Origin of the sequence: Pseudomonas sp. MB-090624 (assembly GCF_003205245.1) — a bacterium.
GTDB lineage: Bacteria > Pseudomonadota > Gammaproteobacteria > Pseudomonadales > Pseudomonadaceae > Aquipseudomonas > Aquipseudomonas juntendi.
In genome coordinates this window covers 1-55,813 of sequence record NZ_QJRK01000048.1, presented here as the reverse complement: position 1 = coordinate 55,813, position 55,813 = coordinate 1, and the positions used below count along the sequence as shown (strand labels likewise).

General features: G+C 64.6%; 44 protein-coding genes, 4 tRNA genes and 1 pseudogene. 11 read left to right on the top strand and 38 right to left on the bottom strand.

Going from position 1 to position 55,813, the window contains the following annotated elements:
• The first annotated feature begins 88 nt into the window (after positions 1 to 88).
• Genes DMX12_RS23290 through DMX12_RS23280 form a run of 3 tightly spaced genes read left to right on the top strand, consistent with a single transcriptional unit; the run spans position 89 to position 5,558 of the window.
• Positions 89 to 1,327 (top strand): exonuclease SbcCD subunit D C-terminal domain-containing protein, encoded by a 1,239-nt coding sequence (locus DMX12_RS23290; RefSeq protein ID WP_110679562.1) that lies wholly within the window; start codon positions 89 to 91, stop codon positions 1,325 to 1,327.
• Positions 1,324 to 4,968, top strand: coding sequence for an AAA family ATPase (locus DMX12_RS23285; RefSeq protein WP_110679561.1), 3,645 nt, complete (start codon positions 1,324 to 1,326; stop codon positions 4,966 to 4,968). Before DMX12_RS23290 ends, DMX12_RS23285 begins: the two co-directional genes overlap by 4 nt.
• Positions 4,965 to 5,558, top strand: a complete 594-nt coding sequence (locus tag DMX12_RS23280; protein WP_110679560.1) for a glutathione S-transferase — start codon at positions 4,965 to 4,967, stop codon at positions 5,556 to 5,558. The genes DMX12_RS23285 and DMX12_RS23280 overlap by 4 nt, the downstream gene beginning before the upstream one ends.
• Before the next feature lie 150 nt (positions 5,559 to 5,708).
• On the opposite strand, the gene DMX12_RS23275 is transcribed toward DMX12_RS23280, so the two are convergent.
• From DMX12_RS23275 to DMX12_RS23230, 10 genes are all read right to left on the bottom strand, one after another.
• Positions 5,709 to 6,839 carry a lactonase family protein gene (locus DMX12_RS23275; protein ID WP_232108651.1) on the bottom strand — a complete coding sequence of 377 codons (1,131 nt, stop codon included), beginning with the start codon at positions 6,837 to 6,839 and terminating at the stop codon, positions 5,709 to 5,711.
• The gene (locus DMX12_RS23270; RefSeq protein ID WP_054905310.1) at positions 6,805 to 7,095 is read right to left on the bottom strand and encodes a DUF5629 family protein; all 291 of its coding nucleotides are present in this window, start codon (positions 7,093 to 7,095) and stop codon (positions 6,805 to 6,807) included. The genes DMX12_RS23275 and DMX12_RS23270 overlap by 35 nt, the downstream gene beginning before the upstream one ends.
• A 430-nt stretch (positions 7,096 to 7,525) precedes the next feature.
• Positions 7,526 to 9,901, bottom strand: a complete 2,376-nt coding sequence (locus tag DMX12_RS23265) for an RND family transporter (protein ID WP_033690558.1) — start codon at positions 9,899 to 9,901, stop codon at positions 7,526 to 7,528.
• 20 nt (positions 9,902 to 9,921) lie between these two features.
• Positions 9,922 to 10,944 (bottom strand): YCF48-related protein, encoded by a 1,023-nt coding sequence (locus DMX12_RS23260; RefSeq protein WP_110679558.1) that lies wholly within the window; start codon positions 10,942 to 10,944, stop codon positions 9,922 to 9,924.
• 267 nt (positions 10,945 to 11,211) lie between these two features.
• Positions 11,212 to 13,881, bottom strand: coding sequence for an aminopeptidase N (gene pepN / locus DMX12_RS23255; protein WP_110679557.1), 2,670 nt, complete (start codon positions 13,879 to 13,881; stop codon positions 11,212 to 11,214).
• Positions 13,882 to 13,894: 13 nt separating this feature from the next.
• Positions 13,895 to 14,725, bottom strand: coding sequence for a DUF2797 domain-containing protein (locus tag DMX12_RS23250; protein WP_009683746.1), 831 nt, complete (start codon positions 14,723 to 14,725; stop codon positions 13,895 to 13,897).
• Positions 14,722 to 14,982: a YeaC family protein gene (locus DMX12_RS23245; RefSeq protein ID WP_003260154.1), complete on the bottom strand. Its 261-nt coding sequence runs from the start codon at positions 14,980 to 14,982 to the stop codon at positions 14,722 to 14,724. Before DMX12_RS23245 ends, DMX12_RS23250 begins: the two co-directional genes overlap by 4 nt.
• A 13-nt stretch (positions 14,983 to 14,995) precedes the next feature.
• Positions 14,996 to 15,874, bottom strand: coding sequence for a rhomboid family intramembrane serine protease (locus DMX12_RS23240; RefSeq protein WP_110679556.1), 879 nt, complete (start codon positions 15,872 to 15,874; stop codon positions 14,996 to 14,998).
• Positions 15,871 to 16,842: a metallophosphoesterase gene (locus tag DMX12_RS23235; RefSeq protein ID WP_110679555.1), complete on the bottom strand. Its 972-nt coding sequence runs from the start codon at positions 16,840 to 16,842 to the stop codon at positions 15,871 to 15,873. The genes DMX12_RS23240 and DMX12_RS23235 overlap by 4 nt, the downstream gene beginning before the upstream one ends.
• Entirely contained in the window at positions 16,842 to 17,732 is an 891-nt protein-coding gene (locus DMX12_RS23230; RefSeq protein ID WP_009683749.1) for an NAD(+) kinase, read from the bottom strand. Before DMX12_RS23230 ends, DMX12_RS23235 begins: the two co-directional genes overlap by 1 nt.
• On the opposite strand from DMX12_RS23230, the gene DMX12_RS23225 reads away from it, so the two are divergent.
• Positions 17,731 to 18,753: a DUF1853 family protein gene (locus DMX12_RS23225; RefSeq protein ID WP_110679554.1), complete on the top strand. Its 1,023-nt coding sequence runs from the start codon at positions 17,731 to 17,733 to the stop codon at positions 18,751 to 18,753. The genes DMX12_RS23230 and DMX12_RS23225 overlap by 2 nt on opposite strands.
• A gap of 157 nt (positions 18,754 to 18,910) precedes the next feature.
• Complete coding sequence (locus DMX12_RS23220; protein WP_009683752.1) at positions 18,911 to 19,456, top strand: cytochrome b; 546 nt, start codon at positions 18,911 to 18,913, stop codon at positions 19,454 to 19,456.
• Here the strand turns inward: DMX12_RS23220 and DMX12_RS23215 are convergent.
• Entirely contained in the window at positions 19,447 to 20,340 is an 894-nt protein-coding gene (locus DMX12_RS23215) for a 1-aminocyclopropane-1-carboxylate deaminase/D-cysteine desulfhydrase (protein WP_110679553.1), read from the bottom strand. The two genes, DMX12_RS23220 and DMX12_RS23215, sit on opposite strands and share 10 nt — an antisense overlap.
• 58 nt (positions 20,341 to 20,398) lie before the next feature.
• The gene (locus DMX12_RS23210; protein WP_110679552.1) at positions 20,399 to 22,435 is read right to left on the bottom strand and encodes an NADPH-dependent 2,4-dienoyl-CoA reductase; all 2,037 of its coding nucleotides are present in this window, start codon (positions 22,433 to 22,435) and stop codon (positions 20,399 to 20,401) included.
• Between the two features lie 194 nt (positions 22,436 to 22,629).
• On the opposite strand from DMX12_RS23210, the gene DMX12_RS23205 reads away from it, so the two are divergent.
• Both DMX12_RS23205 and DMX12_RS23200 read left to right on the top strand, forming a co-directional pair.
• On the top strand, positions 22,630 to 23,748 hold the full coding sequence (locus DMX12_RS23205) for a carbon-nitrogen hydrolase family protein (protein ID WP_110679551.1): 1,119 nt from the start codon (positions 22,630 to 22,632) through the stop codon (positions 23,746 to 23,748).
• A gap of 4 nt (positions 23,749 to 23,752) precedes the next feature.
• Positions 23,753 to 24,838, top strand: coding sequence for an AraC family transcriptional regulator (locus DMX12_RS23200; RefSeq protein ID WP_110679550.1), 1,086 nt, complete (start codon positions 23,753 to 23,755; stop codon positions 24,836 to 24,838).
• Between the two features lie 211 nt (positions 24,839 to 25,049).
• Here the strand turns inward: DMX12_RS23200 and DMX12_RS23195 are convergent, their stop codons facing one another.
• Positions 25,050 to 25,442 carry a MerR family transcriptional regulator gene (locus tag DMX12_RS23195; RefSeq protein WP_110679549.1) on the bottom strand — a complete coding sequence of 131 codons (393 nt, stop codon included), beginning with the start codon at positions 25,440 to 25,442 and terminating at the stop codon, positions 25,050 to 25,052.
• Positions 25,443 to 25,516: 74 nt separating this feature from the next.
• On the opposite strand from DMX12_RS23195, the gene DMX12_RS23190 reads away from it, so the two are divergent.
• On the top strand, positions 25,517 to 26,617 hold the full coding sequence (locus DMX12_RS23190) for an SDR family oxidoreductase (protein WP_110679548.1): 1,101 nt from the start codon (positions 25,517 to 25,519) through the stop codon (positions 26,615 to 26,617).
• Positions 26,618 to 26,683: 66 nt separating this feature from the next.
• Here DMX12_RS23190 and DMX12_RS23185 read toward each other — a convergent pair whose 3' ends face one another.
• The 4 genes from DMX12_RS23185 to DMX12_RS23170 form a co-directional block, all read right to left on the bottom strand.
• Entirely contained in the window at positions 26,684 to 27,937 is a 1,254-nt protein-coding gene (locus tag DMX12_RS23185) for an OprD family porin (RefSeq protein ID WP_054912563.1), read from the bottom strand.
• A 59-nt stretch (positions 27,938 to 27,996) separates the two neighbouring features.
• On the bottom strand, positions 27,997 to 29,301 hold the full coding sequence (locus tag DMX12_RS23180; RefSeq protein WP_054905323.1) for a CitMHS family transporter: 1,305 nt from the start codon (positions 29,299 to 29,301) through the stop codon (positions 27,997 to 27,999).
• Positions 29,302 to 29,423: 122 nt separating this feature from the next.
• A complete protein-coding gene (dctA, locus tag DMX12_RS23175) occupies positions 29,424 to 30,737 on the bottom strand; it encodes a C4-dicarboxylate transporter DctA (RefSeq protein ID WP_054912565.1) in 1,314 nt (437 codons plus the stop codon).
• Between the two features lie 72 nt (positions 30,738 to 30,809).
• Entirely contained in the window at positions 30,810 to 31,889 is a 1,080-nt protein-coding gene (locus tag DMX12_RS23170) for a 4-oxalomesaconate tautomerase (protein ID WP_082416152.1), read from the bottom strand.
• A gap of 147 nt (positions 31,890 to 32,036) precedes the next feature.
• Between DMX12_RS23170 and DMX12_RS23165 the strand changes: the two genes are divergently transcribed.
• Positions 32,037 to 32,930: a LysR family transcriptional regulator gene (locus DMX12_RS23165; protein ID WP_054912566.1), complete on the top strand. Its 894-nt coding sequence runs from the start codon at positions 32,037 to 32,039 to the stop codon at positions 32,928 to 32,930.
• A gap of 59 nt (positions 32,931 to 32,989) precedes the next feature.
• On the opposite strand, the gene tcuB is transcribed toward DMX12_RS23165, so the two are convergent.
• The 4 genes from tcuB to DMX12_RS23145 all read right to left on the bottom strand — a co-directional run bounded on the left by tcuB (position 32,990) and on the right by DMX12_RS23145 (position 37,512).
• The gene (tcuB, locus tag DMX12_RS23160) at positions 32,990 to 34,171 is read right to left on the bottom strand and encodes a tricarballylate utilization 4Fe-4S protein TcuB (RefSeq protein WP_110679547.1); all 1,182 of its coding nucleotides are present in this window, start codon (positions 34,169 to 34,171) and stop codon (positions 32,990 to 32,992) included.
• The gene (gene tcuA / locus DMX12_RS23155; protein ID WP_110679546.1) at positions 34,152 to 35,606 is read right to left on the bottom strand and encodes an FAD-dependent tricarballylate dehydrogenase TcuA; all 1,455 of its coding nucleotides are present in this window, start codon (positions 35,604 to 35,606) and stop codon (positions 34,152 to 34,154) included. The genes tcuB and tcuA overlap by 20 nt, the downstream gene beginning before the upstream one ends.
• Positions 35,607 to 35,748: 142 nt before the next feature.
• Complete coding sequence (locus DMX12_RS23150) at positions 35,749 to 36,669, bottom strand: LysR family transcriptional regulator (protein ID WP_054905328.1); 921 nt, start codon at positions 36,667 to 36,669, stop codon at positions 35,749 to 35,751.
• 78 nt (positions 36,670 to 36,747) lie between these two features.
• Complete coding sequence (locus tag DMX12_RS23145) at positions 36,748 to 37,512, bottom strand: substrate-binding domain-containing protein (RefSeq protein WP_232108614.1); 765 nt, start codon at positions 37,510 to 37,512, stop codon at positions 36,748 to 36,750.
• Positions 37,513 to 37,774: 262 nt separating this feature from the next.
• Here DMX12_RS23145 and DMX12_RS23140 point away from each other — a divergent pair, with 262 nt between their 5' ends.
• Positions 37,775 to 39,019, top strand: a complete 1,245-nt coding sequence (locus DMX12_RS23140) for an MFS transporter (protein WP_110679544.1) — start codon at positions 37,775 to 37,777, stop codon at positions 39,017 to 39,019.
• Positions 39,020 to 39,026: 7 nt separating this feature from the next.
• Positions 39,027 to 40,280, top strand: coding sequence for an arsenic transporter (locus DMX12_RS23135; RefSeq protein WP_110679543.1), 1,254 nt, complete (start codon positions 39,027 to 39,029; stop codon positions 40,278 to 40,280).
• Between the two features lie 33 nt (positions 40,281 to 40,313).
• On the opposite strand, the gene DMX12_RS23130 is transcribed toward DMX12_RS23135, so the two are convergent.
• The 17 genes and pseudogenes from DMX12_RS23130 to DMX12_RS30430 form a co-directional block, all read right to left on the bottom strand.
• Positions 40,314 to 41,177: a DUF2242 domain-containing protein gene (locus tag DMX12_RS23130; protein WP_110679542.1), complete on the bottom strand. Its 864-nt coding sequence runs from the start codon at positions 41,175 to 41,177 to the stop codon at positions 40,314 to 40,316.
• 200 nt (positions 41,178 to 41,377) lie between these two features.
• A tRNA-Asp gene (locus tag DMX12_RS23125) sits at positions 41,378 to 41,454 on the bottom strand.
• A 140-nt stretch (positions 41,455 to 41,594) separates the two neighbouring features.
• Positions 41,595 to 41,671, bottom strand: a tRNA-Asp gene (locus DMX12_RS23120).
• A gap of 99 nt (positions 41,672 to 41,770) precedes the next feature.
• Positions 41,771 to 41,847, bottom strand: a tRNA-Asp gene (locus DMX12_RS23115).
• Between the two features lie 66 nt (positions 41,848 to 41,913).
• Positions 41,914 to 41,989, bottom strand: a tRNA-Val gene (locus tag DMX12_RS23110).
• A 299-nt stretch (positions 41,990 to 42,288) separates the two neighbouring features.
• Positions 42,289 to 43,059, bottom strand: a complete 771-nt coding sequence (locus tag DMX12_RS23105) for an SDR family oxidoreductase (RefSeq protein ID WP_177411282.1) — start codon at positions 43,057 to 43,059, stop codon at positions 42,289 to 42,291.
• Positions 43,059 to 44,270, bottom strand: a complete 1,212-nt coding sequence (locus DMX12_RS23100) for an O-succinylhomoserine sulfhydrylase (protein WP_054905333.1) — start codon at positions 44,268 to 44,270, stop codon at positions 43,059 to 43,061. The genes DMX12_RS23105 and DMX12_RS23100 overlap by 1 nt, the downstream gene beginning before the upstream one ends.
• 16 nt (positions 44,271 to 44,286) lie before the next feature.
• Positions 44,287 to 45,792: an amidophosphoribosyltransferase gene (purF, locus tag DMX12_RS23095; protein ID WP_009683775.1), complete on the bottom strand. Its 1,506-nt coding sequence runs from the start codon at positions 45,790 to 45,792 to the stop codon at positions 44,287 to 44,289.
• Between the two features lie 42 nt (positions 45,793 to 45,834).
• Positions 45,835 to 46,392, bottom strand: coding sequence for a CvpA family protein (locus DMX12_RS23090; RefSeq protein WP_029886425.1), 558 nt, complete (start codon positions 46,390 to 46,392; stop codon positions 45,835 to 45,837).
• A gap of 577 nt (positions 46,393 to 46,969) precedes the next feature.
• Complete coding sequence (locus DMX12_RS23085) at positions 46,970 to 47,620, bottom strand: SPOR domain-containing protein (RefSeq protein WP_009686027.1); 651 nt, start codon at positions 47,618 to 47,620, stop codon at positions 46,970 to 46,972.
• Positions 47,621 to 47,624: 4 nt separating this feature from the next.
• Entirely contained in the window at positions 47,625 to 48,911 is a 1,287-nt protein-coding gene (folC, locus tag DMX12_RS23080; protein WP_110679540.1) for a bifunctional tetrahydrofolate synthase/dihydrofolate synthase, read from the bottom strand.
• Positions 48,911 to 49,804 (bottom strand): acetyl-CoA carboxylase, carboxyltransferase subunit beta, encoded by an 894-nt coding sequence (gene accD, locus DMX12_RS23075; protein ID WP_054905870.1) that lies wholly within the window; start codon positions 49,802 to 49,804, stop codon positions 48,911 to 48,913. Before accD ends, folC begins: the two co-directional genes overlap by 1 nt.
• A 219-nt stretch (positions 49,805 to 50,023) precedes the next feature.
• Entirely contained in the window at positions 50,024 to 50,644 is a 621-nt protein-coding gene (locus tag DMX12_RS23070) for a phosphoribosylanthranilate isomerase (protein WP_110679539.1), read from the bottom strand.
• A 61-nt stretch (positions 50,645 to 50,705) separates the two neighbouring features.
• Positions 50,706 to 51,566 (bottom strand): tRNA pseudouridine(38-40) synthase TruA, encoded by an 861-nt coding sequence (truA, locus tag DMX12_RS23065; RefSeq protein ID WP_009686022.1) that lies wholly within the window; start codon positions 51,564 to 51,566, stop codon positions 50,706 to 50,708.
• Positions 51,567 to 51,669: 103 nt separating this feature from the next.
• Positions 51,670 to 54,438 (bottom strand): FimV/HubP family polar landmark protein, encoded by a 2,769-nt coding sequence (locus DMX12_RS23060; protein WP_054912575.1) that lies wholly within the window; start codon positions 54,436 to 54,438, stop codon positions 51,670 to 51,672.
• Between the two features lie 71 nt (positions 54,439 to 54,509).
• The gene (locus DMX12_RS23055) at positions 54,510 to 55,514 is read right to left on the bottom strand and encodes an aspartate-semialdehyde dehydrogenase (RefSeq protein WP_110679538.1); all 1,005 of its coding nucleotides are present in this window, start codon (positions 55,512 to 55,514) and stop codon (positions 54,510 to 54,512) included.
• 225 nt (positions 55,515 to 55,739) lie between these two features.
• Positions 55,740 to 55,813 (bottom strand): annotated as a pseudogene (locus tag DMX12_RS30430) (maturase); the annotation flags it as partial.

The window sequence follows — 55,813 nt, the reverse complement described above, 5'->3', positions numbered from 1 at the left end:
CTGCTTGGGTTACCATACCGCCCTCGCGCAACGCCCATCCCCAAAGCCAAGCCCTCTGGCTTGCTCGACTCGACACCACAGGTCATCCATGCGTCTGTTTCATACCTCCGACTGGCACCTGGGCCAAAGCCTGCACGGCCAGGAACGCGATTTCGAACACGCCTGCTTCCTCGACTGGCTGCTCGGCCAGCTTCGCCTGCGCCAGCCGGATGCGCTGCTGATCGCCGGCGATATCTTCGACACGGTCAACCCCCCGGTCAAAGCCCAGGAGCGTCTGTACGACTTCATCGTCCAGGCGCATGAACAACAGCCCAAGCTGGACATCGTGATGATCGCCGGCAACCACGATTCCGGCTCGCGCATCGAGCTGCCTGCCGCACTCATGCGCCGCCTGCGCACCCACGCCCTGGGCCGTGTGCACTGGCTGGACGAAGGCCAACTGGATGCCGAGCGGCTGCTGATCCCGCTGACCAATGGCCGCGGCAAAGTCGCAGCCTGGTGCCTGGCGCTGCCGTTCCTGCGGCCGGCCGAAGTCACCGGCCCCCACCTGGGCGACGACTACCTGCAAGGCATCACCCAGGTGCACCAGCAACTGATCGCCGCAGCACTGCAAAAACGCAAGAAAGACCAGGCGCTGATTGCCATCAGCCATGCGCACATGGCCGGGGGCGCAGTGTCGGAAGACTCCGAGCGCAGCCTGATCATCGGCAACGCCGAGGCGCTGCCGGCCAAGCTGTTCGACAAGGCCATCAGCTATGTCGCCCTCGGCCACCTGCACAAGCCACAGAAGGTCAACCGCGAAGAACGCATCCGCTACAGCGGCTCACCGATCCCACTGTCGTTCGCCGAAATCAACTACCCGCACCAGGTGCTGGAGGTGGAACTGGACGGCAGCGGCCTGGTCAGCGTCGAGCCGCGCCCGGTACCGCGCGCCGTGGCCCTGCAACGCATCGGCCCGGCACCGCTGGGTGAGCTGTTACAGCAAATGGCAGACCTGCCGGTAATCGACCTGCTGGAAGACCCCAATCGCCAACCCTGGCTGGAGGTGCGGGTCATTCTCGACGAGCCGCAACCGGACCTGCGCCAGCAGATCGAGACCGCGCTGGCGGGCAAGGCAGTGCGGCTGGTGCGCATCAGTGCCGAGTATGCTGGGCGCAACAGTAGCGAAGATGATGACCTGGCCTTTGTCGAACTGGCCCAGATGACCCCGCAAGACCTGTTCAGCCGGGCCTGGGAGCAAGCCTACGGCAGCGCTGTCGACGAGCAGGCGCTGGCCGACTTTGCCCTGCTGTTGCAGGACGTGCAGCAGGAAGAGGAACAGCCATGAAGATTCTTGCCATCCGCCTGAAGAACCTGGCATCGCTGGCTGGCCCTGTCGACATCGACTTCACTGCCGAGCCCCTGGCCAGCGCCGGCCTGTTCGCCATTACCGGGCCCACCGGCGCCGGCAAGAGCACCCTGCTCGACGCCCTGTGTCTGGCCCTGTTCGGCACCGTACCGCGGCTCAATGACATCGGTCGCGAAGCCAAGGTGCCGGATGCCGACGGCGACATCCCCACATCCGACCCGCGCAACCTGCTACGCCGTGGTACCGGCAGCGGCTTTGCCGAAGTCGATTTCGTCGGCGTCGACGGCCGCCGCTACCGTGCCCGCTGGGAAGCCAACCGCGCCCGCGACAAGGCCAACGGCAAGTTGCAGCACAGCCGCCAGAGCTTTTACGACCTGGACAGCGAGCAGGTCCTGGCCAGCGGCAAGAACGAATACAAACAGTTGGTCGAAGCCCGCCTGGGCCTGAACTTCGAGCAGTTCACCCGCGCGGTGATGCTGGCCCAGAGCGAGTTTGGCGCGTTTCTCAAGGCCGACGACAGAGAGCGCAGCGAACTGCTGGAAAAACTGACCAACACCGCCATCTACACCCGCCTGGGCCAGCGCGCGTTCAGCAAGGCCCGCGAGACCGGTGAGGTGCACAACGAACTGCTCGCGCGCGCCAGCCACCTGCTGCCGATGGACGCCGAAGCCCGCGCCCAGCTCGACCAGCAACTGGAGCAGGCGCAGCAGCACCTGAAGGCTGACCAGGCCGGTGAGCGCCAGCTGGAACAGCAACGCAACTGGCTGCACGAGCAAAACCGGCTGCAAGCCCAGCACGCCGAGGCGGTCCGCGCGCTGCAGGCCGCCGAGCAGGACTGGCAGCAGTTGGCCGAACCGCGCCTGGACCTGCTGCGCCTGGAGCGCCTGGCACCTCAGCGCCACCAGTTCCACCGCCAGCAGGCGCTGAACGCACAACTGGCCCCACTGGCGGCAAGAATTGCGCAGCAGCAACAGCAGCAGGACGAACTCCAGGCACGCGCAAATACCCTGGAGCAAGCACTGAACGCCGCACGCCAGGCGCTCGCCGACAGCCAGGCGCAACACGGCGAGAGTGCCCCACGCCTGCGCCAGGCCTTCGCCGCCCAGGACAACCTGGCGCGCCTGGACGAAGCGCTGGCCGCGCAACGCAGCAGCAGCCAACAGGCTGAACAACACGTCGCCGATGGCCAGCAGCAGTTGCAACAGCTGGAGGCCAACCAGCAGCGCTGCCTGCAGCAATTGGCGCAGATCGACAGTGCCCTTGCCGACAGCGAGCACCTGGCAGGCTTGGCCAGTGCGTGGCACGCCTACCTGCCGCAACTCAAACAGGTGATGCTGATTGGCGGCCGCCTGGCCAAGGGCCGCGAAGAGCTGCCCGGCCTGCAGGCCCAGGCCAGCCAGGCCAATGTGCAGTTGCAGGCCGAGCGAGACGCCTACGAGCTGCTGTTCCGCGAAGCCAAGGCCGAACCCCAGGCCCTGGCCGAGCAGATCGACCTGCTCGGCGGCATGCTGCAGGACAACCGCAAGCAGCAGCGCGCCGTTGAAGAAATGTCGCGCCTGCACGGCCGCGAACTGGAACTGCGCCAGCAACTGGACAGCGTTCGTGAACGCCAGCAACAGGCCATGCAGCAACGCCAGCAGTTGATCAGCGAAGGCACCGCGGCGAAGGCCGAGCTGGAGGCGGCCGAACAGGCGCTCAACCTCACCCGCCAGTTGCTGGAGCGGCAACGCCTGGCGCGCACCACCAGCGTGGAGGCACTGCGCGACCAATTGCGCGATGGCGAACCTTGCCCAGTCTGCGGCAGTGCCGAACACCCGTTCCACCAGCCTGACGCACTGCTGCACAGCCTGGGTCGGCATGACCAGGCTGAAGAAGCTGCCGCGCAGCGACAGGTCGACACCCTCAACGCCAAGCTGGTCGAGCTGCGCACCCAATTGGGGGTGGTCAACGCCCAGCTCAAGGAGTTCCAGCAGCAACAGCAGCAACTGGGCGATCAGTTGCAACCGCTGGTGGCGCAAGTGCAGGCCCACAGCCTGTGGCCAGCTCTGGCCCCGCAGGATGACAAGGCCCGTAGCACCTGGCTGGCCAGCCAGCTGCAGCGCCTGGAGGCGGAAATTGCGCAGGACGAGAAACGCCAGAGCGCGCTGCTCACGCTGCAACGCGATGCTGCCCGCCTCACCCAGCAACTGCAGGCCGCCCAAGACGCTCAACAGCAGGCCCAGCGCCACCTCGAACAACAGCACCAGGCCCTGGCCAACGACGAGCAGCAGTTGCAGCAAGGCTTGCACGACCTGGCCGGGGTGCTGCCCGAGCAGGCCCTGAAGGCACTCGACGAAGACCCGGCCAATGCTTTCCTGGCCCTGGACCAGCAGATCGCCCAGCGCTTGCAGCAACTGGAACAGCGCAAGGACGAACTGGAAGAACAGCAGGCCCGGCAAACCCAACTCGACAAGCTGCGCGACCAGCACCAGGCCCGGGTGCAAGGCCTGCAGCAGTTGCAGCAACAACTTGCCGCCCTGGACGAGCAGCGCCAGCAGGCCCAGGCTGCCCTCGGCGAACTGCTCGGTGAACACGCCACTGCCGAAGCCTGGCAACAGCACATGGACGCCGCGCTGGACCAAGCCCGCGCCCTGGACGCCGACACCGCCCAGCGCCTGCAGGAACTGCGCACGCAAGCCGTGCAACTGGCCAGCGAGCTGAAGGCCGACGGCCAGCAGCAACAGGCGCTGGTTGCCGAATGCCAGCAGTTGCAGGGCCAGATTGCGCAGTGGCGCAGCCAGCACCCGGAGCTGGATGACGCCGGGCTGGACCGCCTGCTGGCCATGGAGGATGCGCAGGTCGCAGCATTGCGCCAGCGCTTGCAAAGCGCGGAAAAAGCTATCGAACAAAGCCGCGTATTGCTGCAGGAACGCGAACAGCGCCTGCAACAGCACGTGGCCGACATGAGCGTGGACACTACGGCCGAAGCCCTCGAGCAAGCCCTGCTGGAACTGCGCGAGCGCATGGCCAGCCACGAGCAGCAATGCGCCGAACTGCGGGCGCAGCAGGCCGATGACCAGCGTCGCCAGCAGGCCCATCAGGCACTGGCAGCCGAGATTGAGCAAGCCCGCCAGCAGTGGCAGCGCTGGGCCCGCCTGAATGCCCTGATCGGCTCGGCCTCGGGCGATGTGTTCCGCAAGATCGCCCAGGGTTACAACCTTGACCTGCTGTTGCACCATGCCAACAGCCAACTGCGCCAACTGGCCCGCCGTTACCGCCTCAAGCGAGGCGGCAGTGCCCTGGGCCTGTTGGTCCTGGACACCGAAATGGGCGACGAGCTGCGCTCGGTGCACTCGCTGTCCGGCGGCGAAACCTTCCTGGTGTCGCTGGCGTTGGCCCTTGGCCTGGCTTCGATGGCTTCCAGCACCCTGCGCATCGAATCGCTGTTCATCGATGAAGGTTTCGGCAGCCTGGACCCCGAGTCGCTGCAGCTGGCCATGGATGCCCTGGACGGCTTGCAGGCACAGGGGCGCAAGGTGGCAGTGATTTCCCACGTGCAGGAAATGCACGAGCGCATCCCGGTGCAGATTCAGGTACGCCGCCAAGGCAATGGCCTGAGCGAAGTGCAGGTGTGCGGGTGATCCTGTACTCGTTCCGTCGCTGCCCGTGGGCCATGCGCGCGCGCCTGGCCCTGCGCTATGCGGGCTGTGAGGTCGAGGTATGCGAAGTGGCGCTGAAGAACAAGCCGGCAGAACTGCTGGCCTTGTCCCCCAAGGGCACGGTGCCGGTGCTGGACACCGGCAGCCAGGTGCTGGAAGAGAGCCTGGATATCATGCGCTGGGCGTTGGCGCAGAACGACCCGCAGGATTGGCAACTGCGCGCGAACCCCGCGGCGGCGCAGCAGGCGCATGCCCTGATCGCGCGTAATGACAGCACGTTCAAGTCGCAGGTGAACCTGTACAAGTATGCCGAGCGCTACCCGCAGCACCCTCGCGCGTACTACCGCCAGCAGGCCGAGGCCTGGCTGGCGGAGCTCGAAGGGTTGTTGGAGAGCCGGCCGTATCTGTTGGCTGACCTGCCGAGCATCGCCGACGCCGCCTTGCTGCCCCTGATGCGCCAGTTTGCCGGGGTGGAACCCCAGTGGTTCGCCGAGGCCGCTTATCCGCGGCTGCGGAGCTGGCTGGAGGGGTGGTTGGCGTCAGACCTGTTCCGCTCGATCATGGCCAGGTAGCAGCTTCACCCGGCTCCCTGTAGGAGCGGCCTTGTGTCGCGAAAGGGTCGCGCAGCGGCCCCGGGTTCTCGCGTTACCGCCGACATTGCCGGGGCCGCGCTGCGGCCCTTTCGCGACACAAGGCCGCTCCTACAAGGCCTGGTGTTGATATCAGTCGATGAACTTCAAGTCCGAGGGTGCGTCCTGGGCCAGGATCTGCACCGTCTCGCCCAGCTTGCCAGTCTCGGCGTCACGGCGCATGACCACGATCTGGTTGCTCTTCTGGTTCGCCACCACCAGGAAGCGGTTGCTGGGGTCCAGGGCAAACTCGCGAGGGTGGTCGCCTTCGACGGCGCGGCGCTGCACAAACGTCAGCTTGCCGTCGCCCTTGCCAACCGCAAACACCACGATTTCATTCGCTGTACCGCGATTGCTCACGTACAGGAAGCGCCCGTCGGCCGACAGGTGCAACCCGCCCGCCGCCTTGGCCGTCGACGCCGAGGCTTCGGTGAGTGCCAGGCGCTGACCCTCGGTCAGGCCCGCACCGTTGACATTGAACATCACCACTTCCCCGCTCATTTCCAACGTGAGGTAGGCATGCTGCCCCGTGGCATCGAACAGCAGGTGGCGTGGTCCGCTGCCTGGCGGCAACGCCACCGACGACGGCGTGGCCGGGCTCAACGGCTGGTCCGGGCTGGCGCCGTCGTAGCGGTAGATGAATACCTTGTCGGCACCGAGGTCGCTGGCGTACAGATATTGCCCATTGGGTGACGACACCAGTGAATGCACATGCCCCCCCGCCTGGCGCTCGCGGTTGACGCCGCTGGGCCGGTGTTGCAATTGCTGCACGACCGGCTTGAGCTGACCGTCCCTGGCTACCGGCATCACTGCCAGGCTGCCGCCGGGGTCAGGGTTGACCGCGTAGTTGGCCACGAACAGGTAGCGCTGGTCATGGCTGAGGCTGGCATGGGTTGGCTCGTCGCCTTGGCTGGCCACTTGGTTGAGCGGCTTGATGTCGCCCTTCGCACTGACACTGAAACTGCTGGCATTGCCGCCCGGGGTTTCATTGACAGCGAACAGCAGGCGGCGGTCGGCCGACAGCACCAGCCACGACGGGCTGACACTTTTCACCACTTGCTGCGGGGTAGGGTCGATGTGGCCCCGTTGTTCGTCGAACTGGTAGCGGTAGATACCCTGGCTGGCACCATCGGTATAGCTGCCCACCAGCAGGGTCGCGGCGTGGGTCGGGATAGTCAGGCTCATCAGGCTAGCGGTCAGCAGGGTCGTCCAGGTGCGGTTCATCTTGGTCTTCATCCGGGGCGCGAAAGGCACTCATGCAGACTAGCCGATGCGCGCCATTGGCATCGTCCAGTTGCCACTCGTCTCCCATGGCGGTCGCCGCGGCGACCTGCTCGGGGGTAAACGACCAGCGGCGCAGTTGGCGGCCGTCCATGCACTCGACGCGCAGGCCAGTGGTATCGGCGGTGAACTCGAAGGCGTGCAGGCCGTCGATCAGGAGCATGTCGCAGGACTGCAGGGCGTGGCTGAGGGAGGACATTGGGTTACCTGTCAGGGAAGTGCTGCCAGTATAACCCTGTGACATCCCAGTGGGAGATTCTATGGTTCCTGGCAAGGGTAGCCGGAGCATCTTCAGCGCCTGTGAGATCGAGCGCCGCCCGCGCGGCGCAATCGCGAGCTGCGCTCGCTCCTACGTTTGTTTCGGGCCAGTAACGCCTGTGACAGGCGCGCGCGGCCGCCTTGTTTGTACGGCGCGATATTGAGGCATGCACCAAGGCGTTCGCGCGCAAATCCAACAGGAATAATTGGCCCGAAACAAACGGAGCGAGCGCAGCTCGCGATTGCGCCGCGCGGGCGGCGCTCGCTCTAACAGGCGCTGCCATACCTTGTGGCAAACACCTGTCAGCCCTAAGGCGATCCCTGTGGGAGCTGGCTTGCCGGCGATTGGGCCGCAACGCGGCCCCCTGCCTTCAATGGGCGAAAATCGACCCCCCTTGCTTGCCCACCATTTTCTCCGGCTTGATCAGGAACCGCGCCAGGGCCGGCAGCAGCCACAACGCCCCGAACATGTTCCAGAGCAACATGAAGGTCAGCATCAGGCCCATGTCGGCCTGGAACTTGATCGCCGAGAAGATCCAGGTGCACACACCAATGGCCAGGCACAGCCCGGTGAACAGCACTGCCTTGCCGGTCGAGCGCAGGGTCTGGTAATACGCCTCCTGCAACGGCAACCCGGCGCGCAGGAAACTTTCCAGGCGGCTGTAGATGTAGATGCCGTAGTCAACGCCAATGCCCACGCCCAGCGCCACCACCGGCAAGGTGGCCACCTTCACACCGATGCCCATGTAGGCCATCAGCGCGTTACCCAGCACCGAGGTCAACACCAGCGGCAGAACGATGCACAGGGTAGCGGCCAACGAGCGGAAGGTGATCAGGCACATCACTGCCACACAGATGTACACCAGGATCAGGATGGTCAGTTCGGCCGACTTGATCACCTCGTTGGTCGCGGCCTCGATCCCGGCATTGCCTGCTGCCAGCAGGAACTGCAGGCCCTCCTTGTTGTGGCTGTCGGCAAACGCCTGGGCTACCGCCGTGACCCGCTCCAGGGTTTCGGCCTTGTGGTCGTTGAGGAACACCAGTACCGGCGCCAGCGAGCAGTCACCGTTGTACAGCCCATCGGCACGGGCGATGGAGTTGTTGAGGATGTCGGGGTTGCGCGACAGGGTTTCCCATTTCAGGCTGCCCTCGTTCATGCCCTTGATCACCTGCTTGGACACAGTGACCAGGGAGATCGCCGACTGGACCCCGGGGGTGTTTTCCATGGTCCACATCAGCTCGTCGATCGGGGTCATGGTCGAGTGGATGGAACACTGCTCGGCCGGCGTCTTGACCATGATCACCAGCACATCGGAACTGGTGGAGTAGTTGCTGATGACGAAGTTGTTGTCCTGGTTGTAGCGCGAGTCGGGGCGCAGCTCCGGCGCGCCCTGGTCGAGGTCGCCGATTTTCAGGTTCTGGCTGTACCACAGCCCCCCGCCGAAGGCGAGCAGCGCCAGCGCCACCGACACCGGCGCCACCCTGGCGCTGGCAAAGTTCGACAGCAGGCGCCAGAACGGGTGTTCGCGGGTGGCGTCCTTCTTGCTGCGTTCGATAGCCTTCTTGCTGATACCGACATAGGAGATGGCGACCGGCAGCAGGATCAGGTTGGTGAACACGATCACCGCCACCCCGATGGACGCGCCGATGGCCAGCTCGCGAATCACCCCGATGTCGATGATCAGCAGAGTGATGAAGCCCACCGCATCGGCCAGGATGGCGATCATGCCCGGCAGGAACAACTGCCGGAACGTACGCCGTGCAGCGGTGAGCGCGTTGTCGGCGTCACTCGACTGCAAGGCGATGCCGTTGATCTTCTGCACCCCGTGGGAAATGCCAATGGCGAAGATCAGGAACGGCACCAGCATCGAGTACGGGTCCAGGCCGAAGCCCACCGCGTGCATCAGCCCCAGTTGCCAGACCACCGCCACCAGGGTGGTGATGAGCACGGCGATGGTGCTGCGGATACACCAGGTGAACCAGTACAACAGCACCCAGGTGATCACCAGGGCGACGCCGAAGAACATCGCCACCATCACCAGGCCGTCGATCAGGTCACCGACCTTCTTGGCAAAGCCGACAATGTGCACTTTCACATTGGGGTTCTGCGCCTGGAACTTGTCACGCACCTTCTCTTCCAGCAGGTGCGAGAACTGCTGGTAATCCAGTTTCAGCAACCGGCTGGGGTCCTGCGGGTCAGGGTAGCTTTCCAGCAGTGGCACATCGATGATACTGGACTTGAAGTTGTTGCCGACCAGCCGCCCGACCTGACCGGACTTGAGCACATTGTCGCGCAGGGTATCGAGGCTGTCCTGGGAGCCGTTGTAGGTGTTGGGGATCACCTCGCCACCGGAAAAGCCCTCCTCCGTGACCTCGCTCCAGCGCACGCTGGGGCTCCACAGCGACTTCAGCCCGGCACGGTCGACGCCAGGCAGGTAAAACACCTCGTCATGGATCTGGCGCAGGGTCTCCATGTAATCCTTGTCGAAAATGTCACCCTTGACCGCCTCCACCGAGATGCGCACGGTGTTGCCGAGGTTGGCCAGGTCGTTGCGGTGCTCCATCATCTGCTCGATGAACGGGTGCTGCAGCGGGATCATCTTCTCGAAACTGGTGGAGGGGCGAATCTGCGTCGCCTGCCAGAACAGGAAAATACTGATCAGCACGCACAGGGCGATGACCACGGGGCGGTTGTTGAAGATCAGCCGTTCGAGCAGCGTAGGCTTGTCCTGGTGATGCGGATGCATGGTGATGCTCTCCCGGCTGGTCATTGGCGCGGCTCCTCGGCAATGCGATCGGCACCTTGCGCGGTTGCCAGGTGCACACCGCCCTGGCCCACCAGCAGCAGGCCGCCATCGGCCAGACCACTGACGCCGGCCAGGGCGATGCGGTCGCCACGGTTGTACACGCTGAAGGTCTGGCCATCGTCGGTGCTGCGCAGCACGCTGCCGCCGTTGCCGACCAGCACCAGGGCGCCATCAGCCAGCAGCGCAGCGCCAGCCAGGCCGAATTCCAGGCTGCCGCGCGCGGCCTTCAGTTCGACCTGCTGCCAGCTGTCACCGAAGTCGGCTGAACGGAACAGGTTGCCGCGCAGGCCGTAGGCCAGCAGGGTGCGGGGTGAACGGGTGCCGATCACGCCAAACAGCGAGCCCTCGTAGGGGCCTTGCACCTTGGCCCAGGTCTGGCCGTTATCTGCAGAGCGGAACATGCCGCCCTGCTCGCCAACGATGAACAGGCCGGCATCGCGCACCTGGGTGATGCCGTTGAGGTGCAAGTGGTCGGGGTTGTCCAGGCGCTCGGCCACGTCCTGCCAGTGCTGGCCGCCGTCAGTGGTTTCCAGCAAGGCCCCGTAGGCGCCCACGGCAAAGCCATGCCGGGCATCCAGGAAGGTGACATCCAGCAACGGCGCTTCACGGGCAAGGTCTTCGAACTGCTTGGTCCAGGTGGCGCCGCCGTCGCTGCTGGTGAGCACCTGGGCGTCATGGCCGACGGCCCAGCCGCGCTTGTCGTCGATGAAGAACACCGCCGTGAGCAACTGCCGGGTAGGTACCCGGGCCTGGGTCCAGGTGTTGCCCTGGTCGTCGGAGAACAGGATATGGCCGCGATCACCGACCACCACCAGGCGCTTGCCGGCGTGGGTGGTGCCGATCAACAGGCTCTGGCTGGCCTTTGCCGATTCGGTGGAGTACTGGTCGGCACTGGCGGCTTGCACGCTGCCGGCCCACGCGCCCAGTGCCAGCGCCAATGCCGCTGCCAATGGCCAGGCGCGGCGCCTGTTGTGTTCCCTCATGACTGTCCCCTTGGTGTTTTTATTCGGCGGGTCAATGCATTGCAGGCACTGCGAAAAGCCTGATCTAGAGGCCTGCAACAGCTTGAAGGGATCGTAGCGGGGATGTTCGCGGGATTACAACGGGCGGGGTGTTATGTTTTGTTGTCGGCCTGAAAAAGCCAGGGCCGCGGTGCGGCCCATCGCGACACAAGGCCGCTCCTACAATCGCACCTTACTCTGTAGGAGCGGACTTGTGTCGCGATGGGCTGCAAAGCAGCCCGATTGCCCTCAAGCCAGGCTCTTGCTCACCACTTCATACACATCACTGGACAGCTCACCCGAAGCGAGAATCCGCTCCAGCTCGCCCTTCATCAGCGCCTGGCGCGCCTCGTCATACTTGCGCCAGCGTGTCAGCGGCGCCAGCTGACGCGAAGCGATCTGCGGGTTCAGCGCATTCAGTTCGATCACAAGGTCAGCCAGGAAACGGTAGCCAGAACCATCGGCGGCATGGAAGTTGACCAGGTTCTGCCCGGCAAACGCACCGATCAGCGCACGCACCTTGTTGGGGTTCTTCAGGGTGAACGCCGGGTGCTGCATCAACGCCTTGACCCGCGCCAGCCCGCCCGGCAAGGTGCTGGCCGCCTGCACGCTGAACCACTGGTCCATCACCAGCGGGTTGTCCTTGAAGTGCTCGGCGAACGCCTCCAGCGCTTTCGCCCGCTCGGCCTGGAACGGCGAGTTGACCAGCACCGCCAGCGCGGTCAGGCGCTCGGTCATGTTGTCGCAGTGCTCGAACTGCTCCAGGGTCGCTTCCAGCACGTGCGGCTTGCCGCTCAGCATCAGGTACGACAGGGCGATGTTCTGCAGGCTGCGGCGGGCGAAGTGCTCGGCCGAGGCCACATAGGCAGTGCTGCGCGAGGCTTCGCGGTGGGCCTGGTAGCGCGCCCACAACGCGTCGAACAGTTGCTCGGCGATCTGCTGGCGGGCGAACTCGCGGGCGGCATGGATGGCGTCCACGTCGGCCACCTGGCTGATTTCGGTGAGGTAGGCCTCACCCGGCAGCGAGAGCATTTCGGCAACCATGGCCGGGTCCAGCGACGGGTTGCCCAGTACCGTGCCCAAGGCCGTGATCAGGCGCTGGTCCAGTTTCAGGGCTTCGCCACGCTGGTGCTGGCCGATCAGTTCCTGCAACACCTGGACCGCCAGCTGCTGGCCCGCTTCCCAGCGGTTGAAACCATCGCTGTCATGTTGCATCAGGAACATCAACTGGTCGCGGTCGTACGGGAAACTGAGCTTGACCGGGGCGCTGAAGCCACGCAGCAGCGACGGCAGCGGCTTGGCCTGGATACCCTGGAAGGTGAAGGTCTGCTCGGCCTCGGTCACCGACAGCACCCGACTGGTGGCTGGTTCGGCCGCCGTGGCGGCGCCTTCACCTGCCAGTTGCAGCGGCAGGTCGTTACCGGCAGCATCCAGCAGGCCCAACTCCACCGGGATCACGAACGGCAGCTTCTCGGCCTTGTCCGGGGTGGGCGGGCAGCTTTGGCGGAACGTCAGGCTGTAGGTCTGGGCGGCGGCGTCGTACGCTTCGCTGACTTCCAGGCGCGGGGTGCCTGCCTGGCTGTACCAGCGCTTGAACTGGGTAAAGTCCACGCCGTTGGCGTCTTCCATGGCCTTGATGAAGTCGTCGGTGGTCACCGCCTGGCCATCGTGGCGCTCGAAATACAGGTCGCTGCCTTTGCGGAAACCATCGGCACCCAGCAAGGTGCGGACCATGCGCACCACTTCGGCGCCCTTCTCGTACACTGTCAGGGTGTAGAAGTTGGAAATCTCGATGAAGCTGTCCGGGCGCACGGGGTGGGCCATGGGGCCGGCATCTTCGGCAAACTGGTGAGTACGCAGGTAGGCCACGTCCTCGATGCGTTTGACCGTGCGCGAGTTCATGTCGGCACTGAACTCGGCATCGCGGAACACCGTGAACCCTTCCTTCAGCGACAGCTGGAACCAGTCGCGGCACGTGACGCGGTTGCCCGACCAGTTGTGGAAATACTCGTGGGCGACCACACCTTCGACACGCTGGTGCGCGGCATCGGTGGCCGTTTCGGCGCGGGCCAGCACACAGCTGGAGTTGAAGATGTTCAGGCCCTTGTTTTCCATGGCGCCCATGTTGAAGTCGTTGACGGCAACGATCATGAAGATGTCCAGGTCGTATTCACGGCCGTAGACTTCCTCGTCCCAACGCATCGACTTCTTCAGGCTGACCATGGCGTGGTCGCACTTGTCCAGGTTCTCGGGCTCGACATAGATGCGCAGCAGCACATCACGGCCCGACTGGCGCGTGAAGGTGTCTTCGACGCACCACAGGTCACCGGCCACCAAGGCGAACAGGTAGGCTGGCTTCTTGAACGGGTCTTCCCAGGTGGCCCAGTGGCGGCCGTCCTCGGCCGGCCCGCTGCCGGTGGGGTTACCGTTGGACAGCAGCACCGGGTAGCGATGCTGCTCGGCGATCACCGTGGTGGTGAAACTGCTCATCACGTCCGGGCGGTCGAGGTAGTAGGTGATCTTGCGGAACCCCTCGGCCTCGCACTGGGTGCAGAACATCTTGCCGGATTTGTACAAACCTTCGAGCGCAGTGTTGCTTTCCGGGTGGATCTTCACGCTGGTGTCGAGGGTGAAGTGCTCGGCTTGCGGCTGCACGGTCAGGCTGTCACCGTCCAGCTGGTAGTCGGCGGCCTGCAATTCCCGGTCATCCAGCGCGGCACGCAGCAGCTCCAGCTGCTGGCCATCGAGCACCAGCGGCGGCAAGCCGGCACCGCGTGCCGGGTTGCGACGCATCACCAGCTGCGCGTGAACCAGGGTGTGGTCCTCGAACAGCTCGAAGGTCAGGTGCGTCTCGTCGATCAGGTACTCGGGCGCCTGGTAATCCTTCAGGTAGATCACTTGCGGTTGTTCGGTGCGCATGTGCAGGTCCTTTTTACTGGAGCACGGCCAACTGGTAGGCCGTGTACTTGCGAATATTGATCACACCGGTGTCGAAGATCAGGTACTGGCCCTTGATGCCCAGCAGCGTGCCTTCGGCGACCGGGTCCTTGTCCAGGTTGAAGCTGACGATCTTTTGCGGGTAGGCCTGGACCGGGTAGTTGATCTGCACCACTTCGGCGTCCGGCAGCGGCTGGATCGCCTGCAGCCCGAAACGCCCCTGCAGCTCGCCCAGGCGCTCGGCGCACGCGTCGAATACCTGCTCACGAATGGCCGCCAGGTCGAGCACCTCGGCATCGCCCTTGAGCAGTGCACGCCAATTGGTGCGGTCGGGCACCTGGCTGCGCAGCACGTCTTCGACCAGGCCAGACTGCTGGCGGGTAGCCACGCGCATGATCGGCAGGGCCTGGCTGGCCCCTTGGTCGAGCCACCGGGTGGGCAGTTGGCTGGCGCGGGTGATGCCGACCTTGATCCCTGACGAGTTGGCCAGGTAGACCACGTGGTCGGTCATGCAGAACTGTTCGCCCCAGGCCGGTTCACGGCAGGTGCCGGCCTCGTAATGGCATTTTTCCGGGGCCATGATGCACACATCGCACTGGGCCAGCCGGGTCATGCACGGGTAGCAGTAACCTTGGCTGAAGCTGGTCTTGGTGCGCTTGCCGCAATGGCTGCAGTGAATGGCGCCAAGGTATTCCAGGCGCAGGCGCTGGCCGATCAGCGGGTTGACCGGCACCTGCGTGTCACCCAGGCGGAAGCTGTACTGCACCACCGGCGCCTGCAGGCTTACCGCCATTTTGCTCAACGAGCCACGAGCGAGTTCGATCAATGTACCGAGTCCGACTTGAACAGAATGTTGGCGATCGGTGCAGACTTCGACGCGCATTCCTGGGGGCCCATGTAACCGGTGCGCTGGTCTTCTGGCAGGTTTTTCATCTCCCAGGCGATCACGGCCTGCAGCGACAGCTCTTTCTGCTCGGCGGTGAGCTTGCGGCCATCCGACCATTTGCCGATTTCCACGGCCAGTTTCAGGCTTTCGTAGATTTCCGGGGTGATGTTTTCAATCATTTGCGCGAAAGTGGACATACAGTCTCCTGATTCAAGCCGACAGTTTACGCCGGGCCAGCGCCCCACCCAAGAGCCCGGTCAGGCATCCGATGAGCAGCCCGCCAACGTGGGCGGCGTTGGCGATCTGGCCAAGGCCGAGGCTGCCGACCACACCGGTCAGGCACACCACCAGCCAGATCAGCATCATCACCAGCACACCCTTGGGCAGGTTGAAGTAACGGTTCGGTGCCAGCCACTGGAACAGCCATACATGCCCCAGCAGGCCGTACAGTACGCCAGACAGCCCGCCGAACAGGCTCGGCCCGCTGGTGTAGTGCTGCGCCAAGTTGGAGACCAGGCTGTACAGCAGGGTCAGGCCCAGCAGCATCCAGGGGCCCTGGCGCAGCTCGATGCGCTTGCCCAGCTCCCAGTACCACAGGCTGTTCATGGCCAGATGCAGCACGCCGAAGTGCAGCAGCATGGGTGATACCAACCGCCACCATTGCCCTTGGTCGAGGGTTTCTGCCAGCGGGGTGAAATACAGGTAGTCGCCCTGCACCCGGAAGTCGAGGAAGGTAAACCAGCTGATGGTGGTGAAGTTGTCGCCCAGGCTGGTCAGGCCGGCGACGATGAAGCACGCCAGCAGGGTGAGCGTGGTGACCTTGCAGGCCCGGGCCTGTTCTGCCAGGGACGGCACTTTCGCAGACATGCCCGCTGCCACCGGCTCGGGGGCAGCCGGCAGCTCGGCGTTGCCTTGCGGGTAGCGCTGGTAAAGTTCGCGGACGTCTTCGGCCAGGGTGTCGGGCGCCCAGAGTACCTGCACGTCCCCCTCTTCGCTGACCCGGTGCGGCACCTGCAGGCGCTGCAGCATGTGAATGAAGCCGCTGAGGTCGACCGACAGCGGCAGGCGCATCACTTCGATTATGTTCATTGGTTGGCCTGTGGGCGGTCTACGTCGACCCACACGAACTTGTGCGGGTCGATGCGGGTTTCGTCGTCCAGCCGGTAGGCCGCCAGCTTGCCGTACAGCACCGCGCTGTAGTCCAGGCAGGCCAGGTTGGGGCGAATCGGCGCGGGGTGGCCGCTGCGCCAGTAGTGGCCGACGAACAGCATCGGCTCGTCTTCGGCATAACGCAGCAAGGCATTTTTCTGGCTGTGGCTGAGGGGCGCATTGGCTACCTCGGCCGGCAGGGCATCAGGCTGGAACACGATGTCGCCGTAGGTTTGCGGGTCTTCCTCCCAGAACTTGGTGCGGAAGAAGGCGCGCGTCAGGCCGTCGCCGCCGGTCAAGGTCAGGCCGTCGGGCAGGCGCATGTCGGTACCGCGCAACAGGCGGTTGCACACGGTGGCGGCGAAGCTGTTGCTCACGGCAGAAGCCTGGATGAAGTGCTCATCGATGCGCCCGTCGGGGTACTGCTGGCGCAGCGGCTCGATCAGTTGCCGGTCCCAGCAGGCGTGTACCAGGCGGAAACGCCCGGCATCGATGAATAACGGCAGCTGGTAGAACCAGTTGACGAAGTCGTGCCAGTCAGCGGGGTGCTGGGCGAACTGGGCCAGGGTTTCGTCGATCAGCCGGGCGTGCCGCGGGGTGTGCTCGCGGACGAAGGCCTTGCCGCTGCCGGGCAGCGCCGGCGTGACCCAGCCCAAGGCGTTGTACTCGTGGTTGCCCATGATGCAGAACGCCTGGCCAGCCTCGACCATGTCGTGGACGATGTGCAGGGCCTCGCGGATGCGTGGCCCACGGTCGACGATGTCGCCGAGGAACAGCGCCTGGCGCCGTGGGTGGCGCCACACGCCGGCCACGCGCTTGTAGCCGAGGGTCTCGAGCAGGCGTTCAAGGGTATGCGCACAACCGTGCACGTCGCCGATGATGTCGAAACTGCGCGCCGGGTCGAGCATCAGTCGTCACTGCTCCCAAGGCGGCTGCCCCAACCAAGCTTGGTGCGGCAGACCTCGTAGTAATTGTGGTCGAGCGGGTGGATCAGGCGCAGCTTCTGCGGTTTTTTGCTGACCGTGATGGTGTCGCCGGGGGCACAGGTGAAATGGTTCTGGCCATCACAGGAAACCTGCGGGTAGATCTGCAGGTCCTTGGACACCACGATCTTCAGTTCGCTGTTGCCGTCGACCACGATCGGCCGCCCCGACAGGGTGTGCGGGTACATTGGCACGATGACGATGGCGTCCAGCTTGGGGTGCATGATCGGGCCGCCAGCCGACAACGCGTAGGCGGTGGAGCCGGTGGGGGTGGCAACGATCAGGCCGTCGGCCTTCTGGCTGCAGACGAACTGGCCGTCGATATAGATTTCGAACTCGATCATGCGCGTGGACTTGCCCGGGTGCAGTACCACGTCGTTCAGCGCATCGCCCTGGCCAATGGCTTCGTGATGGCGGCGCACCTCGGCCTGCAGCAGGAAGCGGTTTTCCACCAGGTAGTGGCCGTCGAGCACCTCGGCGACCTTTTCTTCCAGCTCGTCGGGGCGGATGTCGGTGAGAAAGCCCAGGTTGCCCCGGTTGATGCCCAGCACCGGAATGTTGTGACGGGCCAGGGCCCGGGCGGCGCCGAGCAGGCTGCCGTCGCCGCCCACCACGATGACCAGGTCGCAGACTTCGCCCAGCAGCTTGCGCGTGGAGGTCTGCAAGCCATGCCCGGGCAGCACTTCGGCAATGGTGTCCTCGAGAATCACGTGCAGGTGGCGGTCGAGGAGGAATTTTTTCAGTCGGCGGATGGTGTCGAGCACCTGCGAGCTGCCGAGGCGACCGATGATACCGATATTGCGAAATTGCTCCATGGGGCTCCTGCAAGGCTCTGCGGCGGGTGACTATGCGCCGATTATGGGCGAAACCACCGGGCAGCGGCAAACCGGCTATGCTCGCAGGATGACACCCTTCAGCCAACTCCACGATCTGCCCCGGCAACTGCAGCGCCCGGCCGTACGCGACCTGGCCTGGGCAGTGCTGTCGCCGCCCTTGCTCGCTGGCACGCCCTGCCCTCAGCGCCACCCGCTGGCGGGCAGCCTGTGGGCACAGCAGCCGCACCGCCTGGAGCAGTGGCTGCGGGCGCTGGATAAGGATGACCATCCGCTGCGCGATTGGCTGGCGAAACTGGGCAGCCGGCGCCTGGGGCTTTACTACGAACGCCTGTGGCAATTCGCCCTGCGCCACGCACCGGGCATTGAACTGCTGGCCGCCAACCTGGCGATTCGCGAGGGCGGCCTGACCTTGGGCGAGCTGGATGTACTGCTGCGTGATGCAGACGGGGTCCACCACCTGGAATTGGCGATCAAGCTGTACCTGGGCCCGCCCAGTGGCGGGCACGATACCCAGGCCTGGCTGGGGCCAGGCTGTCATGACCGGCTAGGGGCCAAGCTGGCCCACCTGGCGCAGCACCAGTTGCCGATGTCGCGGGGGGCGCACAGCCAGCAGGCGCTGGCCCGGCTTGGGGCGCAGCAGGTGCAGGCGCATATGTGGCTGGGGGGCTATCTGTTCTATCCGTGGCCTGGGCATGCCGAGGAACCGGAAGGCGCCAACCCGCAGCACCTGCGCGGGCGCTGGGTCAGGCGGCGGGATTGGGCCATGGCGGTTGGCGAGCGCTGGCAACCGCTGCCGCGCAGCGCATGGCTGGCGCCAGCGCGGGTCGAAGCGGCGCAATGCTGGCAGGCAGAGCAGTTTGCAGCGTGGCTGCATGTGCTGGACCCGCAGGCCCCGGCGCAACTGCTGGTAAGGCTTGAGCAGGAGGCCGATGGCGCCTGGCAGGAAGCCGAACGGGTGTTTCTGGTGGCTGACAATTGGCCGCAGCTACGCAGTGATTGATGCAGGCCTGACGCAGGTCAAGGCTGGCCCGCACAAAAGCCCGTGCAGGCAACACAATTTTCACAGGCCTGGCGCAACTATCTGCTGCCGGTAGCCATTAAAGTGACACCTGAGCGCCAACAAGAGCGCTATCCAAACCTGATGACGAGGACTGATCATGGTTTCATCCACCCCAGCACCGCATTACGCACGCCTGTCCATTGCCCTGCACTGGCTGATGCTGGTGCTGCTGGCCGCTGTCTACGCCCTTATCGAACTGCGTGGCCTGTTCCCCAAGGACAGCGCCGAGCGCAACCTGATGAAAGACCTGCACTTCATGCTTGGCCTCAGTGTCTTCGTGCTGGTCTGGTTGCGCCTGGCGATGCGCCTGAGCCGGCCTACCCCGCCGATCCTGCCCAAGCCGCCCGCCTGGCAGACCGGCCTTGCCCACCTGATGCACCTGGCACTGTACCTGCTGATGATCGGCATGCCGCTGGCCGGCTGGCTGATCCTCAGCGCCGCCGACAAACCGGTACCGTTCTTCGGCCTGGAGCTGCCGCACCTGATCGGCCCGAACCCGGACCAGGCCAAGTTCATCAAGGGCTGGCATGAGCGCGTCGGCAGTTGGGGCTACTGGCTGATCGGCCTGCATGCGCTGGCCGGGCTTTACCACCACTATGTGGTGCGCGACAACACGCTGTTGCGCATGCTGCCCTACAAATAACCACGTCGGCCTTGCAGGCCGCCGGTATGCACGAAGATCATGCGGCTGCCGGGCGCCAACAGCCCGGCGACGACATGATCGCGCAGGGCCAACAGGGCCTTGCCGGTATAGAGCGCTTCCAGCGGCACCCCCGTGTGCTGCTCGCAGTCGGCAATGAAGGCCAGCAGTTCGTCGTCGAACCGGGCAAACCCACCTCGGCAGGCCTCGTGTAGCTGGTAGCCATGTGCGCCCGCCAGTGCTGCCACCCCTTGCGCCACACCGTGGTCTGCAGGTACCGCCAAGGCGCCATGCACGGTACGCGCGCCCGCCTCGGCCATGGCCAGGCCAGCCACGGTAGTGCCTGTTCCGGCAGCCAACCACCAGCCATCGTAGTCCGGCCAGCCCAGGGCCGAGATCTGCGCCTGCGCCTGCTGCACGATCAGCGCGCAGCCCTGCGCGCCAGCCAGCCCACCGCCGCCTTCGGGAATGCACTGCCAGCCCGGATAGCGCGCTTGCCAAGGTTCCCAGAAACCGGGCTGGTGGCGTGCGCGGTAGCCGCCATAACCCAGCCAGTGCAGGTGCATGCCCAGCGCCTGCAGGTCCCGTACGGTGGGCGTGTCCTGGGCATGGCCGCGTAGCAGGCCGGCAGTGGCGAAGCCAAACCGCTTGCCGGCCGCAGCCAGCGCATGCAGGTGGTTGGAGTGGTTGCCACCCAGGCTGATCAGCCCGGGGGCATTGCCAGTGGCGGCCTGCTGCAGGTGGTGGCGGAGCTTGAACCACTTGTTGCCGCTGATCAGCGGATCGATCAGGTCCAGGCGCAGAATGGCAACCTGCACCTGGGCGTGTTGCAACCACGGCAGGTTCAAGCGTTGCAGTGGGGCTTGAGGAAGGTCGAATGCATGCATGGATCGCAGTTTACAGGCAAAGCCCGGGGCAGCGCCTGTGGGCTGCCCCGGGCTGATCTCAGAGCTGCGCCGCCAGCCGCGACCCTTGGTTGATCGCCCGCTTGGCATCCAGCTCGGCCGCCACGTCGGCGCCCCCGATCAGATGCACCGATTGCCCCGCAGCCACCAACCCATCCTGCAGTTCGCGCAGCGGCTCCTGCCCGGCGCAGATCACGACGTTGTCCACGGCCAACAGCTGCGGCTCACCGCCCGCAACGCGAATGTGCAAACCGGCATCGTCTATACTCAGGTACTCGACACTGTTGAGCATCTGCACCCGCTTGTTCTTCAAGCCGGTACGGTGGATCCAGCCGGTGGTCTTGCCCAACCCGTCCCCCACCTTCGATGCCTTGCGCTGCAGCAGGAACACCTGCCGCGCCGGTGCGTGCGGCTCGGCCTTGATGCCGGCAACGCCGCCGCGTGCCTCAAGCCGGGTATCGATGCCCCACTCCTTCCAGAACGCATCACGGTCCAGGCTGCTGGCCCGCCCTTCCTGCACCAGGTATTCGGAAACGTCAAAGCCGATACCGCCGGCCCCGATCACGGCGACCGCCTTGCCCACCGGCTTGCGCTCGAGCAGTACATCCAGGTAACTGAGCACCTTGGCATGCTCGATCCCGGGGATGGCCGGGGTACGCGGGGCAATGCCGGTGGCCAGGATGATCTCGTCATAGCCGCCCTGCACCAGCGCCTGCACATCCACGCGGGTATTGAGGTGCAGGTCGACGCCAGTGCTTTGCAGCTTGTTGCGGAAGTAGCGCAGCGTTTCGAAGAACTCTTCCTTGCCCGGGACGCGCTTGGCGACATTGAACTGACCGCCAATTTCGCTGGCAGCGTCGAACAGCGTCACGTGATGCCCGCGCTCGGCGGCAACGGTGGCGGCGGCCAGGCCCGCCGGGCCGGCGCCGACCACGGCAATGCGCTTCGGCGCTGGCGCAGGCAGGTAATTGAGCTCGGTTTCGTGGCAGGCCCGCGGGTTGACCAGGCAGCTGGTCAGCTTGCCGCCGAAGGTGTGGTCCAGGCAGGCCTGGTTGCAACCGATGCAGGTATTGATTTCGTCGGCACGACCGGCAGCAGCCTTGTTGACGAAATCCGGGTCGGCCAGGAACGGCCGAGCCATCGAAACCATGTCGGCATCCCCTTCGGCCAGCACCGCCTCGGCCACTTCCGGGGTGTTGATGCGGTTGGTGGTAATCAGCGGAATGTTCACCACACCCCGCAGCTTGGCCGTGACCTTGCTGAACGCCGCGCGCGGGACCTTGGTGGCGATGGTCGGGATCCGCGCCTCATGCCAGCCGATCCCGGTGTTGATCAGGGTAGCGCCGGCCTGCTCAATGGCCTTGGCCAACTGCTCGATTTCCGCCCAGTCGCTGCCGCCCTCGACCAGGTCGAGCATCGACAGGCGGAAGATGATGATGAAGTTCGGCCCTACTGCCGCGCGTACCCGGCTGACGATTTCCACCGCCAGGCGCATGCGGTTTTCGTAGCTGCCGCCCCAACGGTCGGTGCGCTGGTTGGTGTGGGCGGCGAGAAACTGGTTGATGAAGTAACCTTCCGAACCCATGATTTCGACGCCGTCGTAACCGGCACGCTGGGCCAGCACTGCGCAATTGACGAAGTCGGCGATCTGCTTCTCGATGCCTTGCTCGTCCAGCTCCTTGGGCTTGAACGGGTTGATCGGCGCCTGTATCGCGCTGGGTGCCACCTGCCGTGGGCTATAGGCATAGCGCCCGGCATGCAGGATTTGCAGGCAGATCTTGCCACCGGCGGCGTGCACCGCCTCGGTGACGATGCGGTGCTGGTCGGCCTCCGCCTCGGTGCTGAGTTTGGCCGCGCCGGAATACACCCCGCCTTCATCATTGGGCGCAATACCGCCCGTGACCATCAGGCCAACGCCGCCCCGGGCACGCTCGGCAAAGTAGGCCGCCATGCGCTCGAAACCCCCGGGGCGCTCCTCGAGGCCGGTGTGCATCGAGCCCATCAGGGTGCGGTTGCGCAAGGTGGTGAAGCCAAGGTCCAGCGGGGCAAGCAGGTGCGGGTAACGTTCGGCGGCCATGGAAAGGTCCCCAGGTGGCGTGATTCACGGTATGCGGGCGCCTCACCGAATGGCGGGCCTCCGTCGTTTGTCTGTCAGCGACATTAAACAGCCGTTTGAATTGGCTCAATGATCGAAACTGACAAGTTATTGATCCTGGCAAACAGGGCGCTTACCCTAGAGAGCCTTCGTCAGCCAATGTGCCGTCCTGTTTCATGCGAAAACTTCTGGCAAGCGCCCTGGCGCTGGTAATGATCGCCGCGCTCTGCGGCTACGGTTTCTGGAGCCAGCAGCGCCCGGAAGGCCACTACCTGTCCGACCTGCGCATCGAACTGGCGTTGAACCATGGCGTGCCGGGGGACCGCGGCAACCTGCTGGGTATCGAGCCGTTGCTGTTCCCCAGCGACTACCAGAACCTGCAACGCCTGCACCGCAAGCTGGCCGCCTACCTTGAGCAGGCGCGCGCCCAGGGCCTGGTCGGCCCGCGCACCGTGGTCGTGCTGCCGGAACACATCGGTACCTGGCTGTGGGCACGCGGCGAAAAGAACGAGCTGTACCAGGTCACTCAGAGCCGCGAGGCCCAGCAATGGCTGGAACTGAGCAACCCGCTGCGCTACGCGCTGGCCATGGTAGCGGCCGAGGGCGACGACCGGCGTGCCGACGCCCACCTGCGCATGAAGGCCGAGCAGATGGCTGCCGACTATCAACAGCTGTTCGGTGGCCTGGCCAAGGAGTTTGGCGTGACCCTGGTGGCCGGCTCCATCGTGCTGCCGGCCCCCTATGTGCAACAAGGCGTGCTGCATGCCGGGCGTGGCGCACTGTTCAACAGCAGCGTGGTGTTCGCCGGTGACGGTTCCCTGCTCGGCCAACCGCAACGCCAGCAATACCCCGACAGTGACATGCGCCGTTATGTGCAGGAGGGCCGCGATTATCCGCTGCAGGTCGTGCAAACCCCCGCCGGGCGCCTGGGCGTGCTGGTGGGCAGTGACAGCTGGTACCCGCAGAACCATCAGCAACTGGCCAGCCAGGGCGTGCAGTTGGTGGCCAACCCGGTGTTTCTCAGCGGCAAAGGCAGCTGGCAAGCCCCCTGGCGTGGCAACCGCCACCAGGCGGCCAGTGCCGGGCTGGCCGTGCAGCGCGGCCAGGTCAGTGAGCAAACGGCCTGGCAACGCCTGACCGAGGCGGCCGGGGCCAGGGTCAGCAGCATGAGCGTGTTCATGCGGGGGCAGTTCTGGGAACACGGCAGTGACGGCCAAGGCTTCGCCCGCCAGGCGGGTGAGTTGCTGGCAGGCACGCCGAGCCCTGGCGCCCGCCTGCTGAACCTGTGGTTGTAAGGCAATGGCCCGCCCCCGCGTGCGCCTGGGCGAGCTGTCGGTCGGCTTTGTTCAGCCGCTGATCGAAGCCCTGCGCGAACTGGGACACGCCCCCGAACCGCTGCTGCGCCGCTATGGGCTGGAGGCACCGCGCCTGAGCGAAGCCAATGCGCGCCTTTCGATCCCGCGCTACATGCACCTGGGCCATGCGGCCATCGAACAATGTGGCGAAGCCGCGCTGGGCTTGCACATGGGCCGCCTGAGCCGGCTGGCCCAGGCGGGCCTGGCGGGGGTCACTGCAGCCCAGGCGCCTACCGTGGGGGAAGCCGCGCGCACCTTGCTGCGCTTCGAACCGCTGTACGCCGCCAACTACCGCGGCCAGTCCAGCTTTCATGAAGACGCCGAAGGCGCCTGGCTGCGTTTCTACTCCATCAGCCCCTACAACGCCTACAACCGCTTTGTGGTGGACTCGGTGCTGGCAGGCTGGCTGGCTCAACTGGCCGACCTGGCGGGTGTTGCGCTGCAGGCCGAGCGCCTCGAAATCGAATTTGCCGCCCCCGCCTACGCCGCGCAGTACCAGGCGCTGTGCAGCACCCCGGTGCAGTTCGCTGCCGACGGTAATCAATTGCGCCTGAGCCGCGCCACCTTGCAGTTGGCCAACCCCAGGCACTGCCCCAGCACCTGGCAGCACCTGCTGCAGTTGTGTGAAGCAGACATGCTGCAGCGCACGCGGGTGCGCAGCCTGGGTGAGCGCATCACCCACCTGCTTGGCCCATTGCTCAACGGTGGCCGCGAACCGGACCTGGTCGAGGTAGCCCTGCACTTGCAGTTGCCCACCTGGACACTGCGGCGCAAGCTGGCCGAAGAAGGCACGCGGTTCCGTGACCTGCTCAATGAAACACGACGCGACCTGGCCGAGACCTACATCCGTGATACGGAACTGGCGTTCGGCGAGATTGCTTATTTATTGGGGTTCGCTTCGGCCGAGGCCTTCCAGCGCGCGTTCAAGCGCTGGACGGGCCTTACGCCGGGAGAGTTTCGCCGCAGCCAGCGGCGGGCAGGTCAAAGCTCGGTGGCGTCGTCGGCCGGTTCCGGGGTGTCCAGCTCGTAGGCTTGGGATTCGAGTAGTTCTTCCTGGTATTCATCCATGGTCCTGCTCCCTCTTTACTCATTTCATCTTCGTAGTTATCGCCGTCATGCTAAGCCAGTGGCATGACGCAATGATGACAAGCTTATGATCGGGCAACGCGGCCATCGTTCCGGTGAAGACGCGATGCAACGCTGCTCGAGTACCACAAAATCCTTTTTAGGGGGACAGGCGTTCAGGCGCCAGCGGAAATGTTTTCAGGAATTGTCAGCCCAGTCGCAATAGCACTGGCGACGAGCTTGGCACGCTCGCTATCAAGCACCTCATACGCGGCCTGCAGCGTCTGCATCTTGGCCTGGATTTCAGCCATTTTGCCAGTGACCAGCAGTGCACCCTGCACGCAATCGAGGGTATTGCCGCGCCTGGCAGCCAGTATCTCCCCTATTTCGGCAAGCGTGAAACCGCCCCGCTGGGCAGTTTGCACGAAGTTCAGGTCAGCGACGGCCTGCTCGCTGTAGCTGCGATAATTGTTGGCTTGCCGCTGGGCCACGATCAGCCCGAGCTGCTCGTAATAGCGCAACGCATGGCGGCCGACGCCGCTGCGGCGCTCCAGCTCCCCGATGTTCATGGCACAAAACCCCTTGACCTTAGAGTGCGCTCTACACCCTAACCTGCGCCCATCTTGCAGACAAGGAAACTGACATGAGCGTGGAATGCTTCGTTACCGGCGGCAGTGGTTTTATCGGCCAGCATCTACTGGCGCGGCTCACCGCCACCGGGCACACCGTGCGGGTGCTGATGCGCCACCCGGAAAACCTCGCCCGGCTCCGTGAACAGGTAGGCCGCCTGGGGGGCAAGCCTGCAGGCGTACAGGCAGTTGCCGGCGATATCGGCACAGAGGGACTGGGGCTCAGCGAAGCCGACCGCCAACGCGTGTCGGCTGCCGCAGTGGTGTTCCACCTCGCGGCGCACTTCACCTGGGGGCTTTCCCTGGAACATGCCCGTGCCGTGAATGTGCAAGGTGCGCTGCGGGTCGCGCAGTTGGCGGCTAGCCAGGGCACCCGCCTGCTGATGGTGGGCGGCTACATGCTGCAGAATTTCAGCCACCTGGCCAGCATCGGAGTGGATCACGAGCACCCGGAACATACCGACTGGCCCGCGGTTTACCGCCGCGCAGGCGGTTATGAGGCGAGCAAGCTGGAAGCGCATTACGCTGTCATCCGCTACATGCAGGGTGCGGGCGCAGCGTACTCGATCGTTCACCCTGCCACGGTCTGCGGCGACAGTGTGCGCGGGCACATCCTCGACGGCCAGCCGTTGGCAGCGCTGATTAGCGGCCTGGCGTTGGGCCGGTTCAAGGCCATTCCGGGCTCGCCCAACCATTGGCTGCCACTGGTCAGCGTCGACTACCTGGTTACCCTGATGGCCTGCGTGGCATTCGACCCTTCAATGGCCAACCGCCAGGTGCTTGCACTCGACCCGCACACCCCTAACCTGCAAGGCTTGCTGGAGGACATCGCCGCCACCCTGGAGGTAAAAGCCCCGCGCCACCATGTGCCGATAGGCGTGCTGAAGTGCTTGTTGGCAATTCCCGGGTTAGCGACGCGCCTGGCAATCAGCCCCGAGTCGCTGAACTTCATCCAGCCGCAGCGCTTCGACCTGAGTTTCAGCGAGCAACTGGAACGCAGGTATCAGCTCACTCACCCGGACATCAAACACACATTGGCAAAAACCGTGCGCCACGTCGAACGCAACCTGGGCCACGGCAGCATGCCTGGGGCAAACATGCCGACCAACACCTGAACCCACATGGCCGCCCGCAAGCGCCTGCACGTCGCCCCGGCGCGGCCGGCCACTCAGGCTCAGCCCTTACCAGAGGGCGATGTCGTAGGTCAGGTAGATGCGGTTGCTGTCACGCCCGCGGGAAAAGTCGGAGCGGTACACGTAGTTGCGCAGCTTCACCCCAAGGCCCTTGACCGGCCCGGATTGCACCACGTAGGCAAGCTCCATGTCGCGCTCCCACTCGCTCAGCCCAGCGTCAGCCGAGCGCCCGTTATCCCCGCTGAGGTAGCGGGTCATGAAGGTCAGCCCTGGGATGCCCGCGGCGGCGAAGTTGTAGGCATAGCTGGCCATCCAGGTTTTCTCTTCTTCCTCGATGAACTTGCCGATACCCACGTTACTGAACGAGTACACCGTGGCGCCGGTGATGTAGGGCAGCCCGGCCTTGCCGTCGAGCACCTGGTAGCCACCCCCGAACGTGTGCCCGGAGTGGGTGTACGACAGTTGCCCGCTGAACATGTCATTGTCGATTTCGCCGCCCTGGGCAGCGCCGCTGTCGCGGCTGTTGAAATAGCGCAAGTCGGTGGTGAGCACGCCGCCGGCCAAGGGCAGGTCGTAGATCAGGCCGGCAAAGTCCTGGCGGTAGAAGTGTTCCAGCTGGCCGTGGAAATAGCTCAACTTCAACTGCTTGTTGACGGCGTAATCGGCGCCGGCAAAGTTGAAATCGCCAGACTCGTCACCGCTGTAGCCGTCCATGTACAGGCCAGTGCTGTCAGAGGAATCGCGCAGCTTGAAGCGGTTCAGGTGCCCGGCAGTCAGGGTCAGGTTGTCGATGTCGGTGCTGGTCAGCTGGGTGCCCTGGTAGGTTTGCGGCAACAAGCGTGCATCGTTGTAGATCAGCACCGGGGTTTTCGGCAGCAAGGTGCCATGCTTGACCACGGTCTGCCCCAGGCGCGCCTTGGCCGTCACGCCGGCACTGGCAAACTCGTCTGCGGCGCGGCCATCGTCATGCGTGGGCAGCAAACCGGTACCGCTGCGGCCGCGGCCCGAATCGAGCCGCACGCCGAGCAGCCCCATGGCGTCGAGCCCCAGCCCCAGAGGGCCCTGGGTGAAGCCGGACTGATAGTCGAGCAGGAAGCCCTGCGCCCATTCCACCCGCTCGCTCTTGGCGGTGGCGGCGGCGCGCGGGCTCATGCCCTGTTCGTCGCGGAAGTTTTCGTTGAAGTACACATTGCGCAGTTGCAGCTTCAGCTTGCTATCGTCGACAAAACCGGCGGCGCCGGCCACAGGCAGCCAGCCGCACAGCAGGCCACAGGTGGCCCCACGGAAAACAGCTCGGGACATGATTGATACTCTATTGTTGTTTTTGGGTGAGCGGGGCGCCGGTCGGCGCCCGAAGCAGTTCAGACGAAGAAGGACAAGGCACCGGTGGCCAGCGCCAGCGCAGTGATCACCAACGATGTGAGCACCGCCCATTTCACCGTGGCTTTCTGGAAATCACCGATGTCGCGGTCGACCATCCCCACCAACAGCAGGGTCGAGGCCACCAGTGGGCTCATCAGGTGCACCGGCTGGCCCAGTACCGAGGCGCGGGCGATTTCAATCGGGTCGATGCCGTAGGCAGTCGCGGCATTGGCCAGGATCGGTACCACGCCAAAGTAGTAGGCATCATTGGACAGCACGAAGGTCAGCGGCATGCTGGTCAGGGCCACCACCAGCGGGAACCAGTGGCTCCAGGCGGCAGGAATCCAGTCGACCAGGGTCTGCGCCAGGGCGTCGACCATCTTGGTGCCCGAGAAGATCCCGGCGAAGATGCCTGCGGCAAATACCAGCAACACCACGGTCATGGCATTGCCCGAATGGGCGAGGATGCGTTCTTTCTGCAGGTCCAGTTGTGGGTAGTTGATCATCAGCGCGGCGACGAAGCCGATCATGAAGAGGATCGCTGCGTGCATTACCCCGAATACCAACGCGGTCATCACGGCGATCACCAGGGCCAGGTTCACATAGGCCAGGCGTGGACGCTTGTGGGGAGCGTCGCCGAGGATTTCCTTGATGTAGCAATTGCCACCACCCGACTCCAGGGCGGTGTTCCCGATGCGGCGACGCTCGGCACGGCCCAGCAGGAAGGCGGTGAACACCACCCAGGCAGCGCCACCGATCACGGTCGGCAACATCGGGATGAAGTATTCGGTGGCGTCCAGGCCCAACGCGGCGATGGCTCGGGTCGCCGGCCCGCCCCAGGGGCTCATGCCACTCATGATACTCAGCGACAGCATCGATACCGTGGCCAGGATCATCGGGTTCATGCCGATGCGCCGGTACAACGGCAGCATGGCAGCGCACGTGATCATGTACGTGGTGGTGCCGTCACCGTCCAGCGCTACCACCAGCGACAATAGCGCGGTGCCGATGGCGATCTTGACCGGGTCGCCATTGACGCGCTTGAGGATCTTGCGGATCAGCGGGTCGAACAGGCCGGCATCGATCATCAGGCCGAAGAACAGGATGGCGAACAACAGCAGTGCGGCTGACGGTGCCACCATTTTCAAGCCATCGAGCATCATCTTGCCCAGTTCGGGGGCAAAGCCACCGATCACTGCAAAGACAATCGGTACGACGGTGAGCGCCACGATGGGTGACAGGCGTTTACTCATGATCAGGTAGGTGAAGGTCACCACCATGATCAGGCCCAGGAGTGCGAGCATGGTTTTTTCTCTTGTTTTTACTGTGTTGCGGCCGCCAGCAGGGCAGACGGCCCCCTACCCCACCCGCACCGTCAGGGTGCTGGGTGGGATTTCAAGTCAGCGAGGACAGATGGAAAAGGTATTCAGCCGTGGTGCCGAGGCTCTGCAGCCCAGTCGGCCTGCGCCGTGTCGGTTTCGTCTGCAGCGGCCGGGATCCCGTTCAGGCGGCGCAGCAGCGTTTTCCGGTCACAGGCATTCTCCGACAAGGAGATGACCACGGTCGCGACGGCGTTGCTGGCCAGGCTGGTCAGGGCGCGCGCTTCGGACATGAAGCGGTCGATACCGATCAGCAAGGCAAGCCCGGCCAGCGGGATGTCGTGAATCACGGTGAGGGTCGAGGCCAGGGCCACGAAACCACTGCCGGTCACGCCTGCTGCCCCTTTGGACGACAGCAGCATGATCGCCAGCATGGTCACCGTCTGGCCAAGGGTCAGGTCGATGTTGCAGGCCTGGGCGATGAACACCGCGGCCAGCGACAGGTAGATGGCCGTGCCGTCGAGGTTGAAGGAATAGCCAGTCGGCAGCACCAGCCCGACCACGCCCTTCTTGCAGCCCAGTTTCTCCAGCTTCTCCAGCATGCGCGGCAGCACCGGCTCGGTGGAGGACGTGCCGAGTACCACCAGGAATTCCTCGCGGAAGTAGCGCAGCAGCTTCCACAGGCTGAAGCCATACGCACGGCAGATGCCGCCGAGCACCACCAGCACGAAGAACGCACAGGCGATGTACAGCGTACCGACCAGCTTGGCCAAGGCACCCAGCGAGGTCACGCCGTACTGGCCGACCGTGAACGCCAGTGCACCGAAGGCGCCGATGGGGGCGAAGCGCATCAGGTAGCCGAAGATGCGGAACACCATGGTCGAGGCCGATTCCAGCACATTCAGTACCGGCTTGCCCTTCTCGCCCATGGACGACAGGGCAAAACCGCTGAGCACGGCGATGAACAGCACCGGCAGCACCTCACCCTTGTTGAACGCACCGATGAAGGTGTCCGGGATGATGTGCATGAAGAAGTCGACCACGCTGAGCTTGGCCGCCGACGCAGCGTACTGGCTCAGCCCGGCAGTGCTGAGGGTCGCAGGGTCGATGTTCATGCCGACGCCCGGGCGGAACAGGTACACCGCCGCCAGGCCGATCATCAGGCTGACCAGGGTCAGGCCCAGGAACAACAGCAACGTCTTGCTCATCAAGCGCCCCAGGGAGCGCTTGTCGGTCATGCCGGCGATACCGGTGACGATGGTGCAGAACACCACCGGGGCAATCATCATCTTGATCAGCTTGATGAAAGCATCACCCAGCGGCTTGAGCGCAACGGCCTGTTGCGCCCAGAAGTGGCCGACCACTACGCCCAGCAGGACGGCGCAGAGGATCTGAAAGTACAGCGATTTGGCGAGTCTCATGAGGCATCACCCATTGTTGAAATTGTGCGGATGCGCTTGTTGCAAATGTTTGGAGCTGAACGGCTGCCAGAGTTACCCGGCCAATCTGCGGAATGTAGGGGCGTAAACGAAACCTGAGAACAACCGTCGGGCAGTTCGCACCACCGAGGCCTGGATGGTCTTGCCATCGGCGCCGGTGCGCGACAATGCCACATCGATGCCACCGCTTGGGTGTTCCAGGCGCACTTCGGTCAATTGCTCGGCGCCCTCGCCCAGCAGTTCACCGATCACGGTGCCAGGGCTGACACAGGCAGTGGCCAACCCGATCGAACCTGTAATGGCCAGCGCGCGGTGGCAGCTGTGCGGCATGAAGTAGCGAACCTGCAGGGTGCCGTCATAGCGCGGCTTGGAAACCAACACCGGCTTGGGGATGACCATCCCGCTGACATCGCCCAGGCCCATGGCCTTGCCGGCCTTCAGGCGCAGCGCTTCCAGGCGCTTGAGCAGGTCTTCGTTGGCATCGAGTTCGGCAGGCGTTTCCGAACCGGTGACACCGAGCTGGCTGGCCTCGACCACCATCATCGGCATGGCCATGTCGATGCAGGTGACCGGTACGCCGTCAATCACGTCCGTGGCCTGGCCGGTCGGGAACAGCTTGCCGGTCTTGCTGCCAACCGCATCGAGGAACGTCAGCTGCACCGGGGCGGCAGTGCCCGGAACGCCATCGATCGCCGTGCGGCCTTCGTAACGCACGATCCCGCCGGGGGTTTCCACCAGCGAGTTGACGAACGTTCCGGTGTTGAGGTTGCGGATGCGCACCAGGGTCTTGCCTTCCTGGCCCTTGACCAACCCTTGCTCGATGGCGAACGGGCCAACGGCGCACAGCATGTTGCCGCAGTTAGGGGCGGTGTCGACCCTGCGCTGCGCGACCATGACCTGCACGAACAGGTAATCTACGTCAGCGTCGGCATGCAGCGAAGGGCTTACAATCGCCACCTTGCTGGTCTGCGGGCTACCGCCACCGATCCCGTCGATCTCCAGTTCATGCCCGGAGCCCATCAGGTTGATCAGTAATTCGTCGCGCTCGACCACGTTGGCAGGCAGGTCCCAGGCGTGGAAAAACGGCCCCTTGGAGGTGCCACCGCGCATGAGTACGCAAGGAATTCGTTGCATGATTTCGCACTCTTGTTGATCAATGGACATCATTGATGTTGTGGACACAAGATTGACAGGGATGGATAAATCAATCCAATGCAAATATCGTAGCTATTATTCCGATCCAGGCATCAATTAGACACCGGGGCCAGAGAGCGATTCGAGATGGAATATGAACTCCAAGACATCCGATCTTTCGTGAAAATCGCCGAACTCGGCAGTTTCCACGAGGCTGCGGAAGCGCTGCACTTGTCCCAGCCGGCGCTCAGCCGGCGGATCAAGAAGCTGGAAGAAGGGTTGGGCACGTCCCTGCTTGAGCGCACCACCCGTCGCGTCAGCCTGACCAGTGTCGGGCGCGACTTCCTGCCCAAGGCCAGGCGCCTGCTGGATGACTTCGAAGACTCGATCCTGAGCATTCGCGAGCTGGCCGAGCGCCAGACCGGCCAGGTGACCCTGGCCTGCATCCCCACCGCCGCGTTCTATTTCCTGCCGTCGGTGATTCGCGACTACAACGAGCAATACCCGAAGATCCGTATCCGCCTGCTTGACCTCAGTGCCAACGACGGGCTTGAAGCCGTGCTGCGCGGTGAAGCCGACTTCGGCATCAACATGATGAGCGGCCAGCACCCGGACATCGAGTTCGTCTCGCTGGTACAGGAGCATTTCGTGCTGGCCTGCCGTCGCGACCACAAGCTGGCAAACCGGGATTGCGTGACCTGGACGGAACTGGCCGACTACCGCCTGATTGGCGTGGGCCGGCTGAGCGGCAACCGAATGCTGCTGGACCACGCCCTGTCCGGGCTCAACCTGCGGCCCAAGTGGTTTTATGAAGTGCAGCACCTGTCCACCTCGCTGGGCATGGTCGAAGCCGGGCTGGGCGTGTCGGCCATGCCCAGCCTGGCCATGCCCAACGCCGACCACCCGACGCTGGTCAGCGTGCCGCTGACCGAGCCCGAGGTCACTCGCACCCTGGGCCTGGTCTACCGGCGTGGCGCCTCGCTGTCGCCGGCGGCGGAAAAATTCGTCTCGATCCTGCTGGAGAAGTGGCCCAACCGCTGACCGGTCAGCCTGGCGTTGGCCTGGGTGCAGCGAGGGGTGCAGGGCGGCAGCACTCATCGTCATTCCCCGCCCAGGCCGAGGGTGTTGGGGCGGCGCTTCTCGATGGCGAACTTGAGCAGGGCCGCCGAGCGGAACAGCCCATGGGCGAACTTGCCATAGGGCAACGTGATGAACAGCGCCATGACCGTACCCAGGTGCAGCGCCAGCACGATCGCCATTGCTGCGGTATCACGCAGGCCCAGCAAGGCAAGGCCACTGGCGCTGACCAGCAGCAGGAGCAGGATGAAGGCACGGTCCATGGGGCGCTGGGCGACGTCGCCCTGCTCCGGGGCCCGGCGCAGGTTCAGCGCCAGCAACCCGAGCGGGCCGACGATCAGGCCGATACCTCCCAGGGTACCCAGCAGCACCGGCGCGCTGAGCAGCGGGTATGGCGCCTGCTGGCCCAGCAGGTAGTGGTAGCCGGTAGCGACCACCGTGGCGGCAAAGCACAGCATGAAGCCGTAGAAGGTCATGTGATGGAAGCGCCGGCGCCACAGCGTGTAGCGGTCATCGGCATTGTTGCAGCCCTGGCCGTGGCCACCGTCCAGGTACTTCAAGGTCAACACCGCGCTGGTTGCCTCCAGCACGGCGCCTTGGGCGGGTTGCGCCTGGGCGTTTGCAGGCGAGACAGCGCGCCAGAAGCGACGTACCGCCACCCCAAGCGCCAGGCCCGCCGCAGCGAATACCCCACCGAACATCAATGCCAGGGTGTTGTGCGGGAATACCGCGTAGAAGTTGCCGGCCAGCCGCCCCGGCAACAACGTGCCGTTGAGCCACAAGGTCAGCAGCAGGAACAGCGATAGGGCCAGCGACAGGGCAACGGCGACGTAGGTGCCGTTGTGCTGATACAGCCGGCCGAAGCGGGCCGGCCAGGCATACTCGGCGTAGGTCTGGCCACGCACCTTGGCCATGGCCTGGGGTACGTTCACGGCAAATTCGTGGGGGGCGGCGTACTGGCAGGCATGCAGGCAGGCCCCACAGTTGTGGCACAGGTTGGCCAGGTAGTGGATGTCGGCCTTGCCGAACTCAAGCCGACGGGTCATTGCCGGGAATACGGCACAAAAGCCCTCGCAGTAGCGGCAGGCATTGCAGATACGCATTTGCCGGTCGACTTCCTGCTCTTCCAGGTTCAGCGCAGGTATCAGTTCGAGTGCTGCGGGTTGGGCGACGGGCTGGCGTGCTTCAGGCAGTTGCGCGGTCATGGTCGTTCTCGTGTTCTGGATGGTCGTGGCCGGTTGCAGCAGCGGCGCTGGTGCCGGCGATGCGGCCGAAGGCAGTGCCGATGGACATGCCGACACCTGCCGTGTAGCCCTTGCCCAGCACATTGCCCGCCATCATTTCGCCGGCGACGAACAGGTTGGGGCTGGGCCGACCGGCAAAATGCACGGCCGCCGTTTCATCGGTGCGCAGCCCCAGGTAGGTGAAGGTCACGCCGGGGCGCAGCGGGTAGCCGTAGTAAGGCGGCGTGTCGAGCGGCCAAGCCCAGTGGCTTTTCACCGGTTGCAGGCCTTGGGTGTGGCAGTCGTCCAGGCGGGTGTGATCGAAGCTGCCGACCCGGCAGGCGCGGTTGTAGGCCTGCACCGTCTCGACGAAGGCCGGCACGGGCAAACCGAGCAACGCCGCCAGCCCCTCCAGGGTGTCGGCGCGGGCGCCCGGGAACACTGGCGGCATGAAACGACCTAGGGCTTTCTGGTCAATGATCGAGAAGCCCACCTGCCCTGGCTGCTGAGCCACCAGCCGGCCCCAGATGGCATAGCGCTTGGGCCAGAAATCCTCGCCTTCATCGTAAAAGCGCTGGCCGTCGCGGTTGACCACCACCCCCAGCGACACACAGTCGATACGCGTGCAGATGCCGCCGTCGTAAAGCGGCGCCCGGGCGTCGATCGCCACCATGTGCGCTTGCGTGGGGTCGCCGATGGTGTCGGCACCCTGTTCGATCATGCGGCGCAACAGCACCCCTTCGTTGAACCGCGTACCACGAATCAGGAAGTGGTCCGCAGGCCATTCGCCCCGCTCGTTCTGCCCCCAGGCATCGCGCAACCACTGGCGGTTGGACTCGAAGCCACCGGCCGCCAGCACACAACTGCGCGCCTCGATACGTTCGCCCGGCAGGGTGCGCCCCTGAACCTCGCGCGCCGGCACATGGGCCGCAACGAAGCGGCCGTTGTCCAGCTCGATGTCGGCCACAGGCGTGTCGTAGCGTATCTGCACGCCCAGCGCTTCGGCGCTGCGGAAATAGGCATTGACCAGCGCCTTGCCACCCCCCATGAAAAACGCGTTGGTGCGGGCAGTGTGCAGCGCACCGGACAAGGAAGGCTGAAAATGCACGCCATGCCGGCGCATCCAGCCCCGGCAACTGGCAGAGGCACGGATCACCAGGCGCGCGAGCTTTTCGTCGGTCTGGCCCCCGGTGACCTTGAGCAGGTCCTGCCAGAACTCCTCTTCCGGGTATGCCTCGACCAGCACATCCTGCGGGGCGTCATGCATGCAGCGCAGGTTGCGCGTGTGTTGGGAATTGCCACCACGCCAGGCGCGGGGTGCGGCTTCGAGCAGCAGCACGCTGGCTCCGGCCTCGCGCGCCATCAGCGCGGCACAGAGGGCGGCATTACCCCCTCCGATGACTAGCACATCGATCATTTCGCCTCCAGGTCACGAAGCGCCGAATGGTCGGCTGCTCCTCGTGGCCAGGGACTTTAATCAGTGACCGGGCGGGGCGAAACGCGATGACACCGGGGGGGCCTTCAGTTTTTCTAAAGGGTGGGCAAGCGGCGGGCCACCGTCAGAGCAGCCGGGCGCCAGGCCACCGCCCCTGCTCCACCAGCGCCCGCGCCACTTCCTGCAGCACGATCCGGGTCGCCAGTGCAGCCGGTGACAGCTCGTCGTCGGCCAGGCTGACCATCACATTGCGGCGCTGCGCCTGGGCATCATCAATGGCATAGACCCGCAACCCCGCCTGGTGCGCCCGGGCCACCGTGGCGCCCGGCTGCAGGGTGGCGGCATGGCCCGCACAAACGCAATCCATCAGCAGCGACAGGCCATCGACTTCCATGACAATGTTGGCCTCCAGCCCGGCACGCTCGAAGATCGCGCGCAGGGTCGCGCGCAAGCCGTGCTGTGTGCTGGGCATCACCAAGGGCAGCGTGGCGATCTGCTGCAACGTCAGCGATTCACCCCATTCGGGGCGCACCAGCGCGGCGGGGATGAGTGCAAACAGCCGCTCGGTCAGCAGCGGCCTCACATCCAGCCGCGGCCCCGCTTCTGCCTGGAACAACACCGCAAGGTCAAGGTGCCTGGCGTTGAGCTGGTTCACCAGGTAGCCCGACAGCATCTCCACCAGGTGCAGGCGTATGTCGGGGTAGCGTTCACGCATCTTGTCGATCAGCGCCAGGCCCAGCACCGACGCTGTAGTCGGCGCCAGGCCCACGCTGACATAGCCGCTCATGCGGCCGCTTTGCGCGGCCAGCACAGCGTGCTCTGCCTGGCGCAGGGCCAGGCGCGCGTGGTACTCGAAGGCCAGGCCCGCAGCAGTCGGCGACACGCCGGTGCTCGAGCGCGTCAGCAACCGGGTACAGACCTCGCTTTCCAGCTTCGACAATTGCTGGCTCAGTGCCGAAGCACCGACGCCAAGCTCGACCGCAGCCCTGCCAAGGCTGCCGTGCTCCAGGACACTCAGGAAATAGCGAAGTTGACGTAACTCCATACAGCTCTCTTTCAACGATAGGGGGCTATCCTTGCGCATCTTAGCCTGTAGCAGGCCCGATGGCGCCGCCCCCTGCCGCTAACCGCGCGAATGGGGCAGTGGCTTCAGGCCGCTGTCCTCGATCGCTGCGTCGGCTTGTGGCGATGCCAGGTAGTCAAGCAGCGCCTGCGCGGCGGCATGGTGCTGGCTGTTGCTGACCACCGCGCCCGAATACAGGGTCATTTTCTGGGCTTCGGCCGGGATCAGGCCAACGATATCGATGCCCTTGACGGGTTTGAGCTCGCTCAACTGCTGGAAGCCGATTTCGGCCTGGCCGCGAGCGATCACAGCGCCTACCGGCTCGGCAGGAATCATGTGGGCCTTGGCCGCGAAGCCAGCACCCAGGTGCATGCCGGGGAACAGGGTCTTGGACAGGTAGACGCCGCTGGCGCTGTCGGAGTACGCCACCGATTTGCTGTTGAGCAGTACGGCGCGCAAGCCCTGCAAGGTGCTGATATCCGGCTTGGGCTGGCCTTGGCGCACGGCCATGGCGATGAATGATTGGCCCAGGTCGACCCGGCTGCTCTTGTCAGCCTGGCCACCCGCCACCAGCTTGTCCAAGGCAGCACCCACCATCAGCACAACGTCCGCCGGCTCGGCACGGGCAAGCCTGTTGGGAATGGCCTGTGGCGTTTCGCCCATGGAAGGCGCGGCCAGCACCTGCAGCTTGACCCCGAATTCCTTCTCGTAGGCAGGCGCCACCTCCCGGATTGCGCCCATGATGCCACCGGAGCTCAGGACCGTGAGGGTTGGCGGTTCGGCAGGCGCAGCCTGGGCGAGCGAGCAGGTCAATGAAGATGCCATTACAGCAGCACAGGACAACATTCGAAACACTGGAGTTTTCTCCGCAGTAAAAGCACGGCATGCTAGCGAAGCGGGAAGCGCCTGCGGCGTGAAGCAGCCATTAAGAATGTTTCACGTACGGTTTTCGGAGCGCTTTTCTACGCCCAGTTGTCAGTTGAATAACGACCACCGAGCATGGCCCGGGCGAAGCCGTGTGCCTGTCCGTTGCGGCCGGCGCACACCGCAGGTGCGCTCCTCCCATGATCCCTTTCGAGATTGCATCTTGGCCAAACCACGCTCTCCCGCTTCCCCCGACGGCGCCCTCGACTGGCTGAACTTCTTTTTGGCAGATGTGCGCGACGGGCTTGGGCCATACCTGGCCATCTACCTGCTGGCGGTGCATCAATGGCAACCGGCAAGCATCGGCCTGGTAATGAGCCTGGCGGGCATTGCTGCACTGTTGGCGCAAACCCCGGCAGGGGCATTGATCGACCGTACCAAAGCCAAGCGTGCCGTGGTGGTGATCGCTGCGCTGCTGGTGACTGGCAGCTGCCTGCTGTTGCCGTGGATTTCCTCGTTCGGCGGGGTAGCCCTGACCCAGACCATCAGTGCCCTGGCGGGCTCGATCTTTGCACCAGCGATTGCCGCCATATCCTTGGGCATCAGCGGCCCCAAGGCCTTTACCCGCCGGGTAGGCCGCAACGAAACCTTCAACCATGCCGGCAACGCCTGTTCGGCGCTGCTGGCCGGCGGCCTGGCCTACCTGTTCGGCCCGGTGGTGGTGTTCTACCTGATGGCCGTCTTGACCGTGGCCAGTGTGGTGGCGGTGAGCTGCGCGCCTGCCACGGCCATCGATCACCAACTGGCTCGCGGCCTGGCGCATGGCCCTGGCGGTGATGACGCCCCTGCAGGTCTGCGGCTACTGCTGCACAACCGGACCTTGCTGGTATTCGCCGCATGTTGCGCGCTGTTTCACCTGGCCAACGCGGCCATGCTGCCACTGGTCAGCCAGAAGCTCTCGCAGGTCGACCTGCAGCTGGCCACCCCGCTGACCTCCGCCTGCATCGTTGCCGCGCAACTGGTGATGGTGCCCATGGCGCTGCTGGTAGGCGCCAAGGCCGAACACTGGGGCCGCAAGCCGTTCCTGCTGATCGGTTTCCTGATACTGCCGCTTCGCGGGGCGCTCTATGTGGTGTCTGACAACCCGTTCTGGCTGGTAGGCGTGCAACTGCTCGATGGCATCGGCGCCGGGATCTTCGGTGCGCTGTTCCCGATTGTGGTCAAGGACCTGACCGAAGGCACCGGCCGATTCAATGTGAGCCTTGGCGCGCTGACCGCGGTGTTCGGGCTGGGCGCCGCGCTCAGCCCTGGCATCGCCGGGCTGGTGGTGCAGGCTGCGGGCTACGATGCGGCGTTCCTGACCCTGGCCGGTATCGCCGGGGTCGCCTTCATCCTGGTAGTGGTGGCGCTGCCAGAAACGCACCCGCGCAGCCTGCCAGCGCCAATGCCAACACCTGTCGGAAACTGAGCGCCTTATGCCTGTCAGTGAAAGTGCATTGATCATCTGGGCGGTCGCCGCACTGGCGACCTGCGGCGTCATTTTGCGCCCATGGCGCGTTCCGGAGTACGTCTGGGCCATGGGCGGGGCGGTGCTGCTGGTCGGTCTTGGCCTGATGACGCCTCGGCGGGCCCTGGCCGCGGTGGCCGAAGGCGGTGACGTCTACCTGTTTCTGATCGGCATGATGGTACTGGCCGAACTCGCTCGCCAGGAAGGCCTGTTCGACTGGCTGGCACGGTATGCCGTGCAGCATGCGCGGGGTTCCGGGCAACGGCTGTTCGACCTGGTATTCCTGGTGGGCACGCTGGTTACGGTGTTCCTGTCCAACGACGCCACGGCCGTGGTCCTGACCCCGGCAGTCTATGCCGCTTGCAAGGCCGCCAAGGCCGACCCACTGCCCTACCTGTTCATCTGCGCCTTCATCGCCAACGCCGCGAGTTTCGTCCTGCCTATCTCCAACCCTGCCAACCTGGTGGTATTCGGCAACCATATGCCGCCACTGCTGGACTGGCTACGCCAGTTCAGCCTGCCTTCCCTGGCCGCAATCTGCCTGACCTATGGGGTGCTGCGGGTGACTCAGCGCCGGCAGATCCGCCAACCGCTGGCGCTGAGCGTGAGCGGCGCGCCCCTGACGACTGGCGCCCGCCTGTGTGCAATGGGCATCGTGGTCACCGGCGCGTTGCTGCTGGGCGCCTCGGCACTGGACCGGGCGCTGGGGCTGCCAACATTCTGTGCCGGGGTGGCGACCACGGCACTGATCCACCTGTGGCAGCGACGCAGCCCACTGCCGGTGCTGCGCCACGTGGCCTGGGGCGTGCTGCCCTTGGTGGCAGGCCTGTTCATCCTGGTCGAAGCCGTTGCACAGACCGGGCTGATCGAACGCCTCGCCCAGGCACTGGCCAGCCTGTCCGCACAAACACCGGTTACCGCCAGCTGGGTCGGCGGCGTGGGTGTAGCGATCGCCAGCAACCTGATGAACAACCTGCCCACCGGGTTGATCGCCGGGTCCATGGGCTCGCTGGTGGCGCTGCCCCAGCAAACCACTGCAGCCTTGCTGATCGGCGTCGACCTGGGGCCGAACCTGTCGATTACCGGCTCCCTGGCTACCCTGTTGTGGCTGGTGGCGATCCGCCGGGAGGGGGAGCATGTCAGCGCATGGCGTTTTCTGTGCCTGGGTGCGCTGGTGATGCCGCCTGCATTGGCCGCCGCGCTGCTGGCCCTGTGGGTATGACAGGGCTCGCCAGCGGCCAGCACTGCCAAAGCATCAAGGCGTGGCCGTGGCTGCCTCGGCCGGCTGCGCTTCCTGCTGCACCTGAATCGGCGCCGCTTCGGGCGGCGGTGCCAGCGGCTGCGAACCTTGGCTGTCATCCACCACGGGTGCCACTGGCGCCTCCGTGGCTGGGGCAGCCGCTGCTGGCGCGGGCTGCGCTTCGGTGACAGGCGCGGCCTGCGCGGCGGGCGTAGTTTCAGCAGCGGGCGCCGGCGCTGCTGCCGCTGGGGTCGGTGCCAGCGGGTTCGCCGCCGCTTGCTCCGGCAGCCCCAGGGTAACCGCCGGCTTTTCCACTTTTGGCGCTTCGACCTTGGCTTTGCTGACCTTCTTCGGCTTGGGCAGGTAACTTTCCACCAAGGCAAAATAGCGATCGTAGAATTGCGCCGCCGTTACCGTCTCGCTCGCGACCTTGACCATCGAGTCGTCGCTGGAGCCAATCGGCATCGACACCGACCCCAGCACGCCCACGCCCAGGCTGGCCGAGGTGTTGGACTTTTTCAGCGCGTAGCGGTCCTGCAGGGCGTTGGCGAACATGGTCGAGTGCTGGTCGTCACTCGCGTCTGGCGCGCAGGTAACGTTAAAGCTGATCTGCAGGTGGTTTTCGCTGTTCTGCTGGAAGCTCTTGTTGCCCACTACCTGGTTGGCACCGCTGCTGGTGATGATGTAGCCCTGGCTGAGCAAGGCGCGCCGCGCCGCCTCGCAAGAGCCGGCATCGCTTACTGGGAAACTGCGCGAGAACGTACCCGAGTCAGCGAAGTTCTCGTGCTCGTAGACGGCCGCTTTTTTCGAGGAACAACCGCTCACGCCCGCCAGCACCAGGGCCAGCCCGAGCGCACCAAAGACGGAAGATCTGGTCATTGCGTATTCCGGGTATGTCGAGAGGGTGCCTATTGTGCAACACAGCAGGCAAGCACACCAACCACTGGTCGGTGAAGAACCTGTAAGGTTGGTGTAAATGTGGGCCCAGGCCAATAACAGCCAGGTACCAGAACGAAAAAAGCGACCCGAAGGTCGCTTTGACGTTGCCTCGAGGCGTTCATGGGGCCTTGGGGCGAAGATGGCGCAGCGGACGGGACTCGAACCCGCGACCCCCGGCGTGACAGGCCGGTATTCTAACCGACTGAACTACCGCTGCGTATCATTCAGGCTTGCGCCCGATTGAAACTGGGTCTGACCTTGGGGCACGAGGGCCGCGAGGCAGGCACAAAAAAAGCGACTGGATCATCGCTTCTCTCGTGTTTGTTTCAAGGCGTTCTAGGGACCTTGAAACGAAGATGGCGCAGCGGACGGGACTCGAACCCGCGACCCCCGGCGTGACAGGCCGGTATTCTAACCGACTGAACTACCGCTGCGTATCGTTCAGGCTTGCGCCCGATTGAAACTGGGATCAGCCCAAGGCGTTGGCCTTGTGGCTTCAGACCGGTGCCAGGCACCCATCTGTTACTGAAAAATGGCGCAGCGGACGGGACTCGAACCCGCGACCCCCGGCGTGACAGGCCGGTATTCTAACCGACTGAACTACCGCTGCGCAGTGCGTTCCTCTCTGGCTCTGGGCTTCTTGCGAAACCTGAAGCGGCAGGAACATCTCAGGAAGTGGTGGGTGATGACGGGATCGAACCGCCGACCCTCTGCTTGTAAGGCAGATGCTCTCCCGGCTGAGCTAATCACCCTCGCGATGTTACTTGTTGCGTTTGCTTCGCCGAGGCCGCGAAATTTACGCAGGTGGCGAAGCTAAGTCAATAGCCCCGTTGGATTTTTTTTGAAGAAGTGGCAAGTGGCAAGTGGCAAGTGGCAAGTGGCAAGTGGCAAGTGGCAAGTGGCAAGTGGCAAGTGGCAAGTGGCAAGTGGCAAGAAGAAGCATGGGGTCGCTTGATGAATTTCTGAACCCTACAAATGACGAAGGAACCTTGCGGTCCCCTCTTGCAGCTTGCAGCTTGAAGCTTGAAGCTTGAAGCTTGAAGCTTGAAGCTCAGGTGTAGATCATCTTGCGGGTCATGCCGCCATCGACCACGAACTCCTGGCCAGTGACGAACGCCGCCTGCCATGACAGCAACCAGGCAACCATGGCAGCCACATCCTCCACGGTCCCTACCCTGCCCGTCGGGTGCTGGGCGTGGTCGGCTTCGCTCAACGGCTCGGCACGGCGCTGCGCCGGGTCACGGGCATCGATCCAGCCAGGGCTCACCGCGTTGACGCGGATCTCCGGGCCCAAACTTATCGCCAGCGCATGGGTCAAGGCCACCAGGCCGCCCTTGCTCGCCGCGTAGGCCTCGGTATCAGGCTCGGACTGCCGCGCCCGGGTGGAGGTGAGGTTGACGATCGCCCCGTTGTGCGCACGCAGGTACGGCGCACAATGCTTGGCCAGCAGCATCGGGCCATTGAGGTTCACCGCCAGCACCCGGTTCCACTGCGCCAGGCTCAGGCTTTCCAAGGTCTGGTTGTGCGGGTTGGCGATCGCTGCATTGCACACCAGCGCATCCAGCCGGCCAAATTGCCCGAGCACCTCGGACACCCCGGCACTGACCTGGGCCTCGTCGGCAACGTCCATGGTGATGAACCAGGCATTGTCACCCAGAGCCTTGGCCACCTTGGCGCCCCGCTGCCGGTCAAGGTCGCTGAGCACCACCTGCCAACCCTCGCAGATCAACCAGGCGGCAATGCCCAGGCCGATGCCGCGCGCGGCACCGGTCACCAGGGCTACCCGGCCGTTGTGGCCCGGGGTGCTGCCGCCAATCTGCATCACAGTGCGGCCAACCCGCGCGCCAGGTCGGCCTGCAGGTCTGCCACGTCTTCCAGGCCCACGGCAACGCGGATCAGGCTGTCGCGAATACCTGCAGCCTCACGCTCCTGAGGCGACAGGCGCCCGTGGGACGTGGTGGCCGGGTGGGCGATGGTGGTTTTGCTGTCGCCCAGGTTGGTGGTGATGGAAATCACCCGAGTGGCGTCGATGAAGCGCCAGGCGCCCTCTTTGCCGCCCTTGACCTCGAAGCTGACCACTGCACCAAAGCCACTCATCTGGCGCTTGGCCAGGGCGTGCTGGGGGTGGCTTGGCAAGCCGGCGTAATGCACCTTCTCCACGCCGTCCTGTTGCTCCAGCCACTCAGCCAGGGCCTGGGCACTTTCGCAATGCGCACGCATGCGCAACCGCAAGGTTTCCAAGCCCTTGGTGAAGATCCAGGCATTGAACGGGCTGAGGGTCGGGCCTGCGGTACGCAGGAAGCCCACCACCTCTTTCATCTGCTCGGCTCGGCCGGCCACTGCGCCGCCCATGCAACGCCCCTGGCCGTCGATGAACTTGGTCGCCGAGTGGAACACGATATCGGCACCCAGCTTCAACGGTTGCTGCAGTGCCGGGGTGCTGAAGCAGTTGTCGACGACCAGCATGGCGCCATGGGCATGGGCGATTTCACTGAGGGCAGTGATATCGACCAGTTCGGCCAGCGGGTTGGACGGCGATTCGACGATCAGCAGCTTGGTATTGGCCTTGATGGCCTTTTCCCAGCCCGCGAGGTCGGCCAGCGGCACGTAGTCCACCTGCAGGCCGAAGCGCTTGAAGTACTTCTCGAACAGGCTGATGGTCGAGCCAAATACGCTCTGCGACACCAGCACATGGTCACCGCCACTGCACAACGACATGACCACCGCAAGCAGCGCCGCCATGCCGGTGGAGGTGCCCACGGCCTGCTCGGCGCCTTCCATCGCTGCCAGCCGCTCTTCGAAGACACGCACCGACGGGTTGGTGTAACGCGAATAGACGTTGCCTGGCGTTTCGCCGGCGAAACGCGCAGCGGCGTCGGCCGCCGTGCGGAACACATAGCTGGAGGTCAGGAACAGCGCTTCGCTGTGCTCGCCTTCCGGTGTACGGCTTTGGCCAGCGCGCACCGCCAGGGTGTCGAAACCGACACCCTCGAGGTCGCTGTCCAGTCGCCCGGCATCCCATTGATCCGTCATGCCGTCGCTCCCTGAATCAGTTGTTGTAGAGGTCGATGATCGCGCTGACCGCCTGGTTCTTGACCTTGGCCAGGTCGTTACGGGCCTGCTCGATGCGGTCGAGGTAGGCTTCGTCGATATCGCCGGTGACATACTCACCGTTGAACACCGCGCAGTCGAAGTGCTCGATCTTGATCTTGCCGCCGCCGACCGAGTCGATCAGGTCCGGCAGGTCCTGATAGACCAGCCAGTCGGCGCCAATCAACTCACCCACCTGTTCGGTGGTGCGGTTGTGGGCGATCAGTTCGTGCACGCTCGGCATGTCGATGCCGTAGACGTTGGGGAAGCGCACTGCCGGGGCTGCCGAGCAGAAGTAGACATTCTTGGCGCCGGCTTCGCGGGCCATCTGGATGATCTGCTTGCACGTGGTACCGCGCACGATCGAATCGTCCACCAGCATCACGTTCTTGCCACGGAATTCCAGTTCGATGGCGTTGAGCTTCTGGCGCACCGACTTCTTGCGCGCCGCCTGGCCAGGCATGATGAAGGTACGGCCGATGTAACGGTTCTTGACGAAGCCTTCGCGGAACTTGACACCCAGGCGGTTGGCCAGCTCCAGGGCGGCGGTACGGCTGGTGTCGGGAATCGGGATGACCACGTCGATGTCGTGATCGGGGCGCTCGCGCATGATCTTGTCGGCGAGCTTTTCACCCATGCGCAGGCGCGCCTTGTACACCGACACACCGTCGATGATCGAGTCTGGGCGGGCCAGGTAGACATGCTCGAAGATGCATGGCTGCAGCTTCGGCGCTTCGGCGCACTGCTTGGTGAACAGCTGGCCTTCTTCGGTGATGTACACCGCTTCGCCGGGTGCCAGGTCGCGGATCAGGGTGAAACCCAGCACGTCCAGGGCGACGCTTTCGGAGGCAATCATGTATTCCACGCCTTCGTCGGTGTGACGTTGGCCGAATACCACCGGGCGAATGCCGTGTGGGTCACGGAAGCCGACGATACCGTAGCCGGTGATCATTGCCACCACGGCGTAGCCACCCACACAGCGGCTGTGCACGTGGGAAACGGCAGCGAACACGTCTTCTTCGGTCGGCTGCAGTTTGCCGCGCACCGCCAGCTCGTGGGCGAACACGTTGAGCAGCACTTCCGAGTCGGAGTTGGTGTTGACGTGGCGCAGGTCGGACTCGTAAATCTCCTTGGCCAACTGTTCGACGTTGGTCAGGTTGCCGTTATGTGCCAGAGTGATGCCATACGGGGAGTTGACGTAGAACGGCTGGGCCTCGGCCGAGGTCGAGCTGCCCGCAGTCGGGTAGCGCACATGGCCGATGCCGATGTTGCCCACCAGGCGCTGCATGTGGCGCTGCTGGAACACGTCGCGCACCAGGCCATTATCCTTGCGCAGGAATAACCGGCCGTCATGGCTGGTCACGATACCGGCAGCGTCCTGGCCGCGGTGCTGGAGGACCGTAAGCGCGTCATACAGCGCCTGATTGACGTTCGACTTACCGACGATACCGACGATGCCACACATGCGACGCAACCCCTACTTTGATGAAACTTGAGTGAATAGCGCTCAGGGCTTAGCTGGCCCGAGCAACTGTTCCTTGAACGGAAGATCAGCCGGAGCGCTGATCAGACCACCGGGCGACCATTGGCCGGCGAAACCCAGAATCAGGTTTTTCGACCAGTCGGCGACCAGAAGAAATTGTGGTATCAGGCGCGATTCCTGCCACCAGGTGTCCTGTTGAACCGGCCCCAGGCTGATCAGGCCGATGGCCACCACTACCAGCAAGGCCCCGCGCGCGGCGCCGAAGGCCATGCCCAGGAAGCGATCGGTGCCGGACAGCCCGGTCACGCGGATCAGCTCGCCGACCAGGAAGTTGACCATGGCCCCCACCAGCAAGGTGGCGACGAAAAGAATGGCGCAGCCGGCGATGACGCGCATCGATGGCGTCTGGATGTAGCTTTCAAGATACACCGAGAGCGAACCGCCGAACATCCAGGCAACCGCACCGGCAATGATCCAGATGAGCAAGGACAAGGCTTCCTTGACGAAGCCGCGCTTGAGACTGATCAGTGTGGAGACGGCGATGATCGCGATGATCGCCCAATCAACCAGGGTAAATGCCACGGTGCTGCCTGCAGACGTTTGAGGCGGCGCATTTTACCAGAGCGGTGGGGGCTTGGGTAAGCGGAATGTCAGGTGGATTGGTGTTTGCTTCATCGCCGGCAAGCCACACACAGGGACTGCATAAACCTCACGCTATGTGCAGCCCCTATGTCAGATGGATGGGTGTTTGCTTCATCGCCGGCAAGCCAGCTCCCACAGGGATTGCATCAGGGCTGACAAGTGTTTGCCACAAGGTATGGCAGCCCCTGTGAGAGCGAGCGCCGCCCGCGCGGCGCAATCGCGAGCTGCGCTCGCTCCTACGTTTGTTTCGGGCCAATTATTCCTGTGGGATTTGCGCGCGAACGCCTTGGTGCATGCCTCAATATCGCGCCGTACAAACAAGGCGGCCGCACGCGCCTGTCACAGGCGTTACTGGCCCGAAACAAACGTAGGAGCGAGCGCAGCTCGCGATTGCGCCGCGCGGGCGGCGCTCGATCTCACAGGCGCTGCATATCTTCAGACAAACGCCTGCCAGCCCTGATGCGATCTCTGTGTGTGTGGCTTGCCGGCGATGGGCGGCAAAGCCGCCCCGGCGATATCAGCCGCGCTCAGGCTGGAAGCGCACCACAAAGCCCTTCAGGCTGTTCTGGCGGTTGACCGCATCGCGTACGCGCTCGGCCTCGGCGCGCTCGATCAATGGCCCCACATACACCCGGTTCATGCCGCCGGCCGAACGGATATAGGCGTTGTAACCCTGGCTACGCAAGGTTTGCTGCAGCTTCTCGGCACCGGCGCGGTTGGACAGGCTGGCTAGCTGGATCGACCAGCTGACCGGCAGCCCGTTGACGTCGATCTTCGATGGCGCAGCCTGGGCCGGCGTCGCTGCAGGTTTGGTTTCGACCTTGGCCGCCGGTGCGGCGGCCTGCGGCTTGGCCGGCTGGGCCTGTGCCTGGGTCTGCGGCGAGGCCGTGATCGGCTGGCTGGGCGTGCTGGCAGGGGCAGTCGACTCGTCGACCACCACCGGCGCCGACTGCGGTGCTTCAGGAACTTCCTGCGGCTGCGGCACAGTCACCGGGTCTACCTTCACTTCCGGCAGGCTGGGCATGGCAGGTGCCTGCGGGGCTTCGACGCGCACCTGGCGCATCTCGTCCTCGCGGGTGAACAGCATCGGCAGGAAGATCACCGCCAGTGCCACCAGCACCAGCGCACCGACCATGCGCTGTTTCATCCCTTTATCCAGCACTGCCATCTACTCAACCCTCCTGGGCATGCCGCTCCAGCCACGCCAGGGCCTGGGCGACACAGAAAAACGAACCGAACAGCACGATCTGGTCATCTGCCGTTGCCTGCGCGCATTGCCCTTCGAGGGCCGCGTCGACTCCGGCATAAGACTTCACCGCCGCGCCAAGGTTCGTCAAGGCGTCGGCCAACTCGGCAGCCGGCCGGCTGCGCGGGGTGTCCAGCGGGGCCACGGCCCAGTCATCGATCAGCCCGTGCAGCGGCGCGACCACGCCTGCCAGGTCCTTGTCGGCGAGCAGGCCGAATACCGCCAGCCGGCGCCCCTTCAGCGGCCGGCTCGCCAGGCGCCGGGCCAGGTACTGCGCCGCATGCGGGTTGTGCCCGACATCCAGCAGCAGCTCCACCGGCCGGCCCTGCCAGACCAGCTGGCGACGGTCTAGACGCCCGGTAATCCGGGTATCCAGCAACGCCTGGCGCACCTGCGCGGCATCCCACGGCAGGCCCATCAACAGGTACGCCTGCAGGGCCAGCGCGGCGTTTTCCATCGGCAGGTCGAGCAGCGGCAGGCCGTTCAGCTCAACGGGCGCGCCATCGGCTGCAGTGCCACGCCAGTTCCAGCCGTTTTCGGCGCTTGCCAGGTCAAAGTCACGGCCGCGCAGGAACAATGGCGCTGCCAGTTCGGCGGCTTTGTCCAGCAGCGGTTGTGGCGGGTCGAGATCGCCGCACAGGGCCGGTTTGCCCGGGCGGAAGATACCGGCCTTTTCAAAGGCCACCTGCTCGCGGGTGTCGCCCAGGTAATCGACATGGTCAACGCCGATACTGGTCACCACGGCCAGGTCGGCGTCCACCACGTTCACGGTGTCCAGGCGCCCGCCAAGACCCACTTCCAGCACCACGGCATCGAGCTGCGACTGGCGGAACAACCAGAACGCAGCCAGCGTGCCCATCTCGAAGTAGGTCAGGGAAATATCGCCCCGCGCCGCCTCCACGGCGGCGAAGGCTTCGCACAGGCGCTCATCGCTGGCCTCCAGGCCATCGATCAGCACCCGCTCGTTGTAGCGCAACAGGTGCGGCGAGCTGTACACGCCGACCTTGAGCCCCTGGGCGCGCAGCAACGAGGCCACGAAGGCGCAGGTCGAACCCTTGCCGTTGGTGCCGGTCACGGTCACCACGCGGGGCGCCAGCTTACCCAGCGCCAGCCGGGCAAGCACCTGCTGCGACCGCTCCAGGCCCATGTCGATGGCCGAGGGGTGCAACTGCTCGAGGTAGGCGAGCCATTCGCCCAGGGATCGTTGTTTCATCACGCGACGGCAGCCGCCTCACGCGCTTGCTCGGGGGTTTCCTGGCCAGTCATCTGCGCCAGCAGGCGAGCCAGGCGCGGGCGCAGTTCGCCACGGGAGATGATCAGGTCGATGGCGCCGTGCTCCAGCAGGAACTCGCTACGCTGGAAGCCTTCCGGCAGCTTTTCGCGTACGGTCTGTTCGATCACGCGCGGGCCGGCGAAGCCGATCAGCGCCTTCGGTTCGCCGACGATGACGTCGCCGAGCATGGCCAGGCTGGCGGACACACCGCCGTAGACCGGGTCGGTCAGCACCGAGATGAACGGAATGCCTTCTTCGCGCAGGCGCGCCAGCACCGCCGAGGTCTTGGCCATCTGCATCAGCGAGATCAGCGCCTCTTGCATGCGCGCACCGCCGGAAGCGGAGAAGCAGACCATTGGGCAACGGTGCTCCAGGGCGTAGTTGGCAGCGCGGACGAAGCGCTCACCGACGATGGCGCCCATGGAACCGCCCATGAACGAGAACTCGAAGGCACTGACCACGATCGGCATGCCCATCAGGGTACCGCTCATGGAGATCAGCGCGTCTTTTTCGCCAGTCTGCTTCTGCGCGCCGGTCAGGCGATCCTTGTACTTCTTGCTATCGCGGAATTTCAGGCGGTCGACCGGCTCGAGGTCGGCGCCCAGTTCGGCACGGCCTTCGGCGTCGAGGAAGATGTCGATGCGCGCGCGTGCGCCGATGCGCATGTGATGGTTGCACTTGGGGCAGACATCGAGGGTTTTTTCCAGCTCCGGGCGATACAGCACGGCCTCGCAGGACGGGCACTTGTGCCACAGGCCTTCAGGCACCGAGCTCTTTTTCACCTCGGAACGCATGATCGAAGGGATCAGTTTGTCGACTAACCAGTTGCTCATGCTTTTTTTCTCCAGTATTGGCAGGCGGGGCCGTTATCGTCGGCCTGCCCTGCCCTTGAGCTCAAAATCTGTTACGAAACGATGATGGACCGGCCGCCGGGGCTTCCAGCGCGCCACTCCACCGCTAATGCGTTGTGTTGCCGCCACCATGGGTGCGGCTGCCCGGCAGGGCTGCGAATGCTATGGACGATGGCGCGCAGCCAGCCGTCACATCTGCCATCACGCCTGCCTCACCGCCTGCATGAAGGCTTTGATCTTCGCGGCGTCCTTGATGCCCTTGGCCTGCTCGACCCCACCGCTGACATCCACCGCATAGGGCCGTACCTGGGCGATGGCCTGGCCGACGTTGGCCGCCGAAAGCCCACCGGCAAGAATGATCGGTTTGCTCAGCCGCGCCGGTACCAGGGACCAGTCGAACGCCTCGCCGGTTCCCCCAGGCACACCCGCCACATAGGTATCGAGCAGAATGCCGCGAGCGCCGGCATAGCGCTGGCAGGCTGCCTCGAGGTCATCGCCCGGGCGCACCCGCAGGGCTTTGATCCAGGGGCGGTGGTAGCCCTCGCAGTCCCCCGGGGCTTCATCGCCGTGGAACTGTAGCAGGTCCAGTGGAACCACTTCGAGGATCTCGTTCAATTCGCACCGCGAGGCATTGACGAACAGCCCTACCGTGGTCACGAACGGCGGCAGTTCAGCAATGATTGCCCGCGCCTGGCGCACGTCCACTGCGCGTGGGCTTTTGGCATAAAAGACGAAACCGATGGCATCGGCCCCGGCCTCGACAGCAGCCAACGCGTCTTCGATGCGGGTAATCCCGCAGATCTTGCTGCGAACATAGCTCATGAAACGCGAACCCTGATGATAACGGTCAAAGGCCGGATGTTAGCAAATGGCTTTTCGCCCGTCAGTCCGCCAACCCTTCATAACCGCTTAAAAAGTGTGGGCCAATGTAACGCCTGGGCAGGGTGAACGTGTCGGGGTACTCCACCTGCACCAGGTACAGCCCATAGGGATGGGCGGTTACCCCGCCTTCGCGGCGGTCACGCCCTTCCAGCACCTCACGCGCCCAGCTCACCGGGCGTTCGCCGCTACCGATGGCCATCAACACGCCGGCAATGTTGCGCACCATGTGGTGCAGGAAGGCGGTGGCGCGCACGTCCAGCACGATCATCTGGCCATGGCGGGTAACCCGCAGGTGGTAGATATGCTTGATCGGCGACTTGGCCTGGCACTGGCTGGCGCGGAAGGCGCTGAAATCGTGGGTGCCGAGCAGCGACTGTGCGGCCTGGGCCATACGCTCGACGTCGAGCGGGCGGTGGTTCCAGGTCACCTCCTCGGCCAGGTGCGCCGGGCGGATCGGGTCGTTGTAGATGACATAGCGGTAGCGCCGGGCGCATGCCTTGAAGCGGGCATGGAAATCAGCCGGCATCGGCTGCGACCAGACCACACTGATGTCGTGCGGCAGGTTGAAGTTGGTGCCCATGGTCCAGGCACGTTCGTCGCGCACGGCACGGGTGTCGAAATGCACAACCTGCCCACAGCCATGAACACCGGCATCGGTGCGGCCGGCGCAAACCACGGCGATCGGCTCGTTGGCGACCTTGGACAGCGCTTGCTCCAAGGCCTGCTGGACACTGGGCACGCCGCTGGCCTGGCGCTGCCAGCCGCGGTAGCGTGCGCCCTTGTATTCCACGCCCAGGGCGATGCGGGAGTAGCCTTCGGCCGCAGATTCGGTGGCGGCGGTGTCGATGATGTCCAAGAGCATGAAACCTGTGGGGTGTACGAAATGGCGGGGATTATAACGACAACGGCAGCCGCGTAGGGCTGCCGTTGCTTGTCCACTGTAACCGATGGCCGCCTCGCTGGCGTCAGACCAACCGGGACAGCATGTCCTTGGCTTCCTGGCGCTGAGTGTCGTCGCCGTCCTTGACCACTTCGTCGAGGATATCGCGTGCGCCCTGGCTGTCGCCCATGTCGATATAGGCGCGAGCCAGGTCCAGCTTGGTGGCCACTTCATCACTGCCGGAGAAGAAGTCGAAGTCGAGATCGTCCAGCGGCTCGGGCTCTGGCTGCGCGGCTGCATCTTCGCTGGTGAAGTGTGGTTCCAGCGAGGGCGCCTCCAGGCTCTGCGACAGCTTGTCCAGCTCGGCGTTCACGTCATCGAGTTCCGAGGCAAAGCTTTTGTCTGCCGGCGAGTCGTCTTCCAGCGACAGTGACAAGTCGAAGTCCGAGGGCAGATCGAACTCGGAGACCGGATCGAACTCTGGCACGCTGTCGAAGGCCGCCAGCTCGGCAGCCACATCGCCCGCGGCGGTGTCGGCTGCTGGCGCAGCAGCGGGGGTGACGGGTTCGGTGACATCGAGGTCGAAATCCGACAGGTCGACCGCAGGTTGCGGCTCGGCCTGGGCCAGCATGGCTTCGAAATCCGCATCGGCGTCGGCTTGCAGGTCCTCATCCAGGGCGAACGGCTGTTCTTCTGGCGGCGCACCTGGCTGCACCGGCTCGTCCAGCACCGGCTCGGCGATCACCAGCTCATCAGGCACTGGCGCCTGCGCCGCGGGCTCGTCGAGCATCGCCGCGGCCAGCGGATCGTCCTCGGGCAGGTCTTCCCCAAGGCCAAGGTCAAAGGCATGGTCCAGGTCCGGCTCGCCCAGCCCCTGATCCTCCAGGCCGGCGACGTCCAGGATAGGCACTTCATCGAGAGGGTCCAGCCCGGCATCAGGTTCAGCGCCAACCTCCGGCTCAGCCACTGCCTGCGGTTCGAGCTCTGGCACCTGCTCAGGCACCCCATCGGCAACGACCGGCGCCGCGGCGTCGTCGTGCAACAACTCCTGCACGTACTGCTCGTCCATTTCGGCAGCCAAAGCTGCCGCGCCCAGGCCGGCAGCTGCCAGGCCCAGCATGGCTGGGTAGCGTTCTTTCAACTCGGCCACAGCGGCGCCATTGTGCTCGCCGGCTTGCAACTGGCGCTCCTGTTCGGCGAAGGCCGTCTGATCGCCCTGGCGGGCATACACGTCCATCAGCTTCAGGCGCAGGTCATCACGGGCCGGGGCAGCGGCCACGGCAGGCTCCAGCAGATCGGCGGCACGGTTCAGGCGCCCCTCGGCCAGGCACTGGTCGACCTCCGCCAGCAGCGCGGCGTGAGGGTCTGCCGGTGGCTCTGCGGCAGCCGGTTCGGCCACTTTTTCCGCAGCCACGGCAGCGGCGGCCGATGCGGCGACCACTGCAGGCGACAAGGTGACGCTCGGCTCGGCTACTTCGACGCCGTCGAAGCTTTCGGTGTCGGTGTCGAAACCGGTGCCCTGCTCTTCTTCCAGCGCCCGCGCCATGCGCAGGTGCTTTTCCGCCTCTTGTTGAGCCTTGCGCTTGCGCGCCAGCAGCCACAACAGCAGTGCCAGGACAAGAATGGCAGACCCGGCGATCAGCCACAGCAGCCAAGGGTTACCGAGAATCTGCTCGAGCGCGCCGTTCGCCTGGCTGGCCGGCGCCGGGGCAGGCTCTGCCGCCGGCTTGCTGGCAGGTGCAGCCTGGGTGGGGGCTGGCTCGCCGCTCGCCTCGGCACCTGCCGCAGGCGCTGACGCGGCTTGCGGCGCGGGCGCCGGGGCGACGCCTGCCGGGGACGGCGTGGCGGCACCCTGCGCCTGAAGACGCGCCAACTGGTCGTTTTTCAGGTCGATCAGACGCTGCAGCTTGTCCAGCTGGCTCTGCAGGTCACTCATGCGGCTCTTGAGTTCATCGTTATCGCGGCGGCTGGTATCGAGACTTTCCTGCGCCACCGCCAGCTTGTCGCTTAGCGCTTTGGCCTGGTCGGCCCCCGCCTGGTTGCCCGGGCTGACCAGGCGCAGGTTGTCGCCTTGGGCAACACGCGCCGGGGCGGCGTCGGCGGCACCACGGCGAGTGGCGTCCAGCTGACGGGCCCGCGGGCCCAACCGACGGCCCTCACGCCAGGCCGCGTACTGCTCGGCCACCTCACGGTTGGCCTCGGCCTGGGCGATGCTCTGAACCTGCTGCTGGTCGGGCAGGCGCAGCACCTGGCCAACCTTCAGCTGGTTGATGTTATTGCCGATGAAGGCATCCGGGTTCAGGGCCTGGATGGCGATCATGGTCTGCTGGATCGAACCGCCCTGGGTGTTGCGAGCGGCAATTTGCCACAACGTGTCGCGACGCTGGGTGGTGTAGCTGCTGGCAGCGGTACTGGCCGGGTTGAGATTGCCAGCAGCCGGTTTGTCGCCCTGGGCCTGGGCCTGGTCGAGCAACACGCTGTAGTCACGCAGCAGGCGGCCCTGCGGCCACATCACCTGGACCAGGAACTTGACCACGGGCCCAGGCAGCGGCTGGCTGGAGGTCACCCGCAGCACGCTTTTGCCGTTGGGGTTGATGACCGGCGTGAAGGTGAGGTCTTCGAGGTAGGCCGCGAATGGCACCCCGGCCTTGCTGAACTCTTGCGCAGGCGCCAGGCTGGGTGCCACTTCGGCGGCCTTGAGGTCGCGCACATCGAGCAATTCGATCTCGGCGTCCAGCGGCTGATTCTGTGCCGACTTCAGGGTCAGCTCCCCCAGGCCCAGCGCATTCGCCATGCCAGACGACAGCGCTGAAGCTGCAGCCATGGCCAGAACCAGTTTGCGAATTCGAAGCATGACCTCTTCCCTTGTATGAATCGTCCCGAAACCTGCATGCGGAGCAGGACAAAAGTGCTCGCCAGTATCTTTTACAGCCTGTGTTTAATCAACAATTGCGCCACTTGCACAGCGTTGAGCGCGGCACCTTTGCGCACGTTGTCGGTGGTCAGCCAGAGGTTGAGCTGCTGCTGTTCATCAATACCGTGCCGTACACGACCAACATAGACCACGTCTTGCCCGACTGCGTCACCAACCGGGGTTGGATAGTCATCATTTTCCACCCGTTCGATACTGTCGGCAGCCTCCAGGGCCTGGTTGACCGCCGCCAGATCGACCGGGTGACGGCTTTGCACGGCCACACTGAAGCTATCGCCGAAAAACACCGGTACTTGAATGCAGCTCACGGAAATCTTCAGCTCAGGCAGGCCCAGCAGCACACGCAGCTCAGTGACCAGGCGGCGCTCCAGCGCAGTATGGCCCTGATCGTCGGCGGCACCGACCTGGGCCAACAGGTTGAACGCTACCTGGCGGTCGAAGAAGCGTGGCTCCAGCGGCCGGGCATTGAGCAGTTCGGCAGTTTGCCTGGCCAGTTCGCTGACGCCCTCGCGGCCTTGTGCCGAAACGGCCAGTGCGGCCATCACCTGGATACGCTCGATTTCCAGCAGGCCCTTGAGCGGCGCCAGGGCGACGGCCAAGGCGACAGCGGCCGAGCACGGGCTGACAATTCGCGCGGGCAGCGCCAGGCTGGCGATGCGCTCGGCGTTGGCTTCGGGCACCAGCGCCAGGGCGTCGTCCAGGCCACCGGAGAGGTCGATCACCGTGCAACCGGCTTGCAGCGCCTTGCCGGCAAAGCTGCGGCTGACCGCAGCGCCAGTGGCGAAGAACGCCAGCTTGACCTGGCCGAAGTCGAAGCTGTCGACTTCGCGAACCTTCAGTTTCTTGCCGGCGAACATCACGCTGCTGCCGGCCGACTCCATGCTGGCCAGCAGGTGCAGGGTTGCCACGGGGAAATCCAGTTCTGCGAGGATCTGTACCAAGGCTTCACCGACGCTGCCGGTGGCGCCGACGACGGCGATGTCCAATGGGTGTGTCATGGTAGGGATCCTCTTGCAGAAAACGGCGGGGGCGGCACTTTACTCGGATTGCAGGGTTTTGTCTGTGATGGCTACAGCTTGGTTGGGCCAGCTGCGGTAGCAGACTGCTTGACGGGGCCAGCGGTGGTTCGCGTGGGCTGCAGCAGCTGGCGCCAATCGAGTAGGAGGCGGGTCACACCCGCCGTCCTCTCACACCACCGTGCGTACGGTTCCGTACACGGCGGTTCAAGTTATGCGGCTAAGCCGGTTGATCGTATCCAGTATCGAGACCAGCCCGAGTCGATCCCATATTTTCTTCG

Bases quoted from the DNA above. Each gene is read 5' to 3' on its own strand.
- DMX12_RS23240 (WP_110679556.1), bottom strand. From the start codon at position 15,874: ATGAACATAATCGAAGTGATGCGCCTGCCGCTGTCGGTCGACCTCAGC.
- DMX12_RS23070 (WP_110679539.1), bottom strand. From the start codon at position 50,644: ATGAGCTATGTTCGCAGCAAGATCTGCGGGATTACCCGCATCGAAGAC.
- DMX12_RS23150 (WP_054905328.1), bottom strand. From the start codon at position 36,669: ATGGAGTTACGTCAACTTCGCTATTTCCTGAGTGTCCTGGAGCACGGC.
- DMX12_RS23085 (WP_009686027.1), bottom strand. From the start codon at position 47,620: ATGGCAGTGCTGGATAAAGGGATGAAACAGCGCATGGTCGGTGCGCTG.
- DMX12_RS23215 (WP_110679553.1), bottom strand. From the start codon at position 20,340: ATGCATGCATTCGACCTTCCTCAAGCCCCACTGCAACGCTTGAACCTG.
- DMX12_RS23190 (WP_110679548.1), top strand. From the start codon at position 25,517: ATGAGCGTGGAATGCTTCGTTACCGGCGGCAGTGGTTTTATCGGCCAG.
- DMX12_RS23220 (WP_009683752.1), top strand. From the start codon at position 18,911: ATGGTTTCATCCACCCCAGCACCGCATTACGCACGCCTGTCCATTGCC.
- DMX12_RS23205 (WP_110679551.1), top strand. From the start codon at position 22,630: ATGCGAAAACTTCTGGCAAGCGCCCTGGCGCTGGTAATGATCGCCGCG.
- DMX12_RS23185 (WP_054912563.1), bottom strand. From the start codon at position 27,937: ATGTCCCGAGCTGTTTTCCGTGGGGCCACCTGTGGCCTGCTGTGCGGC.
- pepN (WP_110679557.1), bottom strand. From the start codon at position 13,881: ATGCGCACCGAACAACCGCAAGTGATCTACCTGAAGGATTACCAGGCG.
- DMX12_RS23105 (WP_177411282.1), bottom strand. From the start codon at position 43,059: ATGCAGATTGGCGGCAGCACCCCGGGCCACAACGGCCGGGTAGCCCTG.
- DMX12_RS23210 (WP_110679552.1), bottom strand. From the start codon at position 22,435: ATGGCCGCCGAACGTTACCCGCACCTGCTTGCCCCGCTGGACCTTGGC.
- DMX12_RS23290 (WP_110679562.1), top strand. From the start codon at position 89: ATGCGTCTGTTTCATACCTCCGACTGGCACCTGGGCCAAAGCCTGCAC.
- DMX12_RS23130 (WP_110679542.1), bottom strand. From the start codon at position 41,177: ATGACCAGATCTTCCGTCTTTGGTGCGCTCGGGCTGGCCCTGGTGCTG.
- DMX12_RS23100 (WP_054905333.1), bottom strand. From the start codon at position 44,270: ATGACGGATCAATGGGATGCCGGGCGACTGGACAGCGACCTCGAGGGT.
- folC (WP_110679540.1), bottom strand. From the start codon at position 48,911: ATGAAACAACGATCCCTGGGCGAATGGCTCGCCTACCTCGAGCAGTTG.
- DMX12_RS23265 (WP_033690558.1), bottom strand. From the start codon at position 9,901: ATGCATCCGCATCACCAGGACAAGCCTACGCTGCTCGAACGGCTGATC.
- DMX12_RS23225 (WP_110679554.1), top strand. From the start codon at position 17,731: ATGGGGCTCCTGCAAGGCTCTGCGGCGGGTGACTATGCGCCGATTATG.
- DMX12_RS23260 (WP_110679558.1), bottom strand. From the start codon at position 10,944: ATGAGGGAACACAACAGGCGCCGCGCCTGGCCATTGGCAGCGGCATTG.
- DMX12_RS23170 (WP_082416152.1), bottom strand. From the start codon at position 31,889: ATGCAACGAATTCCTTGCGTACTCATGCGCGGTGGCACCTCCAAGGGG.
- accD (WP_054905870.1), bottom strand. From the start codon at position 49,804: ATGAGCAACTGGTTAGTCGACAAACTGATCCCTTCGATCATGCGTTCC.
- DMX12_RS23270 (WP_054905310.1), bottom strand. From the start codon at position 7,095: ATGTCCTCCCTCAGCCACGCCCTGCAGTCCTGCGACATGCTCCTGATC.
- DMX12_RS23135 (WP_110679543.1), top strand. From the start codon at position 39,027: ATGCCTGTCAGTGAAAGTGCATTGATCATCTGGGCGGTCGCCGCACTG.
- DMX12_RS23145 (WP_232108614.1), bottom strand. From the start codon at position 37,512: ATGGCATCTTCATTGACCTGCTCGCTCGCCCAGGCTGCGCCTGCCGAA.
- DMX12_RS23195 (WP_110679549.1), bottom strand. From the start codon at position 25,442: ATGAACATCGGGGAGCTGGAGCGCCGCAGCGGCGTCGGCCGCCATGCG.
- purF (WP_009683775.1), bottom strand. From the start codon at position 45,792: ATGTGTGGCATCGTCGGTATCGTCGGTAAGTCGAACGTCAATCAGGCG.
- truA (WP_009686022.1), bottom strand. From the start codon at position 51,566: ATGCTCTTGGACATCATCGACACCGCCGCCACCGAATCTGCGGCCGAA.
- DMX12_RS23180 (WP_054905323.1), bottom strand. From the start codon at position 29,301: ATGCTCGCACTCCTGGGCCTGATCATGGTGGTGACCTTCACCTACCTG.
- DMX12_RS23165 (WP_054912566.1), top strand. From the start codon at position 32,037: ATGGAATATGAACTCCAAGACATCCGATCTTTCGTGAAAATCGCCGAA.
- DMX12_RS23275 (WP_232108651.1), bottom strand. From the start codon at position 6,839: ATGAACCGCACCTGGACGACCCTGCTGACCGCTAGCCTGATGAGCCTG.
- DMX12_RS23055 (WP_110679538.1), bottom strand. From the start codon at position 55,514: ATGACACACCCATTGGACATCGCCGTCGTCGGCGCCACCGGCAGCGTC.
- DMX12_RS23230 (WP_009683749.1), bottom strand. From the start codon at position 17,732: ATGGAGCAATTTCGCAATATCGGTATCATCGGTCGCCTCGGCAGCTCG.
- DMX12_RS23060 (WP_054912575.1), bottom strand. From the start codon at position 54,438: ATGCTTCGAATTCGCAAACTGGTTCTGGCCATGGCTGCAGCTTCAGCG.
- tcuA (WP_110679546.1), bottom strand. From the start codon at position 35,606: ATGATCGATGTGCTAGTCATCGGAGGGGGTAATGCCGCCCTCTGTGCC.
- tcuB (WP_110679547.1), bottom strand. From the start codon at position 34,171: ATGACCGCGCAACTGCCTGAAGCACGCCAGCCCGTCGCCCAACCCGCA.
- dctA (WP_054912565.1), bottom strand. From the start codon at position 30,737: ATGAGACTCGCCAAATCGCTGTACTTTCAGATCCTCTGCGCCGTCCTG.
- DMX12_RS23285 (WP_110679561.1), top strand. From the start codon at position 1,324: ATGAAGATTCTTGCCATCCGCCTGAAGAACCTGGCATCGCTGGCTGGC.
- DMX12_RS23235 (WP_110679555.1), bottom strand. From the start codon at position 16,842: ATGCTCGACCCGGCGCGCAGTTTCGACATCATCGGCGACGTGCACGGT.
- DMX12_RS23200 (WP_110679550.1), top strand. From the start codon at position 23,753: ATGGCCCGCCCCCGCGTGCGCCTGGGCGAGCTGTCGGTCGGCTTTGTT.
- DMX12_RS23245 (WP_003260154.1), bottom strand. From the start codon at position 14,982: ATGTCCACTTTCGCGCAAATGATTGAAAACATCACCCCGGAAATCTAC.